The organism is Azospirillum palustre (assembly GCF_002573965.1).
GTDB classification, from domain to species: domain Bacteria; phylum Pseudomonadota; class Alphaproteobacteria; order Azospirillales; family Azospirillaceae; genus Azospirillum; species Azospirillum palustre.
The window spans coordinates 36,496-94,166 of sequence record NZ_PDKW01000036.1 but is presented as its reverse complement, the minus strand read 5'-3'; the positions used below and the strand labels follow the sequence as shown (position 1 = coordinate 94,166).

At 65.7% G+C, this 57,671-nt stretch carries 40 protein-coding genes (1 of these 40 running past the window's edge); 19 read left to right on the top strand and 21 right to left on the bottom strand.

The features are described from left to right. The 5 genes from CRT60_RS00805 to CRT60_RS00785 all read right to left on the bottom strand — a co-directional run. Positions 1 to 703, bottom strand: partial view of a glycosyltransferase family protein gene (locus CRT60_RS00805; protein ID WP_098734559.1) — the 5' end (the start) only. It extends 2,351 nt beyond the left edge of the window; only the first 703 of its 3,054 coding nucleotides appear in the window; its start codon is at positions 701 to 703; the stop codon falls past the left edge of the window. Between the two features lie 64 nt (positions 704 to 767). Beyond that, positions 768 to 2,006: a glycosyltransferase family 2 protein gene (locus CRT60_RS00800; RefSeq protein ID WP_098734558.1), complete on the bottom strand. Its 1,239-nt coding sequence runs from the start codon at positions 2,004 to 2,006 to the stop codon at positions 768 to 770. 128 nt (positions 2,007 to 2,134) lie between these two features. Then, positions 2,135 to 3,463 (bottom strand): tetratricopeptide repeat protein, encoded by a 1,329-nt coding sequence (locus tag CRT60_RS36045; RefSeq protein ID WP_098734557.1) that lies wholly within the window; start codon positions 3,461 to 3,463, stop codon positions 2,135 to 2,137. 247 nt (positions 3,464 to 3,710) lie between these two features. Beyond that, complete coding sequence (locus CRT60_RS00790; protein ID WP_098734556.1) at positions 3,711 to 5,312, bottom strand: tetratricopeptide repeat protein; 1,602 nt, start codon at positions 5,310 to 5,312, stop codon at positions 3,711 to 3,713. 101 nt (positions 5,313 to 5,413) lie between these two features. After that, positions 5,414 to 5,974, bottom strand: coding sequence for a hypothetical protein (locus CRT60_RS00785; RefSeq protein WP_244592195.1), 561 nt, complete (start codon positions 5,972 to 5,974; stop codon positions 5,414 to 5,416). Positions 5,975 to 6,191: 217 nt separating this feature from the next. Between CRT60_RS00785 and CRT60_RS00780 the strand changes: the two genes are divergently transcribed. Further along, positions 6,192 to 6,779 (top strand): D-sedoheptulose-7-phosphate isomerase, encoded by a 588-nt coding sequence (locus tag CRT60_RS00780; protein ID WP_098734555.1) that lies wholly within the window; start codon positions 6,192 to 6,194, stop codon positions 6,777 to 6,779. A gap of 8 nt (positions 6,780 to 6,787) precedes the next feature. Further along, positions 6,788 to 8,500 (top strand): O-linked N-acetylglucosamine transferase, SPINDLY family protein, encoded by a 1,713-nt coding sequence (locus CRT60_RS00775; protein ID WP_098734554.1) that lies wholly within the window; start codon positions 6,788 to 6,790, stop codon positions 8,498 to 8,500. On the opposite strand, the gene CRT60_RS00770 is transcribed toward CRT60_RS00775, so the two are convergent. Next, the gene (locus CRT60_RS00770; protein ID WP_098734553.1) at positions 8,482 to 9,348 is read right to left on the bottom strand and encodes a hypothetical protein; all 867 of its coding nucleotides are present in this window, start codon (positions 9,346 to 9,348) and stop codon (positions 8,482 to 8,484) included. The two genes, CRT60_RS00775 and CRT60_RS00770, sit on opposite strands and share 19 nt — an antisense overlap. A gap of 172 nt (positions 9,349 to 9,520) precedes the next feature. On the opposite strand from CRT60_RS00770, the gene CRT60_RS00765 reads away from it, so the two are divergent. From CRT60_RS00765 to CRT60_RS00745, 5 genes are all read left to right on the top strand, one after another. After that, positions 9,521 to 10,345, top strand: coding sequence for a class I SAM-dependent methyltransferase (locus tag CRT60_RS00765; RefSeq protein WP_098734552.1), 825 nt, complete (start codon positions 9,521 to 9,523; stop codon positions 10,343 to 10,345). Between the two features lie 93 nt (positions 10,346 to 10,438). Then, positions 10,439 to 12,019, top strand: coding sequence for a tetratricopeptide repeat protein (locus tag CRT60_RS00760; RefSeq protein ID WP_244592194.1), 1,581 nt, complete (start codon positions 10,439 to 10,441; stop codon positions 12,017 to 12,019). Further along, positions 12,016 to 14,004 (top strand): O-linked N-acetylglucosamine transferase, SPINDLY family protein, encoded by a 1,989-nt coding sequence (locus tag CRT60_RS00755; protein WP_098734551.1) that lies wholly within the window; start codon positions 12,016 to 12,018, stop codon positions 14,002 to 14,004. Before CRT60_RS00760 ends, CRT60_RS00755 begins: the two co-directional genes overlap by 4 nt. 298 nt (positions 14,005 to 14,302) lie before the next feature. Further along, positions 14,303 to 16,615, top strand: coding sequence for a glycosyltransferase family 4 protein (locus CRT60_RS00750; protein WP_098734550.1), 2,313 nt, complete (start codon positions 14,303 to 14,305; stop codon positions 16,613 to 16,615). 447 nt (positions 16,616 to 17,062) lie between these two features. Continuing rightward, entirely contained in the window at positions 17,063 to 19,693 is a 2,631-nt protein-coding gene (locus CRT60_RS00745; RefSeq protein WP_161957934.1) for a glycosyltransferase family 2 protein, read from the top strand. 313 nt (positions 19,694 to 20,006) lie between these two features. Here the strand turns inward: CRT60_RS00745 and CRT60_RS36040 are convergent, their stop codons facing one another. Continuing rightward, on the bottom strand, positions 20,007 to 20,216 hold the full coding sequence (locus CRT60_RS36040) for a hypothetical protein (RefSeq protein WP_161957933.1): 210 nt from the start codon (positions 20,214 to 20,216) through the stop codon (positions 20,007 to 20,009). A gap of 30 nt (positions 20,217 to 20,246) precedes the next feature. Here CRT60_RS36040 and CRT60_RS00735 point away from each other — a divergent pair, with 30 nt between their 5' ends. The 4 genes from CRT60_RS00735 (at position 20,247) to CRT60_RS00720 (ending at position 29,866) form a co-directional block, all read left to right on the top strand. Beyond that, entirely contained in the window at positions 20,247 to 26,138 is a 5,892-nt protein-coding gene (locus CRT60_RS00735; RefSeq protein ID WP_161957932.1) for a glycosyltransferase, read from the top strand. A gap of 13 nt (positions 26,139 to 26,151) precedes the next feature. Further along, entirely contained in the window at positions 26,152 to 28,056 is a 1,905-nt protein-coding gene (gene asnB, locus CRT60_RS00730; RefSeq protein WP_161957931.1) for an asparagine synthase (glutamine-hydrolyzing), read from the top strand. A 90-nt stretch (positions 28,057 to 28,146) separates the two neighbouring features. Continuing rightward, positions 28,147 to 29,046 (top strand): class I SAM-dependent methyltransferase, encoded by a 900-nt coding sequence (locus CRT60_RS00725; protein WP_098734546.1) that lies wholly within the window; start codon positions 28,147 to 28,149, stop codon positions 29,044 to 29,046. Between the two features lie 124 nt (positions 29,047 to 29,170). Then, positions 29,171 to 29,866: a class I SAM-dependent methyltransferase gene (locus CRT60_RS00720; RefSeq protein ID WP_098734545.1), complete on the top strand. Its 696-nt coding sequence runs from the start codon at positions 29,171 to 29,173 to the stop codon at positions 29,864 to 29,866. Between the two features lie 98 nt (positions 29,867 to 29,964). Here the strand turns inward: CRT60_RS00720 and CRT60_RS35365 are convergent, their stop codons facing one another. The 6 genes from CRT60_RS35365 to CRT60_RS00695 all read right to left on the bottom strand — a co-directional run bounded on the left by CRT60_RS35365 (position 29,965) and on the right by CRT60_RS00695 (position 36,450). Continuing rightward, entirely contained in the window at positions 29,965 to 30,198 is a 234-nt protein-coding gene (locus CRT60_RS35365) for a hypothetical protein (protein ID WP_143272950.1), read from the bottom strand. 26 nt (positions 30,199 to 30,224) lie between these two features. Then, positions 30,225 to 30,845, bottom strand: coding sequence for a hypothetical protein (locus CRT60_RS00715; RefSeq protein WP_143272948.1), 621 nt, complete (start codon positions 30,843 to 30,845; stop codon positions 30,225 to 30,227). A gap of 5 nt (positions 30,846 to 30,850) precedes the next feature. Further along, positions 30,851 to 31,171, bottom strand: coding sequence for an NAD/NADP transhydrogenase alpha subunit-like protein (locus CRT60_RS00710; protein ID WP_098734543.1), 321 nt, complete (start codon positions 31,169 to 31,171; stop codon positions 30,851 to 30,853). 346 nt (positions 31,172 to 31,517) lie between these two features. Next, the gene (locus CRT60_RS00705) at positions 31,518 to 32,870 is read right to left on the bottom strand and encodes an SEL1-like repeat protein (RefSeq protein WP_098734542.1); all 1,353 of its coding nucleotides are present in this window, start codon (positions 32,868 to 32,870) and stop codon (positions 31,518 to 31,520) included. 2 nt (positions 32,871 to 32,872) lie between these two features. Continuing rightward, a complete protein-coding gene (locus CRT60_RS00700; protein ID WP_098734541.1) occupies positions 32,873 to 34,282 on the bottom strand; it encodes an HlyD family type I secretion periplasmic adaptor subunit in 1,410 nt (469 codons plus the stop codon). Positions 34,283 to 34,293: 11 nt separating this feature from the next. Then, the gene (locus CRT60_RS00695; protein WP_098734540.1) at positions 34,294 to 36,450 is read right to left on the bottom strand and encodes a peptidase domain-containing ABC transporter; all 2,157 of its coding nucleotides are present in this window, start codon (positions 36,448 to 36,450) and stop codon (positions 34,294 to 34,296) included. Between the two features lie 363 nt (positions 36,451 to 36,813). Between CRT60_RS00695 and CRT60_RS00690 the strand changes: the two genes are divergently transcribed. Beyond that, on the top strand, positions 36,814 to 38,772 hold the full coding sequence (locus tag CRT60_RS00690; protein ID WP_098734539.1) for an O-linked N-acetylglucosamine transferase, SPINDLY family protein: 1,959 nt from the start codon (positions 36,814 to 36,816) through the stop codon (positions 38,770 to 38,772). Positions 38,773 to 38,816: 44 nt separating this feature from the next. Here CRT60_RS00690 and fcl read toward each other — a convergent pair whose 3' ends face one another. After that, positions 38,817 to 39,785, bottom strand: coding sequence for a GDP-L-fucose synthase (fcl, locus tag CRT60_RS00685; protein ID WP_280177182.1), 969 nt, complete (start codon positions 39,783 to 39,785; stop codon positions 38,817 to 38,819). Positions 39,786 to 40,022: 237 nt separating this feature from the next. Here fcl and CRT60_RS00680 point away from each other — a divergent pair, with 237 nt between their 5' ends. Beyond that, positions 40,023 to 41,147: a glycosyltransferase family 4 protein gene (locus CRT60_RS00680; protein WP_244592193.1), complete on the top strand. Its 1,125-nt coding sequence runs from the start codon at positions 40,023 to 40,025 to the stop codon at positions 41,145 to 41,147. A gap of 43 nt (positions 41,148 to 41,190) precedes the next feature. Then, positions 41,191 to 41,859 (top strand): formyltransferase family protein, encoded by a 669-nt coding sequence (locus CRT60_RS00675; protein ID WP_098734536.1) that lies wholly within the window; start codon positions 41,191 to 41,193, stop codon positions 41,857 to 41,859. 98 nt (positions 41,860 to 41,957) lie between these two features. Here CRT60_RS00675 and CRT60_RS00670 read toward each other — a convergent pair whose 3' ends face one another. The 3 genes from CRT60_RS00670 to CRT60_RS35360 all read right to left on the bottom strand — a co-directional run bounded on the left by CRT60_RS00670 (position 41,958) and on the right by CRT60_RS35360 (position 46,475). After that, positions 41,958 to 43,814 carry a tetratricopeptide repeat protein gene (locus CRT60_RS00670; RefSeq protein ID WP_098734535.1) on the bottom strand — a complete coding sequence of 619 codons (1,857 nt, stop codon included), beginning with the start codon at positions 43,812 to 43,814 and terminating at the stop codon, positions 41,958 to 41,960. 267 nt (positions 43,815 to 44,081) lie between these two features. After that, positions 44,082 to 45,413, bottom strand: a complete 1,332-nt coding sequence (locus CRT60_RS00665; protein ID WP_098734534.1) for a glycosyltransferase family 10 domain-containing protein — start codon at positions 45,411 to 45,413, stop codon at positions 44,082 to 44,084. Positions 45,414 to 45,452: 39 nt separating this feature from the next. Then, positions 45,453 to 46,475 carry a hypothetical protein gene (locus CRT60_RS35360; RefSeq protein WP_143272947.1) on the bottom strand — a complete coding sequence of 341 codons (1,023 nt, stop codon included), beginning with the start codon at positions 46,473 to 46,475 and terminating at the stop codon, positions 45,453 to 45,455. Positions 46,476 to 46,828: 353 nt separating this feature from the next. Here CRT60_RS35360 and CRT60_RS00660 point away from each other — a divergent pair, with 353 nt between their 5' ends. After that, positions 46,829 to 47,731, top strand: a complete 903-nt coding sequence (locus tag CRT60_RS00660) for a hypothetical protein (protein WP_143272945.1) — start codon at positions 46,829 to 46,831, stop codon at positions 47,729 to 47,731. Positions 47,732 to 47,834: 103 nt separating this feature from the next. Then, positions 47,835 to 48,968: a glycosyltransferase family 4 protein gene (locus CRT60_RS00655; protein WP_098734532.1), complete on the top strand. Its 1,134-nt coding sequence runs from the start codon at positions 47,835 to 47,837 to the stop codon at positions 48,966 to 48,968. Between the two features lie 36 nt (positions 48,969 to 49,004). Here CRT60_RS00655 and CRT60_RS00650 read toward each other — a convergent pair whose 3' ends face one another. Genes CRT60_RS00650 through CRT60_RS00640 form a run of 3 tightly spaced genes read right to left on the bottom strand, consistent with a single transcriptional unit; the run spans position 49,005 to position 52,672 of the window. Next, positions 49,005 to 49,931, bottom strand: a complete 927-nt coding sequence (locus CRT60_RS00650) for a class I SAM-dependent methyltransferase (RefSeq protein ID WP_098734531.1) — start codon at positions 49,929 to 49,931, stop codon at positions 49,005 to 49,007. Continuing rightward, positions 49,924 to 50,682, bottom strand: a complete 759-nt coding sequence (locus tag CRT60_RS00645; protein ID WP_098734530.1) for a class I SAM-dependent methyltransferase — start codon at positions 50,680 to 50,682, stop codon at positions 49,924 to 49,926. Before CRT60_RS00645 ends, CRT60_RS00650 begins: the two co-directional genes overlap by 8 nt. 55 nt (positions 50,683 to 50,737) lie before the next feature. After that, complete coding sequence (locus CRT60_RS00640; RefSeq protein ID WP_098734529.1) at positions 50,738 to 52,672, bottom strand: tetratricopeptide repeat protein; 1,935 nt, start codon at positions 52,670 to 52,672, stop codon at positions 50,738 to 50,740. Positions 52,673 to 52,975: 303 nt separating this feature from the next. On the opposite strand from CRT60_RS00640, the gene gmd reads away from it, so the two are divergent. The 3 genes from gmd to CRT60_RS00625 all read left to right on the top strand — a co-directional run bounded on the left by gmd (position 52,976) and on the right by CRT60_RS00625 (position 55,585). Next, entirely contained in the window at positions 52,976 to 54,031 is a 1,056-nt protein-coding gene (gmd, locus tag CRT60_RS00635) for a GDP-mannose 4,6-dehydratase (RefSeq protein WP_098734528.1), read from the top strand. Positions 54,032 to 54,088: 57 nt separating this feature from the next. Further along, entirely contained in the window at positions 54,089 to 55,084 is a 996-nt protein-coding gene (locus tag CRT60_RS00630; RefSeq protein ID WP_098734527.1) for a GDP-mannose 4,6-dehydratase, read from the top strand. 69 nt (positions 55,085 to 55,153) lie between these two features. Then, positions 55,154 to 55,585 (top strand): hypothetical protein, encoded by a 432-nt coding sequence (locus CRT60_RS00625; protein WP_098734526.1) that lies wholly within the window; start codon positions 55,154 to 55,156, stop codon positions 55,583 to 55,585. A 29-nt stretch (positions 55,586 to 55,614) separates the two neighbouring features. Here CRT60_RS00625 and CRT60_RS00620 read toward each other — a convergent pair whose 3' ends face one another. Then, the gene (locus CRT60_RS00620; RefSeq protein WP_098734525.1) at positions 55,615 to 57,489 is read right to left on the bottom strand and encodes an O-linked N-acetylglucosamine transferase, SPINDLY family protein; all 1,875 of its coding nucleotides are present in this window, start codon (positions 57,487 to 57,489) and stop codon (positions 55,615 to 55,617) included. Positions 57,490 to 57,671 lie beyond the last annotated feature (182 nt).

Below are 57,671 nucleotides of genomic sequence, written 5' to 3'. Positions count from 1 at the left end.
GATCGCCGTTCAGCGAGACGTTCAGCGTGATCTGCGAGCCGGCATAGACGTCGGCCGCCATTTCCGGCGGCGCCCGCATCGCGGTCAGCGGCAGCCCGGCTTCCACCAGCCGGTCCAGCACATGGCGCCGCCAGGGATGGAAGGCGCCGACCTGGCCGACGAAGGTGAGGGGACGGTCGGGGACTGCGGGAATGTCGCGCCGGCGCAGCGCATAATCCACCGCCGGGATCCAATAGACACGGTCGAACCCCGCCTCCAGGAAGGCATGGGCATGCTGGCGGGTGTGGTCGAGAACCACCGCGTCGAAGCTCTCCATCGCGCCATAGGCCAGCAGCGTGCGCAGCGGGCCGGCGAAATGATGGGTGTCGCCGACCAGCAGAACCTTGGTGCCCGGCAGCCGGTCCAGCCCGCGGGGAAGGTTGCGCCGGGTGGCGTCGGCCTTCACCACGATCAGCTCCGGACGCTGGTGCGCCGGCAGCCGGGCGACGACGGCCGCCAGATCATATTCGCCGGGCGGGGTGTTCAGCGAGGCGAAGCCGTCGCCGGTTTCCACCGTCGGGCAGTCGGGCCCGCAGAACACCTCGCGCTCCGAGAACAGCGGCCGGCGGTAATAGTCGGGCGTGGCAAGGCAGCAGAACAGCGTGCGGGGAGCGTCGGCTGCCGGCTGCGGGAGGATGGAGGCGGCTTGCGTGTGCGGCGGCATGCGGAGGTCTCGGACGCGGGTTGGGAAACGGCGGACCCCATGCCCGCCGCGCCATGGGCCGGAATCAGGAGGCCGGCGGTTCCCCCCAGCCGGGGACGGTGTCCGCGCCGACCAGCGGACGGCGGAAGCCGCCGCCGGCGATCTCCGCCCGGATCCGGTCGGGGGTCATCGACACCACCCGCTCATACTCGGCGGTGTTGTGGGCGTACCAGGGGTTTTCCGTGACCGAATTGGCCGACCGCGCATGGCTGAGATGGAGCAGCGGTCCCTGCGTGCGCTCCACCCGCTCGCCCAGCAGTTCCAGGCGGCGGTAGATCTCGAAATCCTCCCAGCCCCAGGAGACGAATCTCTCGTTGAAGCCGCCGAGCCGGTCGAACACCCGGCGGGCGAAGAAGACCGAGCCGCCGTAGGAGTTCTTGTAGAGCATCTCATTGCGCGGATCGAACAGGTCGATCTGGCTCACCGCCAGCGTCCGCTCCACGCCGGGCACGAAGTCGGGGGCGACGTCGAAGAACAGGCCGTTGAACGGGCAGGTGAGCGCCGCGCCGTCATGGACGGCCTGCCGGGCCAGCACATACTGGGTCGGCTCCACCAGAACGTCGGTGTCCTGCACGACCAGGACCGGCGTGGCCGCCGCAGCCGCCATGACGTTGATCTGCTTGGCCTTGTGCGTGTAGGGGCTGTCGTTGCCGGTCAGGTGGACATAGCCGTAGTCGGCGGACCCCAGCCCCAGTTCGGCCATGATGCCGGGCACGTCCTGGCGCTCCGGATTGTCCTCGCAGATCAGGATGTTGGTGTCCAGATACCGCCGCAGATAGGTGACCAGGATGCGCAGGTTGCGCCTGCGGTCCGGGGATTCGATCCGGCAGGGCACCAGGAAGGTGACGTCGCGCAAATCCAGCCGTCCGCCGCGGCGCAGCGGCTCGCGCAGGGCCTGGTGGCGGGAGGCGAGCGACAGGGCATGGTCGAGCTGGCCGGCCAGCCCCTCATCGTTCGGCAGCAGGGATGCCGCGGTCTCGTAACAGTCGACCGCGGTCCCCCAGCGGCCGGTCCACTGCATCATCTCGCCCAGCCGGGCATGGGGCTGCGGACGGTCGGGCCATTTGGCCAGCACCTTGCGGTAGGTGGCCGCCGCCATCGCCAGCTTTCCCTGCATCTGCTGGGCGTAACCCAGGTTCGACATCGCCTCCGGCTGGTCGGGCACCGCCGCGAGGATGCTCTCGTAGACGGTCTCGGCCTCGGCCAGCCGTCCGGCATGATGGTGCTCGACGGCGATGCGGAAGGCTTCTTCGAGGGTCGGCATGAAGGCTCCGTCGGGGCAATCCTATCTGCCGGGCCGTTCGGGCGCGGGCAGGACGGCCGCTTACTTACCGCAGCCACAATCGCGATGCACGGCCGAAGACAGGCCGGCGGACCGCTGTCCCCCGCTCCTCACAGGCCGTACGCCCGCAGGATTTCGTCCCGCTTGGCGCTGTAGGGGCTGTTGCCGTGCTTTCCGGCGAGCGCGCCGGTCAGGACGAGCGGAAGCGCGTCGGGGGCACGCGGCGGCAGGACGCTGTCCGGCCAGGCGGCATGCGTCATCTCGCTCCCCAGCAGTTGCGCCGCGCGTTCGACGCAGGCGAACAGGGCGACCTGGTCGATCATCCAGATGTAGCAGCGGGCGAAGTTGGTCCGCAGGAAATCCGCGATCATCAGCAGCGTCAGATAGCCGCTGCGGCTGTGGCGGAAATAGACGAAGGAGGCGTTGTAGCGGCTGCACAGCGGCTCGCCGCGGTAATCGGTGTGGGCGACGTCGGCGGCGCCAGCGAGCCTGACGATGTCCTCCGGCTTCTCGCGGAACAGCACGTCGGCATCGCAGACGATCACGTCGGCCTTGTGCAGCAGCATCGCCTCCGCCGCGATGAGGAAGCGGGAGGACGCGTAGTAGGGCTTGTCGATGGCCTCCCCCCGCAGCGCCCAGCTTTCGTGCGAGAAGGTGACCGGCATGGCGCCGACGATGCCCCGCAGCCGCTCGATCAGCTGGGCGACCTCCGCATCGCCGTTGACGATGTGGTAATGGACGGCCACCGCCGACCCGAGCGCGTGGAGGTTCAGGATCTGCGCTGCGGCGTAGCGCTTGAAATAGGCGCCGTCCACCGACACCAGCACCACATGCCGGCCGGCCGGGGCGAAGGGCGGCGCCGCATCCGCCTTGGCCACAGCCTGGGCCGCCCGGCGGAAGGACAGGGACGACAGGTCGATGACGCAGAGCCCGTCGCTTGCGTATTTTCCCTGCCGGAACAGGGCTTCGCCAAGCCAGAGATGGAAGATGGCGTTCGGGCAGCCGGCCGCGGCGCGGCCATGGGCCTCCGCCAGGTCGGGGCGGCCGGCCTCGTTGAACAGGAAGGACAGGTTGGCATGGAGCTGCGGCCGCAGGGGGGATGGCGCCGCCCGCTCCAGCGCCCGGCCGAGCAGGTCGATGCCCTGCCGGGGGATCGCCGGGTCGCGTTCGAGGACCCCCATGCCGGCATAGGCCAGCCGGTGCGCCAGGGCAAGATACAGGGCCTCGTCATCGGGCCGGCAGCCGATCAGCGCGTCGGCAAGCCGCTCCTGCTCCGCCCTGTCGCCGATCCGGGAAATCAGCAGCGCCATGATGTCGTAGAGACGCTGGCGGTCGCCGGCGGCCTCGATGGCGCAAAGCTCGCGGTCGAGGGCGGCATGGTCGATTGCGCAGGCAGCGGCGATGCCGCCGATCACCTGCCGGAACTTCTGCTGATCCATGCGCAAACCCGCCTGCGTTAAGGTGCGTGTCGAAGCCTGGTGTCTGTCCGGTGCTTCTATAAGCACCGGACAGACACCAGGCTTTTGGTTTTTCGTGTGAGTCACGCTTCAAGCGGTTCCGCTTGAACCGATCACACTCCAAGGCCGAAGAGGGCTCTTTGCCCTGCTCCCACCGACGATGCAAGAGCCCCTCGCTCCGGTGCTGGGGCCAATGCCGAAGGCCGGGGCCGGATGTCGGGGCCGCCGGTCACAGGGCGTCCAGTCCGCCCAGAAGGCCGATCAGCCGGTGGGCGGCGGAACGCCAGCTGAAATGCTCCAGCAGATGCTCGCGGGCGGAAAGCCGGGTGCCGTCGGGATCGTCGATGACCGCGCGCAGCAGCCGGGCGGCGGCGGCCTCGTCGGGGGTCCACCAGTCCCGGCCGCGGTAGCCGTCCAGGGCGGGGGTGACGTGGCTGGGAATCATATGGGCCACCCGGCCGTTCAGATAGGCGTGGTAGGCGCTGTGGTCGGGGGCCAGCAGGGTCAGCCCCATGGCGCCGGCCTGCGCCATCGGCAGGTCCCAGCCCTCGCCATGCGACATACTCCAGTAATGGGTGGCTGCGGCATGGAGCGACATCATGTCGGTGTCCGACAGCTTGCCCTCGACCAGGAAGAGAGGGGCCGCCTCGCCCAGCGTCCGGCCGGTTTCCGCCGTCAGCCGGGCAAGGAGGTCGCGGATGCTGCCGGACGCTCCGTCCCCCTTGCCGGCCTTCAGCAGCAGGGCGGCGTCGTCCTCCGCCCGCGTCGTGCGCAGCCACACCCGCAACAGCCCTTCCAGGTTCTTGCGGCTGTTGAGGTCGGAGACGTTGAGGATGCGTACCCGATAATCGGCCAGCCGCCGCCCCGTCCCGTCCAGGATGGCGGCGGGCGCCACCCGGCCGGGCTCCAGCGGCTCCACCCCCTCCGGGCAGATGTGGACACGGTCGGCGGGGTGGCCGGCCTGCAGCCATGCCCGGCGCGAGGAGTCGGTGGCAACGACGACATGGTCGTGGCGCCGGCTGTGCGCCGCCCACAGGGGCGGAATGTCGAGCGCCTCGAACACGGTGTAATTGATCGTCTTCAGGTTCGGCACCGCCTCGACCACCAGCGGCGTGGTGAAGCTCAGCACCGCCTTGGCCCGCACCGGCCGATCGAGCGTGTGAAGAAGCGGATCGATCTGGCCGTCGGGCAGGTTGTCGACATCGCCATGGTTCAGGTCGACCAGCCGGACCCGCACTCCGGCATCGACCAGATGGCGGACGAACTGGCGGACCTTGTGGGCATAGCCGCTGCTGTCGCGGAAAGCGCCGCGCACCACCAGCCCCGGCGGCAGCGACGGGTCGGCGGCATCGCGGGCGATCCCGCGGGCGGTGGTGACGCGCTCCAGCGCCCGGCGCAGCCGGGATGCGAAGGCGCCGCCCGCCTCCAGGGCGGCGGCGCGGCGCAAAATCCGTTCGGCCTCGTCCAGCCGGCCGCGGGCGAGCGCTTCGTTTCCCAGGACGATCGACGTCACGCCGCAGTTGGGGTCCACCTCCAGCTTGCGGCGGAAATGCGCGATGGCCTCGTCGAGCCGCCCTGAATCCTGCAAGGCGCGCGCCTGGTTGAAGAGGGCCGGGGCAAGGGTGGGGGCCAGCAGGAGCGACCGCGCCATCAGTGCAATCCCCTCCGCCTCGCAGCCGGCACGGCGCATTTGCAGCCCCAGCAGATGCAGGGAATGCGGCTCGGCCGGCTCCACCGCCAGAACGTCTCGGTAGAGCGCCGCCGCGCGCTCCGGCTGGCCGCCGTTGTGGAGGGCGACGGCCTTGGTCAGGATATCGTGGATGGAAGGCATGGCCTGTCTGGAAAAAACTGGGAATCACGGCGCCGGTGCCGTCACCGGCACCGGTCGGGGAGCTGATGGGGGAGCCGGCGGGAGGCCGCGGAGACCGGCGTTCAATCGAGGGACGGCTCCGGCGTCCTGCCTGACTCGCGCACCGGACCTGCCTCGCGCGCCGGGCTGCGCATCGGGTTCTTGGGATCGAACAGGCCGAGGCGTTGCAGGGTCTGTGCGAAGCCCTCGGTCAGCATGGTGATGCGGTCGCTGATCTCCGCGATCTCGCGGGCGGAGATCACGGGGGCGTCGGTCGAGATGCGGCCGTGGGCGCGGTAGTTCAGGCGGATGGCGACATCGTCTGTCTCGCCCTGGATCCAGGAACCGTGCAGGATCTTGTTGCGCTCCCGCCCCAGTTCCAGCGCCTCGTCGCAGCGGGCGATCAGGGCCTTGGCCTCGTCCGCGGGCAGGCGCAGGCCGGCGATGGACTTCAGCGCGTCGAAGCGCGCCTTGACCTGCATGTTGGAGGCAATCGGCAGGAAATCGGTGTGATCGGTGCCGAGAAGGCGCGAGATGCACAGCGAAACCATGTCTTCCAACTGCGCCCAGGACACGGCGATCATGCCGATCGCACAGTACATCTTCACGCTGAGGGGGCCCAGCCGGACCGTCCGCGTCGTCATAGGCCACCCTTGGCATCCTAAGCCCCGCCGCCGGGGCAGGGAACCGAAAATAGGCGTTCCCGGCGGTATGGGAAAGCCGTCATTGCGCGGCTTGCAGTTGACAGGCCCCCGCGATCCATAGGATGCACTGGCCGCTGCATATGGGGCACGCGCGCAGGGTCCGCCCCGTCCCGTCACCGCCGACGCCCATCATCGGTCACGCAAAGGTATTCCGCCCATGGATTCCCAGGCCACCTCCGCCCCCTCGCTGCACGGCTGCCTCACCGCCGCCATCGACGTCCTGCGGCGCACCATGGACAGCCTGGATCCGGCGCGGGTCGAGGCGGCGGTCGATGCGGTCGCCACCGCGCTGGGCGCCAACCGGGCGCTGCTGGTCTGCGGCAACGGCGGCTCGGCGTCGGATGCCCAGCACATCACCGGCGAACTGGTCGGCCGCTTCCTGAAGGAGCGCCGCGGGCTGAAGGCGATCTGCCTCAGTTCCAACGCGGCCGTCCTGACCGCCTGGAGCAACGACTATTCCTACGACAGCGTCTTCGCCCGCCAGACCGAGGCCTATGGCGAACCGGGCGGCGTCCTGCTGGGCATCTCCACCAGCGGCAACTCGCGCAACGTGATCGCCGCCTTCGAGGTGGCGAAGCGGCTGGGCATGACCACCATCGCCATGACCGGCGAGGGCGGCGGCAAGATGGCGGCCTTGAGCGACATCCTGCTGGACGTGCCGTCGCGCTCCACCCCGCTGATCCAGCAGGTCCACATCTGCCTGTACCATTACCTGTGCGAACAGGTCGAAGCCCGGCTCGCCTGAGCGCGTTGATGACCGCCCCCGTTCAGGAAACGCTCAAGCGGCAGGCGCTGGAGGCTTTCAACGCCGGGCGCCTGGAGGAAGCGGCGGCGCATTGCCGCGCTCTGCTGGCGCAGGACGGCACGGCCGCCGACGTCTGGAACAACCTGGGCGTCATCCTGTCCGACCTGAACCAGCCCGACGGGGCGGCGGCGGCGCTGCGCAAATCCCTGGTCCTGCGGCCGGAGTACGACAAGCCCTGGGTCGGGCTGGGCAGCAGCGCCTACGCCGCCAACCGGCTGGACGAGGCGGTCCGGCGCTGGACCCGGGCGATTGCCGCCAATCCGCGGCAGGACACCGGCGTCTGGTTCAATCTGGGCGTCACCCACCAGATGCGCGGCAATGCCGATGCAGCGGCCCTGTGCTTCGACCAGGCCGAACGGCTGTCTCCCGCCGACCCGCTGATCGCCAGCCAGCGGCTGCTGTGCCTGAACTACCTGGACCTGTCCGGCGAGCGCCTGTTGGCCGAACACCGGCGCTTCGACGAGCGGTTCGGCCGGCAGGACGGCCGGCTGCCGGCGGCGGCCCCGCACGCCAACCGCCCCGATCCGGAGAAGCGGCTGCGCATCGGCTATCTGTCGGTCGAGTTCCGCGAGCATCTGGGGGCCTATTTCCTGACGCCCCTGTTCGAGGCGGCCGACCGCGGCCGCTTCGAGATCGTCTGCTACTCGATCCTGCCGGACACCCATGCCGACGCCCACACCGCCCGCTTCAAGGCGCAGGCCGACGGCTGGCGCACCGTGGGCCATCTGGACGACGAGGCGCTGGCGGCGCGGATCCGTGCCGACGGCATCGACATCCTGGTCGACCTCGCCGGCCATTCGGGGCTGAACCGGCTGCCGATGCTGGCCCGGCGCCCGGCGCCGGTGCAGGTGACCTGGCTGGGCTATCCCAACGGCACCGGCATGGACTCGGTCGACTACCGCATCGTCGATCCGATCAGCGACCCGGTCGGACCGACCGACACCCATGCGGCGGAAATGCTGGCCCGGCTGCCCGCCCCCTTCCTGTGCTTCCGCCCGCCGGCCTCCGCCCCGCCGGTGGTCCCGCTGCCGGCAGGCGCCAGCGGAACCGTCACGTTCGGCTCCTTCAACAAGCTGTCGAAGATCACCGACGGCACCGTCGCGCTGTGGGCCGAGGTTCTGCGGCGGGTGCCGGACTCCCGCCTGCTGCTGAAGGACCGGCCGCTGTCCGACCCCGGCACCGCGGCGGCCATGCGCGCGCGCTTCGCCGCCGCCGGCATCGACCCGGCCCGGCTCGACCTCGTCGGCTTCATCAAGGATGCCGCCGGCCATCTGGCCGCCTACAACCGCATCGACATCGCGCTGGACCCGCATCCCTACAACGGCACCATCACCACCTGCGACACGCTGTGGATGGGGGCGCCGCTGGTGACGCTGGCGGGCAGCCGGCATGCCGCCCGCGTCGGCGCCAGCCTGATGGCCGCCGTCGGCCTGCCCGAACTGGTCGCCGGCACCCCCGAGCAATACGCGGCCATCGCCGCCGGTCTGGCCGGCGACCTGACCCGGCTGATGCGGCTGCGCATGGGCATGCGCGAGCGGCTGCGGGCATCGGCGCTGTGCGACGAGAGGCGCTTCATGCGCAATCTGGAAACCGCCTACCGGCTGATGTGGCAGCGCTGGTGCGATCGGAGCCGGTCGGACAGTCAGTCCACAGGCGGCTGATCCACAGGCGGCTGATCCACAGGCGGCCGATTTGCAGGCGGCTGGCCCGCGGCCGGCCAGGCGAAGCGGCCCATCCGGTCCTTCGCCGGCCCCTGGAAATGCAGGAAGGTGAAGGGAACCGGTGCGCCGCCGTCGGTGCGGGCGCAGACCGGAATGCCGTCCGCCCCGAAACGGACGCTCTTCAGCCCATCGCACATGGCGAAGCAGCCGTCCGCATCGCGGATGTTGTGGTCGAAACCCTGGGCGATCAGACTTCCCTGCTCAAGGAAGCGGGGATCGGCGGCGGCGATCTCCATCAGCAGATGCATGTCGCTGACATGCGGCCGGCCGCCGATGCGGAAACGGTCGGCCAGGGCGTGCAGCCTCGGCTTGTCGGCGAAGATCTCCACGAAGCGGTCGCAGAGGAAGCCCAGCGCCTCCGGCCCCTCGAAGCAGTTGGCCCAACTCCAGTTCCCGGCGATCCGCCCGGCGAAGGCGGCGGCGAACCGCTCCGCCGGGCGATAGAGCATGACGTCGCTGTCGAACACGCAGAAGCGGCCCAGCCCATGGCGAACGGCGAACTCATGCGCGAAGAACCAGCGCCCGTAGCACATCGCCTCGTACCCCTCGCCATTCACCGAGAGATGCTCGTACACCGCGTCGAAGCGGGGATACGAGCCGGTGTAGAGGCGGATGTCGGCCTGATGGACCGCGAAGGGCAGGTCGCGGATCTCGTCGGTCAGCAGGATCACCGGGCTGTCGGGCGCGGCAAGCGCCGCCTGCCTCAGCGCGATGTCGACGACGTCCTTGTAGCCGATATGGACGAACAGGATGGGAATGCCGGGCTTGTCGAACAGGAGGTTGGGCATGGAGGGGCGGCTTCGTCTCACGGCAAGGGGCGGCATGGTAGCCGTCCGCGGCGGCGGGAGGAACCGCCTGTCGCACCCCACCCTGCCCCTGCCTGCCCCTTGCTTGACAAGCCCGCCCTCCGGCTTCTACCGATAGCGCCGTCTTCTCCTTCCACCACACCGGACCGCCGCGATGAGCGAAGCGCCGTCTTCTTCCCCCGCCCCCGACACCGCCTCCGCGGTGCACAGCGGGTCGGCCGACCGCTTCGGCTATGAGTGGGGCCGCTATGCCGAGCTGAAGGGTATCTACGAAGAGCAGTTCCGCCGCTGGACGCCCTTCCTCAAGCCGGAGGACTGGCGCGGCCTGACCTTCGTCGATGTCGGCTGCGGCATGGGGCGCAACAGCCATTGGCCGATGAGCTACGGTGCGGCCGGCGGGCTGGCCATCGACATCGACGAGCGCAGCCTTGCCTCGGCCCGCGCCACGCTGGCGCCGCATCCGGCGATGGAGGTGCGCCGCCAGAGCGCCTATGAGCTGAACGAGGTGGAGCGCTTCGACCTCGCCTTCTCCATCGGGGTCATCCACCATCTGGCCCACCCGGAAACGGCGCTCGCCAACATGGCGCGCGCGGTGAAGCCCGGCGGGCGGGTGATGGTCTGGGTCTATGGCCGCGAGAACAACGGCTGGATCGTCCACTTCGCCGACCCGCTGCGCAAGGCGCTGTTCAGCCGCCTGCCGATCGGGGTGGTGCATGCGCTGTCCCTGCCGCCGACCGCGCTCTTGTGGCTGGCCTTGCGGCTGGGGCTGGACCGGCTGGAATATTTCCGCCTGATCCGCCGCTTCGACTTCGCGCACCTGCGCTCCATCGTCTTCGACCAGATGCTGCCGAAGATCGCCAACTACTGGCGCCGTGACGAGGTGGAGGCGCTGATGAAGGGCGCCGGGCTGGAAGACGTGCAGCTCGCCTGGGTCAACGAGATCTCCTGGGCGGCGATCGGCCGGAGGCCGCAGGGATAGGTTCCGGAGGCCACGGGGGTAAGATCAAGGAAATGAAGAAGTCAGCCCTTTATTGCTGACGGCCGGGGTCTTGGGTTAAGAAGCCGCGGGTCAGTGCGACAATCGATCCGCGCCGCCGGTCATTTGCGCGATCAAGCGTTGGGGGTTGCCATTTCCGAGTTCTCGCCGGCCTTCGTCCAGGCCTACAACACCGGTGCGGCGCTGTTCAAGGCCGGCCGCTTCGACGAGGCGGCCACCGTCTACCGCCGCCTGATCGACGAAAACCCGGACATCGCGGCACCGCGTGGCGCCACCCTGCATGGAGCCCTCGGCCTGTGCCTGCGCGCCGCCGGCCGGCCGGCCGAGGCGATGGAACCGCTGCGCCAGGCGCTGCGGCTGAAGCCCGACCATCTGGACGCGCTGAACGCGCTGGGCAGCATCCTGCTCGACCAGCGCCACATCGAGCATGCGCTGATCGCCTTCCGCGAACTGGCGAGGCTGAAGCCCGACTATCCGGGGGCGCTGCTGACGCTGGGCAACCTGTTCATGTTCAGCGGCGAGGCCAAGCGGGCGCGCGCCGTCTACCGGCTGGCGCTGGCCGTCGAACCGGACGTGGCCGTCAACCACAACAACCTGGGCGCCGTCAGCCTCAGCCTCGGCCATCTGGCGGACGCGGCGCTGACCTACCGCCGGGCGCTCGCCATCGACGTCGGCAAGCCGGAATACCGCAAGAATCTCGGCACCTGCCTGCTGATGGCCGGCGACTACGCCAACGGCACCATCGCCTACGAGGGCCGGCTGGAGCAGGGGGTCTGGCGCAAGCGCAACATGCCGGGCGTCCTGTGGCAGGGCCAGCCGCTGGCGGGCAAGACCCTGCTGGTCCATTTCGAGCAGGGGCTGGGCGATTCATTCCAGTACATCCGCTATGCCGGCGTGCTGAAGCGGATGGGCGCACGGGTGCTCTACGAATGCCAGCCGGCGCTGAAGCGCGTGCTGTCGACCGCCCCCGACCTGGACGGGCTGTTCGCCTTCGGCGAACCGCTGCCGGCCTACGATTACCACATCTCGCTGATGAGTCTGATGAACCGGCTCGGCACCACGCCGGACAGCGTCCCCGGCGGCGTGCCCTACCTGCGGGCCGAGCCGCAGCTGCAGGCCGGCTGGGCGGACCGGCTGGACCGGCTGGAGGGCGGCAATCGCCCGGCCTTGCGCATCGGCATCAACTGGCACGGCAACGAGACCGGCAAGTCGATCCCGCTGGAGTGCTTCGAGGCGATGGGGAAACTGGCCGGCGTCCGGCTCTACAGCCTCCAGAAGGTGTCGGGCCTCGACCATCTGGAGCGGCTGCGCGACCGGGTGGCGGTGACCGAGCTGGGGACGGATTTCGACGCCGGACCGGACGCCTTCCTCGACACCGCCGCGGCGATGGCCAACATGGACCTGATCGTCACCTGCGACACCTCGGTCTGCCATCTGGCCGGCGCCATGGGGCGGCCGACCTGGGTGGTGCTGAAATGGTTCGCCGACTGGCGCTGGATGCGCGACCGCCTCGACAGCCCCTGGTATCCGACCATGCGCCTGTTCCGACAGGCGAGACCCAACGACTGGGCCGAGGTGATGGCCAGGGTGACGGCGGACGTGGCGGCCGAGGCCGCAAACCGGACCGGCGTTCTCGCCGGGGAGGCGGGGCGATGACGCTGAACGAAGCGCTCCGGCTGGCGCTGGACCATTTCCGGGCCGGCCGTGCGGCCGAGGCGGAGCAGGTGTGCCGGGCGATCCTGAACGCCGTTCCCGGCCAGGGTGAGGTCACCCAGCTGCTGGGCACGGTGGTGATGATGCAGAACCGCCCGCAGGAGGCGGAGACCATCCTGCGCCAGTCGATCGCGATGCGTCCCGATCTGTCCGACAGCCACAGCAATCTCGGCACCGTTCTGCAGTCGCTGGGCCGCATGGGCGAGTCCCTGGCCGCCCACGACCGCTGCGTCCAGCTGACCCCCGGCACGCCGGAGGGCTACGTCAACCGCGGATCGACCCGGCTGGCGCTCGGCGACCGCAACGGGGCGGCGACCGATTTCGCCCGCGCGCTCCGGCTGCGGCCGATCGACACGCTCGCCGCCACCAATCTCGGCGTGGCGCTCCGCGAGGGACAGCGGGTGGCAGAGGCGATCCGCGCCCTGACGCGGGCGCTGGTCATCGAGCCCGGCAATGGCGAGGCGATGCTGGGATATGCCCACGCCCTGCGCGAAGTGAGCCGCCTGGGCGAGGCGGAGAGCGCCTATGCCCGCGCGGTGACGCTGACGCCGGCCAAGACCGAAGCCCTGTGCTACCACCTCTACCTCAAGCAGACGCTGTGCGCCTGGGGCGATTACGACCGGCTGTGCGCCCGGGTGACGGAGACCATCGACCACGATGCCGGCGTCGTCATCCCGCTGGCCACCCTGTCGATCGACACCACGCCGGCCCAGCAGGACCGGTCCGCCCGGCTGTTCTACGACCGGCTGGTCAAGCGCCCCTCGGCCCCGCCGATGCCGGCGCGGCCGGAAAGCCGGCCCGACAGCCGCTTGCGGATCGCCTATGTCTCGGCCGATTTCCACGAGCACGCCACCGCCTATCTGGCGGCTGAGCTGTTCGAACTGCACGACCGCGAGCGCTTCGAGGTGCTGGCCTATTCCTACGGCCCCGACGACGGCAGCGCCATGCGCCAGCGGCTGGTGAAGTCCTTCGACCGCTTCCGCGACATCCGCAGCGTGCCGCTGGATGCCGTCGCCCGCTGCATGGCCGACGACGGCGTCGACATCATGATCGACCTGAAGGGCTACACGAAGCAGACCCGGCTCGACCTGCTGTCGCGCCGGCTGGCGCCGGTCGAGGTCAGTTACCTGGGCTATCCCGGCACCATCGGCTGCCCGTACATGGATTATGTGATCGGCGACCGCTTCGTCACCCCGCCGGAGCACCAGCCCTTCTATGCCGAGCGGCTGGCGATCCTGCCCGATGCCTATCAGATCAACGACCGCCGCCGCCCGCTGCCCGGGCAGGTGCCGTCGCGCGGCCAGTGCGGCCTGCCGGAGGACGGCGTCGTCTTCGCCGCCTTCAACACCGCCTACAAGATCAGCCCGACCATGTTCGCCCTGTGGATGCGCATCCTGAAACGCGCGCCCGGATCGGTGCTGTGGCTGTTCGAAGCCAATCCGCAGGCCGCAGCCAATCTGAAAGCCACGGCCGAGGCCCAGGGTGTCGCCGGCGACCGGCTGGTCTTCGCCCCGCCCCGTCCGCTGGCCGACCACATCGCCCGCTACCGTGTCGCCGATCTGGCGCTCGACACCCTGCCCTACACCGGCCACACCACCACCAGCGACGCGCTGTGGGCCGGCTGCCCGGTGGTGACCTGCCTGGGCGGGAGCTTCGCGTCCAGGGTGGCGGCGAGCCTGCTGAACGCGGCCGGCCTGCCCGACACCATCACCCGCTCGCTGGCCGGGTACGAGGAGCTGGCGGTGGCGCTCGCCGGCGATCCCGAGCGGCGCGCGGGTTTCCGCAAGCGGCTGGAGGGTGGGCGGATGACGGTGCCGCTGTTCGACAGCCACCGCTTCACCCGCAACCTGGAGCGCGCCTATCAGGTCATGTGGGCGCTGCACAAGGCCGGCAAGCCGCCGCAGGGCTTCATCCTGCCGGCCGGCTGAGTCTCACAGGGAAAAGCGCATTGCATCTCCCGGTATGCCGAAAGGAACGCTCCCGTATTTCATAATTGCAACAGAGAGTGAAAAGGGCTAACCCAATTGTGGGTGCTTTTGATACCATACCTTTTGGCAGATATTGCTTTGTTGGTATGGCGGAACAGATGGCGATCATTGTTTCGATATCTAAGCTTCTCTGGATCGTCCACAACTCTCCGGTTCCGTCTGGGGTGAGCGTCTGTTCATCCGCTTCGTCTGTCCATCCTCTTGAAGGGGGCGTGACAGCCGTGTCGGAGGATGCACAATGAATGCGATCAGCCCGATCAAGCCCGAAATCGGCACAAGCGCCACCTACCGGGGCGGGTTGGAATTCGTCACCACCAACAAAATCTACGGCTGGCTGCACAACCAGGGCAATCCTGCGGAGGAATGTCTGGTCGATCTCTATGTCGACGGACGCTTCCTCGGAGCCCATGCCTGCAACGAGCATCACAAGGCGCTGACCGATCTGCCGGGCCGCAACGGCTTTCTTGCGTTCAACATTCCCCTGCCCAGTGGGCTTCTCTCGGTTGATCGCTGCTGCGTGGATGTCAAAATCCACGGTACAAGGATATCCATTCCAGGGGCCCCCATCGTCACCAGCCTCCACCGCGCAGTGATCGACACCGCGCTTTCCGGCATAACGCCGGAGCGTCAGGCCCTGTGCGTGAGTGCGCTCGGCGAAACGGTGAACCAGACCAAGCGCGGCCGGGAGCGCATAGGGGACGCGCGGCTTCTCTGCCCCGCCGACGGCTTCGAAGAGGCGGAGCTGACGGTAGGCAGCTTCCTGGCGCATCAACTTCATCGACTGCAGGAGACGCAAAATTTCCATTTGCGCAGCGCCGTCGACCTGACCCGCTTCCTGGTGCGCTGCGCAGACCGCTTCAATCTTGCCGACCATGCCTGGTGCCCGCTGCCGGCCGATGTGGCGGCTTATCTCGCCTCGGGCGAAGAAGATGCCGCAGGCCAGTTCCGCTCCCGCCTGCTGTCAGCCTATCAGACGGGAGCCGGTGAGACGGCCGGCAGCGGAGCGGACGCGCTGTGCCAATTGACCCACTGGATGTTCGGCAAGGCCCGCCTGCCCAAGGAGGCATTGGCAACCCGCCATGTGGAGGCGTTGAACGCTGCGGCGGGGATCGATACCCACGGGCTGATCTCGTGCTTTTATGCCGGAATGCATGCCCGGGACAGCGCCCTTGCCACCGCCTTCAACTCCTCTGACGAGAAAGCGCTGTTCCCCCTGCTGTTGGCGATTTCGCTGTGGCTGATCCGTTGGAACCTCGACGACCTGTTCCTGACCCCACAGGTGCGGGCCCTGCTTGATGCCCCGGTTCATCATCAAGGCAAGGTTCTGAATGGGCTTGCCTATTTCTATACCCGCCTTGGCGTGCCGGACGCGCAGGCCTTGAGCCTCTCGACGCTTTGCCAGCGCCAGCGCGCCCCCCTGGTGCGCCACCTGCCGCGGACGGCCCAGGCCAAGGGCGTCAACCTGTTCGGCTATTTCGACGGCAGCACCGGGATCAGCCGCAACGCCCTGTTCTCCCGCGACATCCTGCAGGATGCCGGCTTCGGCGTGACGATGCCGATGATGGCGATGCCCGGCCGCCATACCGGCGAGGAACTTTATCCGGTCAATCTGATCCACTTCGGCCTGCTGGGCGCACCAAGCGACATGATCAACCATGGGTTGGAGCGCTTCGCCGGGGCTTACAACATCGGCTTCTTCCTGTGGGAAACCAGCGCCCTGCCCCGCTCGGCCCATCTGGCGCTCGAGATGATGGACGAGTTGTGGACGATGTCGAGCTTCTGCGCCGACGCCCTGGCCCAGCATTTCACCGGTCCCATCCATGTCGTGCCCAACTGCATCGACGAGCGCGTGTTGAACGCCGGCACCAAAGAGCGGCCGAAGGCTGAGCCCTTCACCTTCTATTTCTGCTTCGATGCCCGCAGCTGGTATACGCGCAAGAACCCGCTCGCGGTGGTCCGCGCCTTCCGGAAAGCCTTTCCTGCCGAAAGCAGGGTGCGGCTCGTTCTGCGCATCCGCCATCGCCAGACCAGCCGGAGCGTCGCCGACCTCGCCCATAAGCTGGAGCTCGACCGCCTGGTCGGCAGCGATCCCCGCATCGTCGTGCGCGATCGCGAGCTGTCCTACGCCGACTCGCTGGCCGAGATGCGCTCTTGCGATGCCTATGTCTCGCTGCACCGGGCGGAGGGCTTCGGCTACACCATGGTGGAGGCGATGATGATGGGAAAGCCGGTGATCGCGTCCCGCTATTCCGCCAACCTCGACTATATGACGGAGGAGACCGCCTTCCTGGTCGGTGGCCGGGAACGCTATCTGGAGAGCGACGAGTATCTCGGCGTCACCCCCGGCGCCCGCTGGTACGAGCCCGATGTCGGTGCGGCCGCCGAGGCGATGCGGTGGGCGTGGGAGAACCGGGGCGAGACCGCAAGGCGGGCAGAGTCCGGCACCGCTCTGGTTCGCAGCCGCTTTGCCCGTCCGGTGCTGCAGGAACTTTATGCCACCCGGCTTCATGCCGTGTTGGAAAGCGGCGCCCCCGCCATGGTGGGGGCCTGAGGGCCGATGGCCGCATGCGACAGCATGCCGCGCGCCAGTCCTCCCGTTTCACTGCACTATCCAATTTGAGATAAAGATTTTCAGAATTTTACCAGCACGCCTCTTTGTACTGCCTTCAATTCACAGAGCTTCCTTGATCATTCTCTAAAATCAAGACGGCGTAAACTTTAACCTAAGATTGAATTTTCCGAATTAGCAAGGCGTGTATTGTGACATAACTTATACAACCGCACAACAAAGTTGATTTTCTTTGTGTGCTTTGGGTATAGACCGATTGGGGGTTTCCCCGACATTCCGATTAGCGCTTCCGCCTAGGGTGAAGGGCTCGCAACAGAATCAGCAGAGCGGCATCCACTCCTCGGCCAGAGGCATTGGAGGCCAGGTTCTGCATCCTAAGGTATGCCTCGGCTGGGATGGTGCAAGCCGGTGGAGGTGGGGAAGACGAGAATGGATGGCGGTCTGAGCTTGGATGAGGACACGGCGGTGCCGGCGCAAGGCCGGAATGCCCTGGCGCACACCAACCTTGAGGACGCGTTCAACGGCTATCGCCTCTTCCTTGGCCGCCACCCGGCCAACGTCGAGGAGATCACGGCCGCCACCAACTGCACGCTCGGCGAATTCCTCGGCCACTACCTGATGCGCGGCGAGTTTCTTACCGGTGTCGTCGCCAGCCTCGCCGGCATGGGCGTGCTGCCGCACATCGCCCTGGCTCCTGCTCCGGACGAGGGCTTGAGGCACTGGGCGCTGGAGCGCCTGCCCTTGTCGGCTGCCGCGCGCGACCGTCTTGCCTCCAGCCGCTCCTGGCGCTTCTGGCTGCCGACCATCCTGTGCGATGAGGATTTCCGCGCCGGATTGCCCGCCGCAGTGGCCGAGTGGCTGGCGGCATCCGGCCTGCAGGGCAGATTGGCGGCGCTTGAACTCGCCCCCACCCGCCGTCTGATCGGCGAGGCCTCGCACAACGGGGCCGGCACCGTCATGGGCTGGTGCGCCAATGCCAGCGACCTGTCCGAGCGCGTGGTGCTCGAACTGCATCTGGGCGACCGCTTCATCGGGGCTGTGCGCTGCGAGCGCTTCGTTCCCGGCTTGGCCGAGCGCATCGGCAGCTGCGGCGACCATGGCTTCGCCTTCGACATCCCCGCCGCCCATGCCGATCTGGTCGCCCGCGGCACGATGCTGCGCATCCGTGACGCCCAATCCAAGGCGCCCTTTGGTGCGGACATCTATCTTAAGACCAACCTGCCGGCCGCCCTCGATGATCTCGGCCGCATGCTCGACGCCATCAAATCGATGAAGGCGATGCTCGCCAGCATCGAGCGGCAGCTCCCGCACACACTCCAGCACATCAGCCCCCCGCTCTCGGCCTATGGCAGCCTGAAAGCCCAGGGACTGCTCGCCTGCCACCGCCCGCTGGACGGACAAGCCGCCGCGGCGGTGGCCGGCCTCGCCGTCAATGTGATCCTGCTGGAATCCGCCCTGGAGCCGGCCTCCCTGCGCCGCCTGCTCGCCTCCTTGGACGGCCAGACGCAGGAGCGCTGGACGTTGACCGTGCTGGCCAATGCCGAGACGCTCGGCAACGAGGTCGGCGCGCTGATCCGGCCGCTGACCGCCGCGGGCCGGGCGGTGGTGGCAGCACCGGCAGCCCTGCCGCGCCTGCTGGCCACCCACGCTCTCGTCGGCGCCGCCGGCGCCCATCTGGTGGTCGGCCAAGCCGGAAGCCTGCGGCCGGACGCGCTGGCGGCCTTCCTGGCAGCCTTGGCGCCGGCATCGGCCACTCCGGCCTCCGTCGCCTACAGCGACCATGACACTCTGTTCGGTGCCCACAACGGCAAGCCGGCGCAACTTCGTCCAATTCTCAAGCCGGACTTCGATCCGGTGATGCTGCTGGCTTACGACTATGCCGGACCGATGGTTCTGGTGACGCCGGAGGTCCTGCTGAAGGCGTGCGTCCTCGCCGACGGGATGCCGCCGTCGAGCCTGCATGATCTGATGCTGCGCGTGGGCGACTGTGTGCCAGCGAGCGCCATCCGCCACATCCCGTCTGTGCTCTACAGCCTGGAGCAGCCCATCGACTTGCGCAGCCCCGATGGACTGCCGCGCCTGCTGGTCGGCGAGGCCGAGGCGGTGACGGGCTGGGCCGAGCGGCGGGGGCTGGCGGCAAAGGTGCGGCAGACGCTGGTGGTCAGCGAGAATGAAGAGGCGAACCAGAGCCTGGTTGAGGCTTGCGACATCACGCTTCGTCCGGCCACCCATCCCGCGGTCAGCATCATCGTGCCGACCCGCAACTCACCGGGCCTGTTGCGCAACTGCCTGGACTCGCTGCTGCGCACCCGTCAGGCCTATCCGGGGCCGCTGCAGATCCTGGTGATCGACCATCAGAACGAGGACCCCGACAGCGTCGCCCTGATCGCCGCCATGCAGGCCCAGCGTGGCATCGACGTCCTGCCGTACAAAGGCCCCTTCAACTGGGCGCTGAAGAACACCCTCGCCGCTGAACAGGCCAGCGGCGAGGTGCTGGTCTTCCTCAACGACGACACCCTGGCCGCCGATCCCGGCTGGCTCGGCTGTGCGGTGGCAACCCTTGGCCTGCCCGAGGTCGGCGTGGTGGGCGCGCGCCTGCTCTATGGCGATGGCAGCATCCAGCATGCCGGCGTGGTCACCAGCCATGAGCAGGGGGCGGTGCATGAGGGACGCGGAATGCATGCCGACGAGGGAGGCTATCTTGGCCGCAACCTCGTGCTGCGTTCCGCCGCCGCCGTCACCGGTGCGTGTCTGGTCACGCGCCGGGCGGTGTTCGAGAACGTCGGCGGATTCGATCCGGCTTGGCCCGTCGACTGGAACGACATCGTCTATTGCCTGGCGGTGCGCAAGGCCGGCTGGCGGGTGGTCTACGATCCCAAGGTTCGTCTGTATCACTTGGAGTCCAAGACACGCGGCAACCTGCTTGGCCAGCCCGGCTACGACAGCTACCACAACAACCTGAGGCGGATCGTGGCAGAATGGGGGGAAATGCTCGACGATCCCTTCCACAATGCGGCGTTCAACCGCATGGCGTTTCCCTTTTCAAGGATCGCGCCATGACGGCGGCATCCGCACATCCGTCGGCACAGTGCGGCAAAGCGGAAGCCGGACGCGCCGGCTCGACCTGCATCGGGTGAAGTCGATGCTGAAGCGGCCGGTGACGATCGACCTGCGCAACATCTACACCCCCCAGGACATGGCGAAGGCCGGCTTCACCTATACCTCCATCGGCCGGCCGACGCCGGCCAGCTCAAACCCGTGACGGAAAAAAGACAAATGCCAAGACAATTCAAATTCCTCACAGGGAAAGAGACTGAGTTGGAGAATAATTTGTAACCTTTTGTAAATAATTTAAGGGCATTTTATCACCAAATCACAGAAATAAACCCTGGATTCTGGGAAAATCGCTATGGCTTTTGGTGAGATAACCGGCGTATTTCTTGAAGACAACTCCGGATGGGTCGTCAAAGGCTGGGTACACGACAGCGATAACCCCAAATCCCCGATAAAAATTATTGTCTATTGCGACGGCAAGCCCCTGGGTTTGTTCGATGTCGGCCGCCTCGCTTCCGATGCGGATCATGCACCGTCATTGGCCGCCAAGAAATTCTCCATGAAGGTCCCGGACGTCTTTCTCGATGGGGAAGAGCATGTCATGCGCTTCTTTGCCGGAGAGCCGGCGAAGGAGCTGACGTGGCAAACGAGCAACGTCTTCAAGCTGCAGCCGTTCTATGGAGCCGTCGATCCGCTGAAGGGCAATGTCCTGAGCGGCTGGGCGATCAATGGCAGGAGAACGGACAGGACCACGAACATCGAGATCGAGGTGGACGGCGTCTGGCTGGCCAGCCTCGTCTGCAACGAGCCGCGTCCTCACGGCACCGGCCTGGACAGCGGCAAGGCCTGTGGTTTTTCCTACAGGCTTCCCGCCTCGATCTTCGACGGGAAAGACCATGTCGTATCGGTTCTTTTTTCGAACCTGAACAGCCACCTCGACGGAAGCCCCGTCCTGGGGGAACTCAGCAAGATCGTTTCCAACATCGAAAAGGAAGGCCTGCGGTACTTCTGCAGCAACCGGGACGTCATGGAGGATGTCCGGTTCCATGAAGAGCCAAGCGCCTCCTGGCATTACGAGAATTTCGGCGTCAACGAGCAGAGGGAAGCCCCGTCTTCCATCCGGCCGGTGTCGTCGCTGCAGATTTCCCCCGAAGGCGCAGGCGTCATCCAATGCGGTGAACTCGTCGCAAGGTCGGTGACGGGCGACGGGCCGCACCGACAGGTCCGGAGCGCGCTTTGGCTCCGTCTGCAGGATGCGGCGGAGATAACGCCGTCGATCACCGTCCTCGGCATGGACGTCGAAACCGAAGCGGCCGTTCTGGGCTTTCCCAACACCGACCCGAGCATCTTCTGCATCTTCGCCACCGCCGATCTGCCCGCGATGGCGGATGCTTCGACGGTCGGCGTGCGGATCGTCCGCAAGGACGATCCGTCATGCACCCTGGCGGTTTCCGCGGATACCGAACTGTGCTGCGGAGTCAACATTCCGAAGAACGTCACCTCCCACTTCCTGATGGTCGAAGGGTGGCTGATGCGGAAGGACCGGGATGCATGCAGCATCTTCGTCCTGATGAACAACGTTCCCCTGCCGGTCGAGATCCATTGGCGCGACGAGGCGGTGGACGCGCCCTCGGCCTGGCCGGACCCGGCCGCGTTTCCGGTGGTCTGGTGGACCGGGCTGGTCGATGTCAGCCGCTACCCCTCGGGCCCGGCATCGATGTCCGTCACGGTCCTGCGTCAGAGCGACGGTGCCGTGCGCCATCTGAAGGGCGCGACCGTCACGGTGTCCTCCCCCACCCGCTACGCCTTCCCCGAAACCAGGGCGAAGATCGGCAAGCTGTCCAGCCGCCTGTTCGGCATCGCCATTCTCGACGGCGGCCACTGCGATCCGGCCCCTTGGGAAAGCGCCCTTGGGACCATGGATTTTCTCGGCACCTACCCGTCCATCGAAACGCTTATGGCGCAGGACTGGTACAGGCTGGGCAGCGATAATCTCGTCGTCCTCATTCCTCACGATCCGCTGCCGCCCGACCGGGCGCTCCTGAGCAGAAAGATTTCGGATTTCGCCGACGGCGAGGACGGGCACAACCTGATGGTTCCGTCCTTCGACGACCTGTATTCACAGGACGGCACCTGCGTTCTCGCCCGCCGGTCGGCGCTGGATCTGATCGTGGAGCCCGACGCCAAGGCCGGGCAGGACCGGCGCCCGCTGCTGCTGCGGTTGTCGAACGATCAGCTGAGCGTCTGCACGCCGGATTCCGGGCTTGTCCTGCATGTGGAGCACATTCGCAGAGGGGACACGCCGGCGGAGCATCTGGTCATCGAAGGATGGGTCGCCTGCAAGGGCGAGGAGTTCCCCGTCATCGAGCTTTCCGGGCCGACAGGGCCGCTCCCGCTTCATCTGACATTCAAGCAGCGCCAGGATGTCTGGCACCATTTCCCGGATCATGCCCGCTCTCTCTCGACCGGCTTCGTCGGAACGGTCGGGTGGAAGGATCTGGCGGTCGGCTTCAACAGCTACGTGCTTCGCGGGTTCGCCGGACCGCGCAGCACCGACACCGCTTTGCAGGGGGTCGAGATTTCGCCCCTGATCGGCCAGGTCGAGCAGCCGGGAGACGGCGCCGAGGTCGATGCCAAGCTTCTCTTCGTCCGTGGATGGGCGGCTTCCCATGATGAGGCGGCGATCCGCGTTCTGGCGACGGATGGCTGGACCGCGCGGGAGATCCCGGTCGATTGGGAGCAGCGCCCGGATGTCGCACGGCATGTCGGCTGCCCCGCATCGATGCTCCTGGGGTTCCAGGGCTTCCTCGATATCGAAGGCATGGACATCTCCCGGCTGATCATCCGCATGTGCTCGGAGACGGGCATCGCCGAGCGGATCCTCACCGGGCTGACGGTCGCTCCTCCACGGGCCGAGATCCAGGTCCAGAATCCCGTCTGGATCGCCGGCACGCCACGGGTGGCGATCCGGGGCAATGTGGCCGCGCGCCACTCCGACGTCCAGGCGGTCGTCCTCCTCGCCAACGACCGTTTCTATGCCCGCACCTCGGCCGTTCGGCCCGTCACGGAAGCGGGATTGTCCGGCGCCATGCCGCTCGGCATGTACAGCGGCTTCCATCTTGAAGCCGATCTCTCGGACCTGGCCGGACAGACCGTCACCTTGAGCGTGGTGGCCTATATCGACGGCCAGATTCATCAGCTGACGAATTTCTCCGTCACGGTTCCGAAGATGATGGGCGCCGACGGCGACCGGCTCCGCTTCTCCGTCGACTCCCCTCATGAGGGGGAAATGATCGCCGAGAACACGCCGATCCCGGTCACCGGCTGGGTGCTTCAGCTGGACGGACATCCTCTGACCATCCGCGCCTATGTCGACGATACGCTGGTCTACGAGACCGAGGCGCTGCTGAAGCGGGTCGATGTCGATCAGGCCTATAACCTTCCCGCCGACACGCGGTCGAAGGGATTCCGCTTCGTCCTGCCACGGCGGCTCCAGGCGGGCGGGGAGCTGACGATCCGGCTGACCTGCCACGACACCGTCACGGAGGAGACCGCCGAAATCGGCCTGCGGCGGGTGTTCGGCGCGCCCGCCGCGCCGCTGGCCGACAGCCGCCTGTCCCGCTGGCTGGAAGCCAACGCCCTCAATCACCGGTCGGAGGAGGATGCGCGCGCGCTCATGGCCGGCTGGACGGTGCGGCCCAAAGTCTCGATCATCATGCCGCACTACCGGGCCAAGCCGGAATGGCTGGACCGCGCCCTGGAAAGCGTGGATGCCCAGTGGTACCGGAATTTCGAGCTGTGCATCGCCGACGATGGCTCGGGAGATCCCGCCTACGCCGCCAACCTCCGCCGGCTCGCGGACTGCTATCCCTGGATCGTCCTGACCTTCTGCGAGAAGAATGGGGGCATCGCCTCGGCAAGCAACGCCGCCACCGGAATCGCCAGCGGCGACTTCATCCTGTTCCTGGACCAGGACGACGCGATCTCGCCCAACTGCCTGTTCGAGTTCGTGAAGCTTCTGCAGGACGAGCCCGACCTCGACATCCTGTATTCGGACTGCTGCAAGATCGATCAGCTCGGCCGGCTTTTCGACCTGACCTTCAAGCCGGATTACGATCCGGACATGCTGCTGTCCTACATGTACCTGAACCATGCGCTGATGATCCGGCGCAGCCTGTTCGAGAAGGCCGGGCGCTTCCATGCCGGGTTCGACGGGTCGCAGGACTTCGAACTGGCGCTCCGGCTGGTCGAGCAGACCCGGCGCATCGCCCATGTGCCGGCGGTGCTGTACCATTGGCGCGTCCTGCCCGGATCGACGGCGCTTGCCGGCGACGAGAAGCCGGAGTCCTTCGACGCCGGCATCCGCGCCGTCCAGGCAGCCCTGGACCGGCGCGGCCTGTCCTACCGCGCCGTCGACCGGTCCGATTTCGCCGTCCGCTCACGCGCGGGCTTCTACCGCATCGTCTGGGACGCGCCGGAAAAGCCGCTGGTCAGCATCATCATCCCCACCCACAACCAGATGGAGCTGCTGCGCACCTGCATCGACTCCATCGAACGGGTGTCGACCTATTCGAACTACGAGATCGTCATCGTCGACGACCGGTCCGACGATCCGGCCACCCTGGACTATCTGCGTGGCCTCCGCCACACGGTGGTCACGGTGCCGGACCGGGGACAGGGCTTCAACTTCTCGGCACTGATCAATGCCGGGGCGGAAGCCGCCGGCGGGGACTATCTGCTTCTCCTCAACAACGACATCGAGATCGTCACCCCCGGCTGGCTGGAAGAGATGCTGGGCTGGGCGCGCCAGCCCGGCGTCGGGACCGTCGGCTGCCGCCTGCTGTTCCCCGGCGGGCATGTCGTGCAGCACGCCGGTCTGGTCATGCGGCTGAGAGAGGATTCGCCGGGGCACCTGTTCCGCGGCGAACCCGCCTACAGCGGCGGCTATTACGGCTGGTCCCAGATCGCCCGCGGCGTCAGCGCGGTCACCTTCGCCGCCGCGATGATCCCCCGAGCCGTCTTCGACGAACTGGGCGGGCTGGATGCCGATGAATTCCCGGTCGCCTACCAGGATCCGGATTTCTGCATGCGCGCACGGGCGGCGGGATACCGCATCGTCTATACGGCGCACGCCGAGCTGATCCATCACGAGAGCGTATCGAAGCCGCGCACCTTCAAGGATTCGGCCGACCGGATGCGCTTCCATCTCCGCTGGCCCGATCCGGATCCGATGTTCAATCCGAACCTGGTGGGACTTGGGGAGACGCCGGCCGCAACCGACCGCCGTGTCCATCTGACCGCACCGGAGGCCAAGGTCCGGGTCGCGGCGCTGGTCCACAACATGCGTCTCCAGGGCGCACCGACATCCCAGCTTCTGATCCTGCGGGGTCTCGCCCTCCGGCACGGCTTCGACATCCATGTCCTGGCCGTAGACAACGGGCCGCTGTTCGAAAGCTACCGGGAATTCGCCGCGAGCATCACCCGGCTGGACGGGCCGAGCACCGGCTGGAGCCAGCAGGCGACCGACTGGCTGGAGGTGGTCGGTCCCGATCTGGTGTATGCCAACACGCTGGAGACGGAGTGGTTCGTGTCGGCGGCCCTGGCGCTCGGCCATCAGCCCTTCTGGAACATCCGGGAAAGCGCCGTGCCGTCGACCTTCTTCGGCGCGCGCACCCCGCGGACCGGCATGGCGGAACGCTGTCTGGCGGAGTCCGGGCGCATCGCCTTCGTCGCCGAGGCGACGGCGAACCTGTTCCGCAACGCGCGCCTGGCGATGGCGCCCGTCCTGACCATCCGCAACGGCGTCGATCTGGCCGAATTCAGGCCGCGCTCCCCCGACGACACGGTGCGCGACCGGCTTTCCCAGTACGGCATCCCGCCGGACGCGGTGGTGATCGGCACGGTCGGCACCATCTGCCCGCGCAAGGCCCAGCATCTTGCCATCCGCGCCTTCATCGAGGTGCAGAAGATGGTGCCGAACCTGCCGATCTGGTTCATCAGCCTGGGTGAAACGCCGCCGCAGCAGGTTGCCTATGGCCAGATGGTCCGGAACATCATCGCCGAGGCCCCCCATCCCGAACGCATCCTGCTTCTGCCCGAAGACCGGGCGGTCGCCGAATGGTACCGGTGCTTCGACGTGTTCATCCTCGCGGCGCTGGAGGAGTCCTTCCCGCGCGTGGTGATCGAGGCGATGGCGAGCGGGCTGCCGGTGGTTTCCAGCAACGTGTTCGGAATCGCGGAGCAGGTGATCGACGGCGACACCGGCTTCCCCTTCGACCCCGGCGACGTCGAGGGCATGGCGGGCGCCCTGTGGAGACTGTCCCTGGAGCATCCCCTGCGGACCCGGATGGGGAAACGGGGACGGTTCGTGGCGGAGAAGCTCTATGGCATCGACCGGATGGTCGACGCCTATGCCAGGGAATTCCGGCTGTTGCGCGAAGAGTTGGGCTGAGGAGCATTGTTCGATGTGCGGAATTTTCGGCGTCGTGACCCGCAAGGGTGAACAGCCCGACTTCGGGCTTCTGGTGAGTGCCACCGACTCGCTCTACGCGCGCGGCCCTGACAGCAGCGGCCACGCGGTCAGCGGGCGCGTCGCCTTCGGGGCGAGGCGTCTTGCCATCATCGATCTCGACAGCGGCGACCAGCCGATCGAGTCCCGGTGCGGCACCGTGGTGGCGATGCAGAACGGGGAAATCTACAACTACAAGGACTTGCGCGCCGAGCTTCTCAGGCTGGGATATCCCCTGCGCACCTCTGGCGACACCGAGATCCTCACCTATGGCTACATGGCCTGGGGGATCGACGGCCTGCTGGAGCGCCTGGACGGAATGTACACCTTCGCGGTGCATGACCGGGCGCAGGGGGTGGTGCATCTGGCCCGCGACCGGATGGGCGAGAAGCCGTGCTTCTACCACACAGGCGGGCAGGGCCTCGTCTTCTCCTCGCAGCTGCTCACGGTCGCCCGCTGGCCGAGCGTTCCGTTCCGCCTGAACCCCTCCGCCGTCGAAGCCTATTTCGCCCTGCACTTCGTTCCCGGAGAGGAAACGATGCTGGAGGGCATCCACAAGCTGCCGCCGGCCCATGTGCTGACCTATCGGCTGGACGACGACAGCGTCGCGGTGCGACGGTACTGGCAGATCGAACCGCAGCCCATCCGCCCCCCGCTCCACCGCCGCGAGGCGACGGCGGAACTGAGGACGCGGGTGGAGGCGGCGGTGGCCTCGCGCCTGGTCAGCGACGTGCCCGTCGGCGCCTTCCTGTCCGGCGGCATCGATTCCTCCGTCATCGTCGCCTGCATGGCCGAGCGGGTCTCCGACCTGAAGACCTTCAGCGTCGGTTTCGAAGACCGCACGCTCGACGAGTCCCCCTATGCCCTCACCGTCGCGCGCCGCTTCGGCACGGATCACCATCACCTGACCTTCGGGATGAAGGATTTCGAACACCTCATCCCCGACGTGGTCGCCGCGATGGACGAGCCGATCGGCGATCAGGCGATGGTGCCCGCCCTGTGGATGGCCCGGCTGGCCCGCCAGCACGTCACGGTCACCCTGAGCGGCGAGGGTGCCGACGAGATCTTCGCCGGTTACGACTATTACCAGCCGAAGATGCTGCCCGACGACTGGCGGGCGACGGCCTACACCGCCTTCCGGCCGTTCTTCAAGCCGACGGAGACGGAAAGCGCCCTGTTCCACCGGACGAGCAACAGCACGCCGAGCGGCTTCCCCCTGGTCATCGGAGGAGGAGCCCGGGCGGCGGTTCTGCGCCGCGCCGGCATTTTCGAACGCAGCCCGTGGTCGAAGTCCTTCTCCGACGACTTCACGAAGTTCCAGGATCCGCTGCAGGCGGCCTGCTACACCGATCTGGTGACCTGGCTGCCCGACAATCTTCTGGTCAAGTTCGACAAGATGGCGATGAGCGCCTCGCTGGAAGGGCGCTGCCCGTTCCTTCAGCCCGATCTCATCCAGTACGCCCTGGGACTGCCGCAACGCTTCAAGTTCGGCCAACGGGGATCGAAGGAGATCCTGCGCGACGCCTTCGCCGACCGCCTGCCGTCGGACATCCTCAACCGCCGCAAGCACGGCTTCATCCTGCCGCTCAACGCCTTCTTCCGGTCCGATGCCGGCCGCAGCATGGTGATGGACCACCTCGACACCATGCACGACCACGGCATCGTCCGCAGCGACCGCCTGCGCACCATGGTGACCGGCTGGCTGACGCAACCGGAACCGCCGGGCCGTAACCTGATGGCGCTGCTGCTCTACCGGATGTGGCTTTCCCATGCCTACCGGCAGCCGAAGTTCCAGCCTCAGCAGGAAAGCAAGGCTGAACTGACATTTCGAAACGAACAAGCACTTGCTTCTGTCGCATAGGGAAGAAGAAATTTCTGAGAAAGTCCGAGAAATTTTTTAAAAATCACGGTGGTTCCAGTGTCTAAATCCAAAGATAGGCAGGAGAGTTCAATGAGTAAATCGGATGAAAACGCCGACCGCGTTAAAGCACACTGGAATGCACAAAGCGCAAAGAAGTCTCAAGGCTGGACGTCAAATGGAAAGATATTAGAGTATGTTCTTAAAAATATCAGTGGATCTAACAAATTTTGGCTAAATTGGCTGTTTGAAGACCATATCAAACGCCCTATTGATAATCTTCTTTCATTGGGATGCGGCACCGGAGGCCATGAGTTTATCATGGCGAGGACGGGGCTAGTGTCTCATATTGACGCTTTTGACATTTCACCGTCATCCATTGCCAGTGCCCGCGAACGAGCATTGGCTGAAGGGGTCAAAAATATATCTTTTGAAGAGAAATCTTTTGAAGATTTTATCTCAAACCCGCCAAACAAAAAATATGATGCTATCTGCTTCTTTGGCTCTCTTCATCATGTGACGCCAATAGAAGATGTTTTATTTACATGCAGATCTCTTATGTCAGATAACTCAATTCTCATATTCAATGAGTACACAGGATATATGTATGCGCTTCCAAGCCCAAAAACAGAGAGCATAATAGAGGAAATACACAAATGTATACATCCAAAATTTATTAATGATGGATTCGAAAAAGTTAAATTTTTTGATCTTGAGCATATGCTGAAGCATGATCCCAGCGAAGGGGTCAGGGCTCCATTGATTATTCCTATCTTGCGCCAGATTTTTGATGTGTCTTTTCTCAAAGCCACTGCCGGCCCTATACTCCACAGATATTATTCACATCTTAACCACGACTTTGCAAATTCTCACACACCAGAAGCAGAAACAATTATGAATCTTTTGATATTTATCGAAGAAATACTTCTGAAAAATCAGGTTCTCGATCCGGATTTCCACATTGGGATATGCAAGTTGAAGAAAGCACTATGAAATGCTAACGTTTTTGCAAAGGAAAACGGGTTAGAGAACTGCCGATTCCGAGGTGAAGCAAGGGCTTCGGCCATCGAAGCAGGACTTTGATAAAAACTCAAACTCTGCAGGAACAGTGAAGAGCATGTCGCACGTACCGGATGATACAATGCAAAATCGGCTTCGCATTGCAAGTGATTGCGAGGTTAGAGGAGCTGGCATTGAGATTGGAGCTCTAATGAGCCCAATGCTCTCCCCATCTCTCAATTCGAAGTTTGTTGATAGGTTTAAAAAAGAAGATCTTCTTAGCCAGTATCCTGAGCTTTTGCCTGATAGAGAAGTGATAATTAATCCGGATTTTATCTGCTCTGGAGAAACTCTGGATGGAATGGAAAATAATACCTATGATTACATCATAGCTAATCACTTCCTTGAGCATTGCGAGGATTTTATCGGAACATTGAAAAGACACTATGAAGTTGTAAAGCCTGGAGGACGTCTTTTCTATGCGGTTCCGAACAAAGATAATTCCTTCGACAAACCCAGGGATCTTACAGATTTTAATCATCTCTTGAGAGATCACATTCAGGGACCAAAAGTATCTCGCTATGATCATTATGTTGATTGGGTAAAACACGTCTCTAAAATTGAAAATACTCATGTGCAATCTCGCGCTATGGAGTTGATGGATTTCCAATATTCTATCCACTATCATGTCTGGAGCGCACATAGTTTTCCGAAGCTTCTCATGGATAGCTTGGATTTCATTGGAGCAAATATGTATCTTAAGAGATATGAGCTATACGGAGCTGAGCTTATCGCTGTTCTTCAGAAATCCTAAATCAATATATTAAGAAGAATTAAAAATACATTAGAAAATCTGGTTTTTACTAAAAAATCAGGGATCTCGACAGAAAGACCCCTGATTTAATTTCATTACTATTTTGATATATCTTGGTTACATCCAAAATCTGACAAATTTTTTATAACTCTTTCAGCAGGAAATCCTTCCGCTACTCCCTGCATCAAGGGCATGACGGGAGAGAGCGTTTCACCAAGTGCCATACCGCTATCATCGGTGATAATATAGCGCCATTGGATATGGGCCCCTGATAACGCGCCGTCGGGAGACCAGCGGATCAGAAGCTCGTAGGGCTGTCGCGTGGTTTGCATGGATGTCCTCCTGTCGTCGAAAGCGGTCAGGCGACCAAGGCACCGTCCGGAAAGCGCCAGTTGGCGCCGTCGGAAATGGCAAGGCGGCGGTTGGACGAGCCATCCGCAACAAGGATCAGGCGGCCGGCGGCGGCGGCACTGGGCAGGGTCGCCACCGTGAAGCTGCGCAACCGCAGGAATGACGCGCTGTCGACGATCATCGCCGTCACGCTGTTCCCGTGATACACAGCGCCATCGGTTTCGATGCGCAGCCTCTGCAGGTTGTTGCTGCGCAGCTCGACGGGACTGTTCGAATGGCTGCCGACAACGACCGTTCCGGCACCGGTCGGTCCGTACAGGCCGCGGTGCACCGTATCGCCGGCGGTCATGAATCCGTTGATCGCGAACCGCTCACCGCCGATCCCGTTACCGCCGATCTGGATGTTGCCCAGATAATCGATCCGCATCCGCTCGACGCCGCCGGTGGCGAGGGCCAGACGATCGGCTGCGGGGCTGAACAGGCCGGTATCGGCATCGCCCGACACCGACAGTCCCGGCGCCGTCGCGGTGCCGGCAGGAACGGCGGCGGTTCCGGTAAAGACAGGATTGGCGCGCGGCGCCAGTGACGCCGCGTCCACCGGCGGCGATGCATGATAAGGTCCGGTCATGGCGGTCACCCGTAGAACGAGAGGCTGACGGTGGTGTTGGCTGCGGCAGCCAGACCGATGAAACCCGCTCCTCGAACCTGACGGGCAACAGGGTTCAGTTCGGCAGCCGAGCCATCCAGCACATCGGCGGCAGGGACGCCGGCCGCTCCACCGATCCGCGCCCAGAACGGAGCGGTGGCGCTGAACAGGACGATCCGGGCCCCAGCCGGCACCGGGATCTGCCTGGGAGCTCCCGCCGTCAACAGGACGGCCAGGACCGTGTCGGAGGAAGCGATCGCCAGGGACGGACGCCCCATGGCGTCGTCAAGCGCGGTCAGAGATCTCATGAGGTCCCTCCGTGGAAGAAGCCTGTGGCAAAGGCTGAAAACGAAAACGCCCGCACCGGGAGGGTGCGGGCGTGATTCGGGCGTGACGGGTTCGATTGGTACATATCATGAACGGACTGTCAAGCCGACTTTGAAACGCGACGGTCGCGCCATGCCTGCGAAGGCGGGCGACCGCAGCGCCAGATTCACGGATTGCAGGCCGGAGTAGAGCCTGACGTTTCAGGCTCTACGTTCGTTGGCATGGAGAAGCGCAGAGAGAGGTCGCCGATTTCGGCACGAGAACCGCAGTACCTTCAGAACGGCAGATCCGGCTCCCACAACGGGTGGTCAGCCGGAGCCCCAACGATCAGCCCGTCGCCATCAGCTTCGGGTTCTTCTTCCACTCCTCCATGATGACCTGCGCCTTGTGGCGGTCCTCGCTGGTCAACTGGCTGCCCAGCCCATGCGCCTTGGCTTCCAGCGCGTCGCGCTCGGGCCCGGGCTGGGTGCCGGCGGCAGCCATGATGGTCCAGACATAGGCCTGGACAGGGTTGTAAGCCTTGCTGCCCTGATCGGCATAGAGCGCGCCGAGGTTGCTCATGGCGCCGGTGTGACCCTGCGATGCGGCCTTGCGCAGCCAGCCCACCCCTTCCACCAGTTCGGGACGGCCGCCCCAGCCATGGATCAGCATCAGCCCCAGATTGACCTGGGCGCCGACATTCCCCTGGGTGGCCGCCTTGCGGTACCAGAGAGCCGCCTCGGCATAATCGGGCTGGCCGGCAAGTCCGTTGGAATGGATCAGGCCCAGGTTGAACTGGGCGTTGACGTTGCCCTTCTCGGCCGACAGGCGGCACCACTTCAGGGTTTCGCGGTAATCCTTGGGCACGCCCTGGCCACGGGCATAGAGCAGGCCCAGATTGACCTGCGCCACCGGATGGCCCTGCTCGGCCGCCTGACGATAGAACTCCGCCGCGCGGGCCGGATCGGCCTCCACCCCGGTGCCGTGCTCGTAGATGATGGCGAGCGCCAGCTGCGCGTTGGCAAAGCCCTGGTCGGCCGCACGCCCGTACCAGGCGATGGCCTGACCCATGTCGCGCTCCACCCCCTGGCCATTGGCGTAGAAGGAGGCGAGCGCATGCTGGGCCACCGCATAGCCGCTTTCGGCCGAGCGCCGGTACCAGTCGGCGGCCACGACCTGATCCTGCGGCATCCCCTGTCCGAAGGCATGCAGCAGGCCCATGTGGTACTGCGCCTCGGCATGGCCGGCCTCGGCAGCCAGCCGGTACCAGTGCAGCGCCTGGGCGATGTCGGGCGCGATGCCCAGCCCGTTGGGATAAAGCAGGGCCAGGTTGGCCTCCGCCGTCGGCGGGCTGGCCTTGGACACGGTCTTGTACCAGCGCACCGGCAAAGCCGTGTCCTGCGCCGCCCCCTCGCCGTTGGCGTAGCACAGGGCGAGCGAGAACTGCGCCTCGGTGTGGCCCTGATCGGCCGCCTTGCGGAACCAGTGGGCGGCGTCGCCGAAATCGCGCACTACCCCCTGCCCGCGGGCGTAGAGCTGTCCCATACGGAACTGCGCTTCGGCATGGCCGTGTTCGGCCAGCGGCATCCAGTTGGCCACGGCGCCGGCATGGTCATCCGCCTCGAAGGCGGTCAGGCCATGCTGGAAGTCCGGCTTGCGGAAACTGGTGGTTTTGCTTCGCTTCAGCAGTTTGCCGAACACAATCAGGGCTCCCGCAGGCTTTCGTCGAACCCGCGCAGGATGGGGCGCAGGAAATAGGTGATGATCCGGCGTTCGCCGACCTTGATGTCAGCCATCAGCGGCATGCCGGGGATCAGGCGGAAGTTGGAGGGCACATTGTCGAGCGTGGTGGTCAGCAGCCTGATCCGCGCCCGGTAGAAGAGCATGCCGTTCCCGTTTTCCTTGCTGGAGAAGGAGTCTTCGCTGATCGTCGCGACCTCTCCCTCCAGCGACCCGTGCTGCATATAGGGATAGGCATCCAGCTTGACGCGCACCTTGTCGCCGATCTGGACGAAGGCGAGGTCGCGGGCATCGATGTTGGCTTCGACCTCCAGCGGAGCTCCGACCGGCACCAGGGTGAAGAGCGGTTCGGCTTCCTTGGCGATGGAACCGGGGGTGGCCTTGGGTGAGACCTCCAGCACGATGGCGTCGACCGGCGCGTCCAGCTGGACCAGCGACTGACGCTTGCGCGCCTTGGTCAGCTGCTCGCGCAGCGCCTCGCGCTCGTTGCTCTGGGTGGTCAGCTCCTCGATGATCTTGCCGTTCCACTGCTGGATGAAAACGTCGCGCTCCGCCAGCTGGGCCTGCAGATCGTGACGGTTGCCCTGCAGCTCGTTCTGGTTCAGGACCAGATTGCGCTCGATGTCGATGCGGTCGCTGGTGGCCTGCAGCAGGTTCAGCTTGCTGCCGACCTGGGTGGCCAGCAGCGACGAGCGCATGTTCTCGATCTCGCGCACCACCTTCAGCCGCTCGTTCAGGTGCAGGCGGTCCATCTCGTACTTGGAGACGTTGGACTGCAGGCGGGCGAGCTTCTCCTCGTAATTCTGCATCTGCGACTGGTACTGCGCCTGGCGCTCACGCCACAGCGCCTGCTGCAGCGTGCCGTAGCCATAGCGATCCGTGACCGGCACGAGGGGCTTGCCGTCATGCTCGGCCTCCAGCCGGGCGATCTGCGCGTCGGCATTGGCGAGGCGGGATTCCAGCTGCAGCACGTCGGCCTGGGTGAAGGTCGGGTCCAGCGTCGCCAGCACCTGCCCCTGATGCACGACGTCGCCGGCACGGACGAGGACCTGCTTGATCGCCGCCATCTCCAGCGGCTGGACCATCACGTTGGGCTCGGTCGAGATGATCTTGCCCTGGGAGGCGACGATCTTGTCCAGATAGGACATCGACGCCCAGGTGATCGCCCCGATGACGAACAGAGCCAGCAGATGCAGCGTGACGCGCGCCAGGAACGGATCGGGGGCGTTCTGGATCGCCTCCGTATCCTTCTGGAAGGCCCCGATCGCCGCCTTTCCGCGCGCCTTGGCCCGTTTGTCCAGCGGCCCTTGCGGCGCCACATCGTTGGCGGGAACGCGCGCCGTCTCAATTTTCGCAAGCTTATGTGCGGTCAAGGGACGCGCTCCTAGATGTGCCGGTTCTGCTGGTGCCAGAGATGCTGATAGATGTCGCAGCGCGCCAGCAGCTCGTCATGCTTGCCGCTGTCCACCACCTTGCCGCGGTCCATCACCAGGATGGTATCGGACGGCACCAGCGACGACAGGCGGTGAGAAATGATGATCATGGTGCGGCCACGGGCGATGTTCATCAGATTGGCCTGGACGATCGCCTCGCTCTCGGCGTCCAGCGCCGAGGTCGCCTCGTCCATGATCAGGATCTTCGGGTTGGTCAGGAGCGCGCGGGCGATGGCCAGACGCTGGCGCTGACCGCCGGACAGGTTGGACGAGCCTTCCTCCAGCATCGTTTCCAGGCCCTTGGGCAGCCGTTCGACGAACTCGTCGGCGCCGGCCAGATGGATCACCCTCAGGATCTCCTCGGTCGTCGCACCCGGCTTGGCGGCGGAGACGTTCTCGCGGATGGTGCCGGTGAACAGGAAGTTGTCCTGCAACACGACGCCGATCGAGGCGCGCAGGTGATCGAGGTCGTATTCGCGCAGATCCCGGCCGTCGATGCGGATCAGCCCTTCCTGCGCCCGGTGCAGGCCCTGCAGCAGCCTGGTCACGGTGGTCTTGCCGGAGCCGGAGCGGCCCATCACGCCGAGAATGGTGCCCTCGGACGCGGTGAAGGACACCCCGTCGAGCGCCGGCGGCGTGGAGGGGGCATAGCGGAAGCGGACCTCCTGGAACTCCACCGTGCCGCGCAGCGGCGTGCGCAGACCGCGGCCGGTCCGCCCCTCTTCCGGAGCGTGGTTCATGATAGTGCCCAGCATCTGGACCGAGATCGACACTTCCTGGAACTGCTGCACCAGCTGGGCCATCTGCAGCAGCGGCTGGGTGACGCGCCCGGCCAGGATGTAGAAGGCGATGAGCGCGCCCATCATCATCTCGCCGTTCAGCGCCAGATAGGTGCCGAGCCCGAGCAGGCAGGCCATCATCAGCTGGTTCAGCGGCTGTGCGATCGTCTGGCCGATGATCATGATGCGGCCGACGTCGAAGCGCTGTTCGGCGGCGCGGGCGACGCGGTGGTCCCATTCCTGCTTCTGGCGGGAATCCAGCGCCAGCGACTTCACCGTGCGCATGCCGTGGATGTTCTCGATCAGGAAGGACTGCTGGCGCACCTCGGCCTGATAGAGCTCCTTCATCCGGCCTTTGATCAGCGGGATCATGATGCCGATGTTGATCGCCATCAGAATCGAGAATGCCAGGACCAGGAGGGTCAGCGGCAAGCTGTACATGAACATGATCGGCAGGAAGACGACCAGCGAGACCGTGTCCAGCAGCGTCATGAAGAGCTGGCCGGTGAGGAAGTTGCGGATGCGCTCCGCCTGCTGGGCGTTCTTGACGATCTCGCCCGACGATACCCGCTCGAAATAATGCATCGGCAGGCCGACGAGCTTGTTGAAGACCTGGACGTTCATCTTCGCGTCGATCTTCTTCGTCGCGTAGAGCATCAGGTACTGGCGCAGATAAGAGAAGGCGGCCTCGAACATGATGACGCCGACCATGCCGATCATCAGCACGCCGAGCGTGCCCATGCTGCGGTGGACCAGCACGCGGTCGACCACCAGCTGGAAGAAGATCGGCACGGCGAGCGCAAACAGGCTCATCAGGATCGCGGCGATGCCGATGTCGCGGAAGATGCGCTTGTGGCGCAGGATCTCAACCAGGAACCATTTCAGGCCGAAGGGCTGTTCGGTATCGGTCAGGCCGTAGTCGCGCTTCAGCAGCACCACCTCGCCGGCCCAGGCCTGGTTCAGGCGGATACGGTCGACCGGCAGGATCAGCTCCTGGCCTGCCAGCGGATCCTGCAAAATGGCGACGTCGGTGTCGCCCTGCTTGCCGAAGCCGACCACCACCATCGAATTGCCGTTGCGCAGGCGCAGGATGGCGGGGAAGGCATCGTGGAGCTTGCCCAGATCCTCCCAGTCCAGCGTCGTCGCCTCGGCCTTCAGGCCGATCGACTTGGCGACGCGCAGGAGCCGAGCGGTGTCCAGCTCCTCGTTCCCGATGACGTTGCTGTGCTGAAGCCGCTCGGCCGAAACGTCGAGGCCACGCTGACGCGCGACGACAGCCAGGGAATGCAGCCCGGTGTGGGCGCAGGGGACTTCCGCAGCGAGGGTCATGGGAACCGCCGTAAAAAATGTGAAACGCGTCGCGAAAGCAAGGTCTTCATACCGTTCGGTCACCCGGTCTCGATCGACCATGCGCTCCTTGGGGCCCAGGGGCGCGACGAAGCGCGGGGCGTCTGCCACTTGCGGACGATGTATAACCACGCGATTCCGCTGGAATAGCAGAATTGGCCCAACAGCGGCAAGCCATCTGTCCCAGGGCCCCTCCGTCATCCATCATATGTCTCCCCCCCATGTGGCCATTGCGGCACATCCATCCGGAGACGAGATGCCGCTTGCGGCAGCGCATGGTCATTGCTATCGACCGGCAGGACGGCTCTTCTGCCGACGACGACTTAACGCCAAGCGGTCAGCCCGATGAAAAAGCCTTCACGCAAGCAGGCCAGGGCCAAGCGCCCGGCCATTCCGGCCCCCTCCCCGCAGAGCACGGCTCCGGCGGTTTCGGCAGGGGACGCCGGCTTCGGCCGGGCGCTTGGCCTGCACCGGGAAGGCCGGACGGCCGAGGCGGAGGCCGGATACCGCGCCGTGCTGGCTGCCGATGCGGGCCACACCAACGCCAACAACAACCTCGCCATCATCCTGCGCGCCCGCGGCGACTGGGAGGAGGCGCTGGGCTGCTACCGCCGGGCGCTCGCCCGCAACGCGGCCGATCCCTTCGTCCACAGCAACCATGGCTGCCTGCTTCAGGACATGGGCCGAAGCGCCGAGGCGGAGGAGGCGCTGCGCACCGCCATCCGGTTGAAGCCCGAGTATGCCGAGGCCCATTTCAACCTCGCCAACATCCTGCGCACCCTTGGCGACCGCGAGGCGGCCAAGGCCGCCTATGGCGAGGCGCTGCGCCTGAAGCCGGACATGGCGGCGGCGCTGTGCAACCTGGGCGACCTGCACAAGGGGGCGGTCGAACTCACCCGCGCGGTGGAGTGCTTCGTCGCCGCGCTGAAGGCCGATCCGAAATCGGCCGAGGCCTGGAACAACCTGGGCGAAACGCTGAAGGAGATGGGACGCATCGAGGAGGCGGTCACCGTCTTCCAGAAGGGGCTGGAGGCGCATCCTGCCCACGCCCTGATGCATTCCAACCTGCTGCTGGCCCTGCACTACACCCCGGCCGTTCCGGCCGAGACCATCTTCAGAGCCCATATGGCATGGGCACAGCGCCATGCCGACCCGCTGCTGCCCGCCGGCAGGCCCCATGCCAACCTGCGCGATCCCGATCGCCGGCTGCGCATCGGCTATGTCTCGCCCGACTTCTGCGCCCATTCGGTCGCCTTCTTCGCCGAGCCGCTGATCCGCGAGCATGACCGCGGGCACTTCGAGGTCTTCTGCTACCCCGCGTCCGCACGCTCCGACGCGGTCACCGAACGGCTGAAGGGGCTGTCCGACGGCTGGCGGTCGCTGGTGGGGGTGGACGATGCCCGCGCCGCGGCGCTGATCGAGCAGGACGGCATCGACATCCTGGTCGACCTGACCGGCCACACCGCCAACAACCGGCTGACCCTGTTCGCCCGCAAGCCGGCGCCGGTGCAGGCGACGTGGCTGGGCTATCCCGACACCACCGGCATGCGTGCCATCGACTGGCGCTTCAGCGACGCCATCGCCGAGCCGCCGGGCGAGGCCGACCGGCTGAGCGCGGAACGCATCGTCAGGCTGCCGCAGGGTTTCCACAGCTACCGCCCGCCGTTGGACGTCGCCCTGCCGGCCGAACCGCCGTTCCACGCCAACGGCCATGTCACCTTCGGCTCCTTCAACAACACCTCCAAGGTGACGGGGGAGGTGGTGCGTGTCTGGTCGGAGATCCTGAAGCGGGTGCCGGGCTCGCGCCTGATCGTCAAGAGCGCCCAGATGGGCGACGAGGAAACGCGCCGGCGCTATCTGAACACCTTCGTCCAGTGCGGGATCGACGCCGGCCGGATCGAGCTTCTGGCCCGCATCGACGCGGCCGATGGGCACCTGCGCGCCTACGACCGCATCGACATCGGGCTCGACCCTTTCCCCTACAACGGCACCACCACCACCTGCGAGGCCTTGTGGATGGGGGTGCCGGTGGTGACGCTGACGGGCGCCAACCATGTCGCCCGCGTCGGCGCCAGCCTGCTGACCCATTGCGGCCTGACGGAGCTGGTGGCCTCCGACATGGAGGGCTACATCGCCACCGCAGTGGCGCTCGCCGGCGACCCGGGCCGGCTGGACCGGTTGCGCCGGACGATGCGCAGCCGGCTGAACGCCGCCCCGCTGACCGACTACAAGGGCTTCGCCCGCGGGGTCGAGGCGGCCTATCGCGCCATGTGGCGCGACTGGGTGGCGCGCAGCGCCGCCTGAGGCAAAAGAGGAGAGGGCCGCGGCAGGCTTCGCCGCCCGGGGGGTCACACCCCCCGCAGGCCGCCGCGGTCGACAGTCTCCAGGAACCAGCGGTAGGTGGTGGCGAAGCCGTCGCGCAAGGACGTGGGCGCGGTCCAGCCCATCCCGCTCATCCGGCTGACGTCCATCAGCTTGCGCGGGCTGCCGTCCGGCTTGGAGGTGTCGTAGCGGAACTCGCCCTCATAGCCGACGACATCGCGGATCAGCTCGGCCAGCTCGCGGATCGACACCTCGCTTCCAGTGCCGACATTGACGTGCGGCTCGCCCGAATAATGCTGGGCCAGGAAGACCAGGCCATCGGCCAGATCGTCGGCAAACAGGAACTCGCGCCTGGGCGCCCCGGTGCCCCACAGCTCGACGAAGGGCAGCCCCTCCACCTTGGCCCGGTGGATCTTGGCCAGCAATGCTGCGGCGACATGCCCGCCCTGCAGGTCGAAATTGTCGTTCAGGCCGTAGAGGTTGGTCGGCATCGCCGAGATGAAGTCGCAGCCATACTGGCGCCGGTAGGCCTGACACATCTTGATGCCGGCGATCTTGGCGATGGCATACCACTCGTTGGTCGGCTCCAGCGGGCCGGTCAGCAGGGCGTCCTCGCGCATCGGCTGCTCGGCCAGCCGCGGGTAGATGCAGGAGGATCCCAGGAAGACCAGCTTCTTCACGGCCGTCCGGTAGGCGCCGTGGATGATGTTGGTCTCGATCGCCAGATTGTCGTAGAGGAACTCGGCCGGCCGGGTGGAGTTGGCGAGGATGCCGCCGACGGTGGCGGCGGCGACGAAGACCACGTCCGGCTTCGCTTCGGCCATCCAGTCCTCGACCTGCGACTGGCGGCGCAGGTCGACGCGGTCGCGCCCGACGGTGAGCAGGTCGCAGGGTTCGCGCTCCAGCCGGCGGACGACGGCGGCGCCCGCCATGCCGCGATGCCCGGCCACCCAGACCCGTTTGCCCTCCAGGGAGAAAAGCGATTCCGTCCGCACCTTGAGCACCATCCCGCTATGGAAAGCCGCCGCTGTCGTAGCATCGGGCAGGCGGGGAATCCAGTCCGCTCCGCTCGGCTTGACAAGCGCCGCCCCGGCGCGGGATCTTCCCGCCGCTCGGCGCCCGTCTGGGCGCCCGCCTGGGCTGGCGGACCTGCACCCAGAATTGGGGTTTCCATCATGATTCCGAACTTGGCTTTCACCTGGCAGCTCACGGAGGTCCACGGTTGGGGACTGGTGGGTGTCCACACCGCCCTCTACCTCGCCGATGCCGGGCGGCCGCCGCTGCTGCTGGAAAAGCCGCTGATGGGCACCCTGCGCCCGGAAAACCGCGAAAAGCTGCAGCCGTTGGAAGCCCCCTACCAACAGGTCGCCGCCATGGCCGACAACGCCAAGGGCCACATGCTGCTGCTGAAGGAGTTCGACGTCCTGCACGCGCTGGGCAACGGCTTCACCGCAGGCGGTCCGTCGACGCGCTTCCGCGGCCGGCGCAACATCGGCGTCATCGCCTATGAGGAGACCCGCTTCACGCCCGAGGTGATGGCCCGCGCCCGCCAGTACGACCGCATCGTCGTGCATTCCACCTACAACAGGCAGCTTCTGGAGATCTGGGGCTTCGACAATGTCGGCCTCGCCTTCCAGGGCATCGACCCGACCGAGATGGTGGAGGCCGAGCCAAGCGGCCGCTTCGGCGACCGCTTCGTCGTCTTTTCCGGCGGCAAGCTGGAGTTCCGCAAGGGCCAGGACATCGTGCTGGCCGCCTTCCGCGCCTTCCGTCAGCGCCATCCCGACGCGCTGCTGGTCACCGCCTGGCAGAACGCCTGGCCGGAAGTCGGCATGACGATGGCGGAATCGCCGCTGGCGCCGAAGCCGCCGCGGGTCCTGCCCAACAACATGATCGACGTGAAGAGCTGGGCGATGGAGAACGGCGCCGACGAGGAGGGCTTCGTCGATCTGGGCTTCCTCGGCCGCCACCAGATCGCCGGGATCCTCGCCGACTGCCATGCCGCCGTCTTCCCCAACCGCTGCGAGGGGGCGACCAACCTCGTCGCCATGGAGGCGATGGCCTGCGGCGTTCCGGTGGTTCTGTCCAACAACACCGGCCACCGCGACCTGCTGAAGAGCCCGACCCAGGGCGACGACCTGTGCCTGACGCTGGACCGTCAGGTTCCGGTCGCCGACCGCGACGGCAGCCGCTTCGGCTGGGGCGAATCCTCGGTCGACGAGCTGGTGGAGGCGCTGGAGCGGCTCTACGCCGACCGCGCTGCGGCCAAGGCGCGCGCCGCGCGCGCCAAGGCCTTCATCCGCACCGAGCGCAGCTGGCGCGCCTTCGCCGAGGCGTTCGTCGACGCCACGCAGTGAAGCCGGGGCTTTCGCCAGGATTTTCGAGGGAGGAGGCCCGGCCATGCCCGCCACCCTGATCCTGTTGGCCCAACCGGGGGATGCGCGCCATCTTGCCGCCATCCTCGCCGGAGCCAACCACGACCTGACCGTCGTGACGGTCGCCGACCGCCCCCAGCTGGAAGCCGCGATGGCGGACCGTGGGCAAATCGACCGCCTCGTCGCCTTCCGGACCAACTGCGTGGTGCCGGCGGAGCTGCTGCGGCGGGTTTCGGGCCCCTCCTACAATTTCCACCCGGCCCCACCCGCCTATCCCGGCCGCCACCCCTTCGCCTTCGCACTCTATGACGGGGTGGCGCAGTATGGGGTCACCGCCCACGAAATGGTGGAGCGGGTGGATGCCGGCCCGATCGTCGGCGCGCTCAACTTCGCCCTGCCCGCCGATCCCGACCCGGTCTGGCTGATCGACCAGGCCCATACCGCGCTGGTCCATCTGTTCGTGATACTGGCGCCCCAGCTGGCGGCGACCGACCGGCCTCTGCCCCGCACGGAGCTTGCCTGGGACCACAGCCGCCGCTGCACGGCCAAGGCGCTGGACGACCTCCGCACCCTGCCCTCCGACATCGGTGCGGAAGAAATGGAACGCCGCATCCGGGCCTTGCGCAGCGTCGAGCAGGAGGGGCTCCGCCCCCGCATCGCCCTGCATGGCCGCCGCTTCGTGCTGGAGGATTAGAGTTTGTCTGATGCTTATTGAAGCACCAGACAAACTCTAAGCTTTTGGTTTTCCGTGTGATTCACGCTTCAAGCGATTCCGCTTGAACCGATCGCACTCTACACCCCGTCGAGAGCGTCGAGCAGACGGCGGGCGGCGGCGTCCCAGGTGAAATTGTCCATCAGATGACGGGCGGCGTCGCGGCGCTCCCCTTCCGGGTCGCGGATGACGCGGGACAGGATGTCGGCCGCGGCGTCCTCGTCCGGATGCCACCAGTCCAGCCCATGGAAGGGCTGGTAATAGGCGCTGCTGTACGGCATCAGCGCCGGGCCGGTGGTGCAAGGGATCAGGTGGGCGACCCGGTCGTTCAGATAGGCGGTGTAGGCGCTGTGCCGGGGCGCAATCAGCCCGGCCCCCAGGCAGCCGGCGCGGGTGATCGGCAGGTCCCAGCCCTCGCCATGCGACAGGCTGAGATAGTGGGTGGCCACGGCATAGAGGCCGGCAATTCCCGCATCGTCGTAGCGGTCGGTCAGCAGGGCGATGGGAGCCGCCTCATCCAGCCGCCGGCCGGTGGCACGCATGCCCTCCTCGACCAGACGGCGCATCTCGCCCATGAGGGACGACCCGCCCTTTCCCACCTTCAGGATCAGGATCGCATCGTCGCCGGCACGGGTGCCGCGCAGCCAGACCCGCAGCAGCCCGGCGAGATTCTTGCGCGCGACGAAGTCGGAGATGTTGAGAACCCGCACCCGGTAATCCATCACGCTGCGTCCGCCGGGACCGACGATGGGCAGCGGCTGCGCCGCCGCATCGGCCGGATGGGGGGCGATGCCGGGCGGGCAGACGCGGATGCGGTCTTCGGGATGGCCGGCGGCGATCCAGGCCAGGCGCGAGGAGTCGGTCGGCACGACGACCATCTCGTGGGCCCGATTGCAGACGGCCCAGGAGTCCGGGATGCGCGGCCCCTCGAACATGGTGTAGTTGACCGTCGGCAGGCCGGGGACCGGCTCCACCAGCGGCGGGGTCAGCACGCTGAGCGCCAGCCGCGCCCGCACCGGATCGCCGAGGCGCCGGGCGGCGGCCTGCAGGATCGGGTCGGTGAAGGCCGGGCGCCAGCTTTCCTCCCCCATCAGCCCGGCCAGCCGCAGGGTCGTCCCGCATTCCATCAGGCTGCGCACGAAATGCTGGGCGAAGTCGCCATAGCCGGACAGCACGGAGAAGGGGGCGCGGACCAGCAGCCCCTCCGGCGTGTGGGGCCGCTGGGCATCGGCGGCGACTTGGCGGTAGAGCCGGGCGCGGGACAGTGTGGGATCGCCCTGCGCAATCCCCTGGACGGTCGGCGGCTTGCCACCCGATGGAGGGGTGTCGCCGGACGGGGCGCCTCCCGCCGCCAGCAGGGTCTCTTCCGCCAGATCCGGACGGCCGAGCGACAGCCAGGCCGCGGCCAGATGGGTGCGGGCATCGGTATGGCCGGGATGCCGGGCCAGGACGGGGGTCAGCACCCCCACCGCCCCGGCATGGTCGCAGTGCGACAGCAGGGCCACCGCCAGCAGGACCTGCCGGTCGGGATCGGTGGGGCACAGCCGGGCGGCATGGGTCATGTGGCGCGTGGCCGCCACGTAATCGCCGGCCCCGTGCAGCAGGTTGCCGAGACGGCCGTGCGCATCGGGATCGCCGGGCGTCAGCAGGCAGGCGACGCGCAGATGGCCGAGGGCCTCCCGCCTGGCTCCGCGCGCCAGCATCGCCGTCGCCAGATTGATGCGCCCCTGCGCGAACAGCGGATGGCCGGCAATCAGCCGATGCAGCATCCGCTCCGCCTCGTCCAGCCGGTCCGACTGGTAGAGGATGGCGCCCGCCAGGCTCAAGGCGTCGCGGTCGACGGGATCCTCGCGCAGCACCTGCTCGACCAGGGACAGCGCCTCGTCCCGGCGCCCGGCCTTGTACAGTTCGATGGCGCGATCGGTGACATGTCCCATGGCGTGGCCTTGACCGGGAAAGAACAGGGGAAAGCGGACGCCCTTGCTTGCGCATGGCACAAGCAAGCCATATGCGCTGGATGCTTGGGAAGAGCGCTCCTTTTGCATCAGCGGCATAGCACAGGCCAATTTTCCGGGTCAATTGAAGCCCTTGGCCCCAGGCCTGCGTCATGGACGTGAACCGCGCCGGTCTTGGTCAGTGCAGCCGGACGATTGCCTTTAAACGTTTCTTCCACCTTCCAGCCCAGGGAAGCGGCGCAAACGCCCTCAACGGCGATCGGAAAAGGCGGACTGGGGATACAGCGTCACTTGGCGCCAGAGGCTTCCCGTAGCATCGGCGCAAACCTCTGCCAAGCGATTGAACATATTATGTCCATTCAGGATCGCGGCACGCTGACGTCCCAACAGGGGACCGACATCCGAATGCCGGTGCCTTTCCATGAAGTCCACGATCTTCCGGTAGGCCCCTTCAGGATCATGAATGTCGATCCCGCACAGGGTATGCGGATCGAACATCTCGTTTACCTTCCTGCATCCGTGATAAATCGGGATGGACCACCCAAGGTAGGCATCGGAGAGCTTTTCCGTCCAATATCCATCGTTCTGGAAATTTTCCAGGCACAAGTGGAATTTGTATGGAGAAATTGCTGACCACTTGTCAGGAATTTCACAATATCCTCTCCCGTACAGGTGAAGACTATCCCCCATCAGAGACTGCAGCTTCGTCAGAAATTCCACCCGCGCCCGATGTCCTTCGGTGAAGGTCTTGTCCGAAACAACGGCGGACACGGCGAACGCCTTTTCCATACCGGTCAGGGACGCCAGGAAATCGTAATCGATTGGCCCCGCTCCCGGCCATGGCTCGTTTCCGGACAGGCCAACATGCCAGGGCAAGGGAATTTGGGATGTCAGGACGCGTGGATGCGGCATGCCGGCGTGCGGCGTGACGATCAGGTCGAACTGTTCAATGAATGCCTGGCTGTATCGGGAAATGGACGGCGGTTCACCAGTCGCAAGGACCAGATTCCCCTGACGGCAGGTCACCGCTCTCGGCATGTCCAGGTCTTCGAAGACCACCACCCAGTCCGACCGCCCTCCATCCTGGTTCGCGACGAAGCGATGGCTTCCCCACTCCCCCCGAGCCCCTGGGGTCTGCCGCAACCAGGACTGATCCCTCCACTTGTAAAGCAGGTTAACGCTGATCGGGTGGCGCTGCGCACCATTTTGCCCGACCGTCACGGCAAGGGGGGTGGCGAGAATGCGCTGACGGCTTTCGATATCGGCCAGTTCGGCTTCGACCTCCGCATCACCGGGAAGGAACCGCTGCACCTGCTTGTAGTAGGCTTCCGCATCATTCAGCAGGTTGAGGCGCTTGGAGAGCGTTCCAGCGAACCTCATCAGCATAGGATGGTTTGGATTGAGCACCATCGCCCGCTGCAGAAAGCGCAGCGCCTGCCGGTCATTCTTGATGCCATCGCAGGCCTGGGCGATGATGAACCACTGATTGGCATCGGCAGGATTGTGCAACAGTTCCTGGATGCATTGCCTCAGAAGGGTCTTGAACTGGTCATGAGCAGTGAACTGAAGGCGCTGTCGCATCGACCACCCGAAGCCTTTGGGAGCGGGTTTTCTCGCTCGTTACTGGAAAGGGTAAAGTGCGGCCAGCCTGGGATAACGTGCCCGCCGATTTTCCCGGTAATTGACCGGTACGTTTCCGGTTCTAAGACGGTCGATGTTCTCACGCACATATTGCGGAGAATTATGCCGCATCGGTATGATTTTCTCAAAAAGCCTTAGAGTGGGATTGGAGCACAGATAAGTCTCCGCATCTCCGTCGGCAGGTCTGTAAAGCCAATGATTGCATTCGATGGCGACATCGATATAGTTTTCGAATCCGGTGTGCGAAAAACTTTGCAGCTTCTGGTATATGGCCGATTTTCCGAAGCAGAATGAGTATTCGAAACAGATATCTACATCCCTTTGAATTCCAAAGTTATGCCCACGGCTCCTCAGAAGAGAAAGCGGCCTCCCGCTTTCCTTGATATACTTGATGGTTTGAAACGGCACATGGAAGTCACCATTGCTGCGGTTGTCGAAATCATACCAATGCCGGATGCGCGGCACGTTGAAAGGCTTTCCACCAATCTGCTGAAGGCAATTGATCAGGATCTGCGCACGGATATCAGAAGAGAAGTCAACGGATTCATCAACATCAGTGACTATGACCCATGTATCTTCCGGAAAATGTTCGGAAATATAGGAAAAACCACTTTGCCTTTGCTGATATTCTCGTGAGAACATGACAGCTTCATCGTCAAGCATCCACGCAGGTCTGTAATCCAAGGAGATATCCTTGAATGGTTCCTTCATCTCGATAAGGATTATCTTATCGAGAAAATCAGAAAACCTCGGATCGCTATCAAGGATGCGTCTCAGAAAAAGCCCCTTCGGCTTCTGGCGAAAATTATAGGCGTGCTCGACAATAACCCAAGAACTTACAAATCTCTTTTCAAGATGAAGCTTGACCAGAAGAAGCTCCACTTCATCCGCGTCACCCATCATGAAAGTGTCAACAATATTCAAGCACGCTTTCCTTTCTAAAAGGCCGAAGCAGGTCGTTGCGGAAAGATCAGGCGGCTGCCGTGGAACCATGGGCAGCATAAGCATTTATCCTTCAAGCCAGTCAAGTCCGCAGCGGCAAGGAAACTCCCCTGTCGAAGTCGTGATCCGGAACTCCGTTCCGGGCTCTTGGTTCGGACATAGGCCGCACCTGGGGAACAGCACCGGAGGAAACGTCAGGGACGTGGAGCATGCCCTCCATCGTTGGAAACAAATGAACACCGACCGTCGACGGCACTTTGCCGCTCTTCCATGCGCAGCGGGGCCATGGCAAAAGTAGCCTCTGCATTCGATGCTCAGCATCGTCCCATGGCCCAGGGCAGGATCGGCATGGGGAACCGTCCATCATCCCAAATCCGGCCTGCAGCGGCTGCGACAGAACATCAGGATCACATATGGGCAAGGTTGCAATTATCACGGGAGCTGACGAGAAATATTTTAATATACTTTGGAGTTTCCTAAGATCTATTAAGTTCTTTGAAGAAACCCGTAACATAGATTGCTATGTAATCGATGCAGGGCTAAATTACGATCAGAAGAAGAAGCTAGAAAGTATTCATGTCCCGACCGTTGAGATCGGGTGGGGATTTTCCTTCATTGAAGGAGATCTCGCAAAATCTTTGCCTCAACGTGTCAAATGCCTGACAGCGCGGCCATTCCTGCCGGATTTTTTCCCTGGCTACGATCATTATTTCTGGATGGATGCAGACACCTGGATCCAGTCCGGCAAGGCGCTGACCCCCTTCGTCGCAGCGGCCGACACCGCCGATATCGCGATCGTCCCGGAACTGCATCACCTCAGCGACTATCTGTACGATGCCGACAGCCTTCCCCGCACCCGGCACCGGCACATCTATGGGCTGGTCTATGGGCCGGAGACCGGGCACAGGCTTAGCATGCTGCCGGTGCATAATGCCGGCGTGTTCGCCGCCCGCGCCAGCAGCCCGCTGTGGGGGCTGTGGCGCGAGGAAATGGGCACGGCGATCGTGCGCTCGCAAGTCCTGAACTGCGATCAGGCCGCGCTGAACCAACTTCTCTACAGCCGTGCCCTGACCGCCGCCCGTCTGCCGCCCGAATACAACTGGGTCTGCAGCGCGATCGCGCCCAGTTGGGACAGGGACAGGGGGGCATTCGTCTCTCCCGGCCCGCTGCCACGCCGCATCCAAGTGATGCACATCACCGGAGCTGCCCTTTTGCAGGAGTTGCACGACATACCCTGCCATCAGGGCGGCATCGTCTCCCGCAGTCTCCTGTGCCCGTTCCCGCAGGTGGTGCTCGACACCCGGCCGATCCCTTGAAGCTGGCAGAGAGTCTATGAAACAGGCCCGCGCACGTCCTATAACCGCCGTCCGGCGGCAGTCGGCCCCCCTCACCTGCCTCTCCTGAAAGGCGTTTCGACCCATGAAGCTCCTCCTCATCGACTCCCGCCTGACGAAGGCGAGCGATGCCTACAGCGAAACGGAAGGAATGGGTGGGATCGCCTCGTCGCTGATCTACCTGTCCGACTGCCTCGCCGCCGAGGGGCATGGGGTCGTGCTTGCCATCGGCGGCGGCCAGGATGCGCGCCGCAGCGGGGTCAGGATCGTCGACTGCACCAAGATCACCGCCGGGGACCTGACCGGGACCGACGCGGTCATCGTCAGCAACAACGCCGACAACGTGACGGCGTTGAAGCGCTTTCTCCCCTCCGTGCCCGTCTTCCTGTGGGTCCACATCCAGCACGACGTGTGGTTCCACGACCTGAAGTGCCTGGCCCACTATCTGGACACCGACCACGCGCGCTCGGCCGACGGCATCGTGTTCGTCAGCGAATGGCAGAAGCGGATCTTCCTGGAGAAGTTCAGGGACACCATTCCGGCGGAGCGGTGCCATGTGATCCGCAACGCCTGCAACCCCTTCGTCCTGCGGCGGCGTGACGACGAGGCGGGGCTGTTCGCGACCAAGCGGGCGGCGCTGGAGGTGGCCTATGTCTCGGCGCCGACGCGCGGTCTGGAAACCCTGCTGAAGCTGTGGCCGGCGGTGCGGGCGGAATGCCCGGCCGCAACGCTGGCCGTCTATTCCGGGCAGTCGATCTACGGCGTCGCGCAGGCCGACGACCCGATCCACCGCCTGCTCAGCGGCATGACGATGGAAGGCGTCGACTATCGCGGCCCGCTTTCCCATGCCCGCCTGACCGAGCGGCTGCTGGACACCGCCGTCGTCGCCTACCCCACCGCCTTCGAAGAGACCTCCGGCATCGCCCCCATCGAGGCGCTCGCCGCCGGCTGCAGCCTCGTCTGCACGGACCGCGGCGCGCTGCCGGAAAGCGCGGCCGGCTTCGCCACCATGGTTCCCTACGGGGAAGGCGGGGAAGATTTCGAAAAGGCCTTCACCGACGCCCTGGTCGCCAAGATCGGGCAGTGGAGCGACGGCGACGGAGCGGACCTCCAGGCGTCGCTCCGGCACCAGCGGCAGGCGATCGGCGCCAATTACCGCTGGGAGAACCGGGCACTGGAATGGAAGTCGCTGATCGCCCTGTACCGGACGGGTTTCTGACCGGGGCGGCAGCGAACGGGGCGGCGAAGGGGGCGGTCAGTCCGGCCGCTTGCGCGCCACGAAGATGATCGGGGTTTCCCAATGCAGGCGCCGGGCGAGCCAGATCGCCGGCTCCAGCAGGCCGGAGCGGTGGACGAAGGTGACGATGCGCTTGGCGACCGACAGCGCCGCCCAGTCGCCGAAGCCCAGCGTGCGCAGCCGCTGCTCGAAGACGCTCCAGCCCCAGTCCAGCACCTCCAGCCGGCCGGGGTGGCGGCGGAGCCAGCGGTCGAACCAGGGGCGGTCGATCAGGTTGAGGGTGTCGACATAGGATGGGTCGCGGCCGAACAGCCGGACATAGAGCTTCGCCAGCCCGGCCGGCATCCGCGGCAGCCACAGGATGCCGTAGTGCCCCTCCCACCAGGAACCGTAATTCGGCACGACGATCAGCAGCAGCCCGCCCGGCTTCAGCACGCGCAGCGCCTCGTCCAGCACCGCCGCCGGATCGCCGACATGCTCCAGCACGTTGGAGGAATAGACGATGTCGAAGCTGGCGTCCGGAAAGGGGATCGCCTCGCCGGTGGCGTCGCGCACCGCGTCCGCCGGCAGGCCGTAATGGTCGATCAGCCGGCGGCAGACGTCGAGCGTGGAGCTGTATTCGCCCATGCTGGGCTCGATGCCGTGGATGTCCAGCCCGTGCGCCGTGCGCCCGCGCACCACGGTCATGCCGCAGCCGGACCCGACCTCCAGGATGCGGGCCTTGTCGGCATCGACGCCGGCGGCCGCGGCCGTGCGCCGCAGTTCCGCCACCTGTTCGTCGGCGCGCGCCTCCGACAGCATGTCGCGCACGACGTCCTTCACCGGCACGCGGGTGACGCCGCCGATGAAGCCGCTGTCGATGTAGCCGCGGGACAGCAGCCGGCCCAGTTCCTCCCAGTCGGGGGGAGCGATGCGGCTTTCCTGTCCCGCCGCCGTCTCAGCCATTCTTCGTCGCCCGGATCACGAAGATCGTGGCGCTCTTCATCCGGCCCAGCCGGTCCTGGATGCATTCCGCCTTGAAGCCGTTGCGCTCGAACAGCGCGACGATCTCCTCGATCGAATAGAAGGTCTTGTAGGGCGGATAGTACCAGTCCTCGACCTGGGCCTGGATCGACACGTTGTCGGCGCGGCGGTTGATCTCCTGCCCCTTCAGCGCGCAGGCGACCTTGGTCAGGCCGGTGAAAAAGCCGCCGACCAGCTTGCGCCGGGCCGGCGTGTCCATGTAGGCGCGGCAGAAATGGCGCACGCCCTCATGCACCGGCGACAGCCAGGTCTTCAGGTAGAGGCCAAGATAGACGGTGCCGCCCGGCTTGGTGACGGCCATCAGGTTGCGCATGACCTTCATCGGGTCGGGCGCCATCATCGCGACCCCCCAGCACCAGACCAGATCGAACGGACCGAGGCCGGTATCCAGTTCCTGGAGATCCTGGTGGTGGAACTCGATGTTGTCGCGGCCGAAGCGCTGGGCCTGCTGGCGGGCGGTGGCGAGGCTGTCCGACGAGACGTCGACCGACACCACCTGCTCCGCCATTTCCGACAGGATGACGGAGCAGATGCCGTGGCCGCAGCCGGCATCCAGCGCCCGTCCGATCTGCCGCTCGGTCAGCGTCTCCAGCATGTACTTCTTGGTCTCGTCGTAGATCGGCACGAAACGGGGCCAGAAGTCGTCGTAGAATTCCTTGGTCGCGAGATCCATGGGGCTGCCCTCCCGCCCTTGTGAGGGCGTCGCATTGATCGTGATGGTGGTGGTCTTAAGGGGTGCCGGACGAACTCGTCCAGGGGGAATAGGGCCGGATCCGCTGCGCCGCCGCATCCGGTTCGACGAACAGGCGGGCGTTGCGGTTCAGCAGGGCCGCCAGCTGGCTGTAACCGCTCTGGGCGCTGACGCCCAGCACGTCGGCGTTCATCAGCACGTGGAAATCCTGCAGGAACTCCAGCCCCTTCCACGGCTCCACCGCCCCGTCCTTCGCCAGATCGTCGAGCGAAACCGGCGCGAACTCCGCGAAGTCGCCGATGGTCGCCGGGTCGTCGGTGGCGATGTACAGCACCGGCCGGTCCAGCGTCGGCCACAGCGCCTTCAGCCAGTCGACGTACCAGGAGGTCTCGGTGATGGTGTAGCGGAACCAGACGAAGTCGCCGCGACGGATGTGCAGGGCCACCACCGTGTTGCCGCGCGCCTTCAACGCCTGCATCACCGGATCGACATAAGGCAGCCAGTCGGGCCGGGGCCGCAGCCAGGACTGCACCCGCTCGCGCCACTCCTCGCGATAGTCGAACAGGAACAGCGGCGAGAGGATGTCGACGCCGGGACGCGGGTCGTCGCGCCGCCCGGTCACCAGGTCGTTCAGGATGCGCCGGCCGAAATGCATCGGCTTCAGCCCGCCGCCGGGCCTGGGATCGTCGAGATCGAAGTAATGGCCGCCGACCCAGTCCGGCGTCTCCAGCCGGTAGCCGTACGTCTCGGCATAGAGCCGCAGCAGCACATATTCCAGGGCGTTGTGGGCGAAGCGGCCATGGGTCGCCAGCGTGGACGAGCAGATGCGCGGCTGGGACGGGTCGGGGTTGGCCGGACGCTCCAGCCGACGGCCCTGCCGGGCCAGGGACTGCTGCAGCCCGGCGATCGACTTCACGGTGAAGAAGCGGCTGCCATGGCCATGAACCCCGGCCAGCACCTCCACCGCGCGGTCGGTCTCGCCGGCGGCCAGCCAGTTCTCGGCGACCGCGGTCAGGCATTCGATGCGGAACATGCCGGGATCGGCGGCATGCGGATAGCGGTAGTCGGCGAAGAAGCGCCGGGCCTCCTCATGCCGCCCCTGGCGCGCCAGCAGGGCCGACAGCATGTCGATGGCACCGGGAACGTCGCTGCCCGGCCGGATCAGCGCCAGCCGCAGCACCTGCTCCGCCTCGGCCAGCCGGCCGAGGCCGGTCAGCACGTCGGCCAGCCGGGTCAACGCCAGAGTGACGCCGGCCCGCGCCGCGCCGGCATAGCTGTCGACCGCCTCATCGGCCAAGCCAGCGGCATGCTGGGCATTGCCCTGGTTGTAGAGTGTCCCCCCCTGCCCCGGCTCAAGGGTGAGTGAGCGGCGGAAGGAGATCAAGGCGCCGGAAGGATCGCCCAACTCAAGCTGGATGTTTCCAAGCTTCGCATAGGCACTGGCAAAGCCCGGATGCAGGGCGAGCGCGTTTCGCTGGCTTGCCTGCGCCTCTTCCACCGCTCCATTCTGCCGCAGCGCGATTCCGAGGTCATGATAGCTTTCGGGACGCTGGGGGTTCAGCCGCAATGCGCGCCGATAGGCCACAGCGGCCGTCGCCCAGTCGCGCGGCCCGCCACGCCCGCCCAGCAGCGAGGCAAGCGCCTGATGCGCCCCTTCCAGCGACGGATCCAACTGGATCGCCCGGCGGTACGCCGCGGCGGCGGCATCGATCCGGCCAAGTTCGGACAGGGTGCTGCCAAGGTTGCAGGTGGCGTCCGCCATCTCCGGCGCGACGTCGAGAGCGGCCCGGATCAGGTCCAGCGCCTTGTCCCGGCGGTTCTGGCGCCGCTCGATCAGCCCCAGCAGATGCAGGGCATGGGCATTGCGCGGATCGACCTCCAGAATGCGCAGATAGAGCGCGCGCGCCTCGTCCAGGCGGTCGGCACGCTGAAGTCCCACGGCGATCTGCAATGCTTCGGCGACGGTAGCCATGACAATCCGTGCTGTGCGACCTCCGGCCCCGGCTCCACGGCCGCACCCGACCGGGGCCGCCGGGGATGGCCGGCCCGTTCGGCGCGCACCCTATCGTTCCGCGATAGGCGCTTCAACTCCGTTCGTGCCCCCCGGCTTCTCCATCACGCCGCCGCGGCGCTGCCGGAGAGCCGCCGGAGACCGGATGCCGCGCCCCGGGACCCCGTGCCTTATCTGGGATCGGGCGCAACGCCCCTTGCCTTGCCAGGATCCTTTGAGGATAGTGCCCGATCATTAACGCCGTACAGATCAAGGGTCGGTCCTTTGCGCAAAGTTGCCCTCATCACCGGCGCCACCGGCCAGGATGGCGCGTATCTTGCCGAGCTTCTGCTGGGGAAGGGCTATATCGTCCACGGCATCAAGCGCCGGTCATCGTCCTTCAACACGGGGCGGGTGGAGCATCTCTACCGGGATCCGCATGAGGAGGATGTCAGCTTCTTCATGCATTACGGCGACCTGACGGACAGCACCAACCTGATCCGCCTGGTCCAGCAGGTGCAGCCGACCGAGATCTACAATCTGGCGGCGCAGAGCCACGTGCATGTGAGCTTCGAGACGCCGGAATATACCGCCAACGCCGACGGCATCGGCACGCTGCGTCTTCTGGAGGCGATCCGCATCCTGGGCCTGGAGAAGAGCGCGCGCTTCTACCAGGCCTCCACCTCGGAGCTGTACGGCAAGGTGCAGGAGACGCCGCAGCGGGAGACCACGCCCTTCTACCCGCGCAGCCCCTATGCCGCAGCCAAGCTGTACGCCTACTGGATCACGGTGAACTACCGCGAGGCCTATGGGATGCACGCCAGCAACGGCATCCTGTTCAACCATGAAGGCCCGACCCGCGGCGAGACCTTCGTCACCCGCAAGATCACCCGCGCGGTGGCCAGCATCGAGCAGGGCCGCCAGGACTGCCTGTATCTCGGCAACCTGGACGCCAAGCGCGACTGGGGCCATGCGCGCGACTATGTCGAGGGCATGTGGCGCATCCTGCAGCAGGACGAGGCCGACGACTACGTGCTGGCCACCGGCGAGACCCACAGCGTGCGCGAGTTCGTCGAGTTGGCCTTCGGCCATATTGGCCGCGGGATCGAATGGCGCGGCGAAGGCGTGAACGAGGAAGGCATCTGCCAGAAGACCGGCAAGGTGGTGGTCCGCATCGACCCACGCTATTTCCGCCCGACCGAGGTCGACCTGTTGCTGGGCGACCCCAGCAAGGCGCGCGAGAAGCTGGGCTGGACCCACACCACCGCCTTCCGCGATCTGGTCCGGGAGATGGTCGAGTCCGACATGCGTCTCCTCGCCGACGGCGACGATCACCGCTGACACAAGCCACCCGCGACCGCCCAGTGACCGCCCAGCAACCGATGTAGGCGCCGTCCGATGACCATTGGAGGAATGACCCGAAGCGAGCCGAGGACCGCACTGATCTTCGGCGTTTCGGGCCAGGATGGCGCCTATCTCTCCCAGCTCCTGCTGGACAAGGGCTATGCGGTCCACGGCACCTCGCGCGACCGGGAGATGGCGGGCTTCGCCAACCTGCGGCAGCTCGGCATCTTCGGCCGGGTGATCCTCCATTCCTCCGTGCTGACCGACTTCCGCAGCGTGGTCGAGGTCATCGCCCGTGTCCGGCCGGCCGAGATCTACAATCTCGCCAGCCAGGCCTCGGTCGGGCTGTCCTTCGACCAGCCGGTCGAGACGCTGAACAGCACCATCTCCAGCACCATCAACATTCTGGAAGCGATCCGCTTCCTGAAGCTGGACACCCGCTTCTACAGCGCCTGCTCCAGCGAATGTTTCGGCAACACCGAGGCGCCGGCGGACGAGACCACCCCCTTCCATCCGCGCAGCCCCTATGGCGTCGGCAAGGCCGCCGCCTTCTGGGCGGTCGCCAACTACCGCGAGGCCTACGGCCTGTTCGCCTGCTCCGGCATCCTGTTCAATCATGAATCGCCGTTGCGGCCCACCCGTTACGTCACGCAGAAGATCATCCGCGGGGCCGCCGACATCGCCGAGGGCAAGACCGACGTCCTGGAACTGGGAACGCTGTCGATCGCCCGCGACTGGGGCTGGGCCCCGGAGTATGTCGACGCCATGGCCCGTATGCTGGCCCTGGACGAACCCCATGATTTCGTGATCGCCACCGGCGAGGCGAACCGACTGGAGGAGTTCGTCGCCCAGGCCTTCTCCTGTTTCGGCCTAGACTGGCGCCGGCATGTCAGGGGCAATCCGGACCTGCTCCGCCCCTCGGACATCGCCTTCAGCGTGGGCAACTCCGCCAAGGCGGAACGGCTGCTGGGATGGCGTGCCGAACGCCGCATGACCCACGTGGTCGCCGGTCTGGTCGAGGCAGAATTGGCACGCCGGTCGGTCGCCTGAGCCCCCGTCCCAATTCGCTTTCCGGGAGCCTCGCCCGTCCGGAACAGCCTTCCGAAGAAAGCCCGTCCCATGTCGGCCAGGAGCAAGCTCGTCATCAACATCGAGGTGGACGACCGCACCGTCCTGTTCCCGGACGGCAAGTTCCTGTCCCACATCGCCTTGCATGAAGGCGAAGCGGCGGACGGCAAAGGCGCCTTGCGGTTGGAGGGCCTCTTCCTGTTCAACGAGAGCCGGCTGGGGCCGGCGATAGCCTCCCTGGATGTCGAGGACGCCCGCGAACTGGCCCGGTCGATCCTGGACGCCGTGTTCCAGGGCCGCACCCAGCATGTCCTGTCGGAGACGGCCAAGATCGCGGTGGTCTTCAACCCGAACGGCTTTGTCCTGCGCTTCGGTGAAGGGGCGGCCCTGCGCGAGCTGTTCATCGGCTCTCCCGCCATCGTCCGGCTGGCCCAGGGCGTCCTGCGGATGGCCGACCGCCTGTCGGCGCTGCCCACGCACTGATCCCCCCAAACGGCTTGGCCGCGCTCCAGTCAGGGCGTCTCCTGAAAAAAGCGCTCGATCGCCCGGATCGAGGCCCCGTCGTCGAACAGAACGGCGCTTCGCTCAAGGATGCGCTGCCGGACTTGGGCGCGCAGCCGCTGATCGGTGCCGAGCCGGACCGCCCGGTCGACATAATCGGCCGGATCGCTCGCCACGCAGTCGTCAAGCCCCATCAGCGTGTAGAAACCCAGGGTATGGCGTCCGCGCATGAAGGCGCCGGGCCAAGTCACCACCGGCGTGCCGAAGGCCAGAGCCTCCAAGCTTGTCTTGCCACCGCTATAATGGAACGGGTCGAGCATGACATCGGCGTCGGCGGTCAGTGCGATGAAATCCGCGGTCCCCAGCCCCGGCAGCAGATGGATGCGGCCGGCCACATCGGGTCCCTTGGCGCCCAGCCGCTGCGTCAGCGCAGCGCCTTGGCCGCGCGGATCGACAAAGACGAGGATGCCGTCACGGTCCCGTCGCAGAATGGCGATCAGGGCGTCGTCATAGGCGGGATGAATCTTGAACAAGCTCTGCGGACAGAGGTAGAGCCGGCTTTCGGTGGCCAGGCCGAAGTCGATGCGGGTCTTGCGCGGTTCGGCCAGCCGCGGGCGCCGGTAGCAGACGGTCGGGCCCGGCAAGCGGATCAGGCGTTCGCTGTAATGAGCCTCGCCATCCTCCGGCTCCATCGCATCGCAGCTCAAGAAGACGTCCAAGGTGGGAATGCCGGTGGTGTCCGGATGCCCCCAGCTCAGGCATTGCCGCGGCGCCAGCCGGGCAAAGGCAAGGAAGTAGGTGAAGGGCGACATGCCGATGTCGGTATAGTACAGGACATCCAGGCGCGCCTCGGCGATGATACGCCGTGCGGCATCGAGATCGCGCGGAATGTCGACCGCGCGGTCCGCCACAGTGCGCAGGTGGCGCCGCAGGTCGTCGTCCGGCCCTGGCGTGAGGAACAGCACCACCTCGAAGCGCTCGCGCGACAGCCACTCGATCAGCCCCTCGTTCAGCATGCCGATGGTGTGGTTGTGGAAATAGTCGGAGATGAAGCCGACGCGGAGCCGCCGACCGGCCCTGTCCTCGGCCGCACCGGGCCATCCGGACTCCCGGCAATGCGCGGCGGTGTAGAGCAAGGAGGGGCAAGCCTCCTGGTACAAGGCAGCCAGCTCGCCGTTCAAGGCACGATTGTCGAGCCCATGATAGGACAGAAAAAAGGACGTGACGCCGACCTCGCGCAGCGGGTCGTCGATGCGCAGGCCGTGCTCGCGCGCCTGTCGCAGCACCGCGGCGCAATGGGCGCGGCTTTCCTCGATCTCGGTCGCTGAGCGGGGAATGGCCGGCAAGGTCAGCGCCTCGCGCACCAAAAGCCCGTCTCCTCCGCCCAGCCGCCAGGCCCGGCGGTAAGCCCGCCGCGCCTCCTCCAGTCGGCCGGCGCGCTGGGCAACGATGGCAACCTTGCGGTAGGCCTCTGCCACATTGGGTTCCAGCGCCAGCCGATGCCTCAAGGGAATGAGCGCTTGCGGGTTATCGCCCTGCTCGCTCATGCCGCTTCCCAACCCGTCGAGCAACCGGGCATCGCCCGGCCGCAGCCGCAAGGCGCGATGGAAGGCCGCATCGGCTTTGAGACCAAGGGAATGGAGCAGGATGGCCAGGTTCACCGCATAGACCGGCTGGCCCGGATCAAGAAGCATGGCCGTGCCAATGTGGGCCAGCCCCTCCTCGCCATGGCCGGATGCGCACAAGGCGGTGCCGAGCATGTGCCGGGTGACGGCATGATCGGGCGCCAGCCGCAGCACCTCCCGCGCGAGCGCCGCTGCATCGGCGAAATGCCCGGCGGCATGACGCTGCTGGGCATGGGTAAAGACATCTTGGATCGAGGCCATCGGGAGCCGGAACACCGCTTACCGGAATAGGTCCGCACAAAGAGAAAGGGGGCGCCCCTGCGGGCGCCCCCCCTCTTTTACCATGCTTGGGCTCACGCCCCCAGCCATCAACCGAGGTTGATGTCGGAGAGCGAGAGGACCGTGCCGTTGTACACGCCGAGCAGCCGGACCTCGGTGGCGGC

Bases quoted from the DNA above. Each gene is read 5' to 3' on its own strand.
- CRT60_RS00800 (WP_098734558.1), bottom strand. From the start codon at position 2,006: ATGCCGACCCTCGAAGAAGCCTTCCGCATCGCCGTCGAGCACCATCAT.
- CRT60_RS36045 (WP_098734557.1), bottom strand. From the start codon at position 3,463: ATGGATCAGCAGAAGTTCCGGCAGGTGATCGGCGGCATCGCCGCTGCC.
- CRT60_RS00790 (WP_098734556.1), bottom strand. From the start codon at position 5,312: ATGCCTTCCATCCACGATATCCTGACCAAGGCCGTCGCCCTCCACAAC.
- CRT60_RS00785 (WP_244592195.1), bottom strand. From the start codon at position 5,974: ATGACGACGCGGACGGTCCGGCTGGGCCCCCTCAGCGTGAAGATGTAC.
- CRT60_RS00780 (WP_098734555.1), top strand. From the start codon at position 6,192: ATGGATTCCCAGGCCACCTCCGCCCCCTCGCTGCACGGCTGCCTCACC.
- CRT60_RS00775 (WP_098734554.1), top strand. From the start codon at position 6,788: ATGACCGCCCCCGTTCAGGAAACGCTCAAGCGGCAGGCGCTGGAGGCT.
- CRT60_RS00770 (WP_098734553.1), bottom strand. From the start codon at position 9,348: ATGCCCAACCTCCTGTTCGACAAGCCCGGCATTCCCATCCTGTTCGTC.
- CRT60_RS00765 (WP_098734552.1), top strand. From the start codon at position 9,521: ATGAGCGAAGCGCCGTCTTCTTCCCCCGCCCCCGACACCGCCTCCGCG.
- CRT60_RS00755 (WP_098734551.1), top strand. From the start codon at position 12,016: ATGACGCTGAACGAAGCGCTCCGGCTGGCGCTGGACCATTTCCGGGCC.
- CRT60_RS00750 (WP_098734550.1), top strand. From the start codon at position 14,303: ATGAATGCGATCAGCCCGATCAAGCCCGAAATCGGCACAAGCGCCACC.
- CRT60_RS00745 (WP_161957934.1), top strand. From the start codon at position 17,063: ATGGATGGCGGTCTGAGCTTGGATGAGGACACGGCGGTGCCGGCGCAA.
- CRT60_RS36040 (WP_161957933.1), bottom strand. From the start codon at position 20,216: ATGATCCGCATCGGAAGCGAGGCGGCCGACATCGAACAAACCCAGGGG.
- CRT60_RS00735 (WP_161957932.1), top strand. From the start codon at position 20,247: ATGAAGGTCCCGGACGTCTTTCTCGATGGGGAAGAGCATGTCATGCGC.
- asnB (WP_161957931.1), top strand. From the start codon at position 26,152: ATGTGCGGAATTTTCGGCGTCGTGACCCGCAAGGGTGAACAGCCCGAC.
- CRT60_RS00725 (WP_098734546.1), top strand. From the start codon at position 28,147: ATGAGTAAATCGGATGAAAACGCCGACCGCGTTAAAGCACACTGGAAT.
- CRT60_RS00720 (WP_098734545.1), top strand. From the start codon at position 29,171: ATGTCGCACGTACCGGATGATACAATGCAAAATCGGCTTCGCATTGCA.
- CRT60_RS35365 (WP_143272950.1), bottom strand. From the start codon at position 30,198: ATGCAAACCACGCGACAGCCCTACGAGCTTCTGATCCGCTGGTCTCCC.
- CRT60_RS00715 (WP_143272948.1), bottom strand. From the start codon at position 30,845: ATGACCGGACCTTATCATGCATCGCCGCCGGTGGACGCGGCGTCACTG.
- CRT60_RS00710 (WP_098734543.1), bottom strand. From the start codon at position 31,171: ATGAGATCTCTGACCGCGCTTGACGACGCCATGGGGCGTCCGTCCCTG.
- CRT60_RS00695 (WP_098734540.1), bottom strand. From the start codon at position 36,450: ATGACCCTCGCTGCGGAAGTCCCCTGCGCCCACACCGGGCTGCATTCC.
- CRT60_RS00690 (WP_098734539.1), top strand. From the start codon at position 36,814: ATGAAAAAGCCTTCACGCAAGCAGGCCAGGGCCAAGCGCCCGGCCATT.
- CRT60_RS00675 (WP_098734536.1), top strand. From the start codon at position 41,191: ATGCCCGCCACCCTGATCCTGTTGGCCCAACCGGGGGATGCGCGCCAT.
- CRT60_RS00670 (WP_098734535.1), bottom strand. From the start codon at position 43,814: ATGGGACATGTCACCGATCGCGCCATCGAACTGTACAAGGCCGGGCGC.
- CRT60_RS00665 (WP_098734534.1), bottom strand. From the start codon at position 45,413: ATGCGACAGCGCCTTCAGTTCACTGCTCATGACCAGTTCAAGACCCTT.
- CRT60_RS35360 (WP_143272947.1), bottom strand. From the start codon at position 46,475: ATGCTGCCCATGGTTCCACGGCAGCCGCCTGATCTTTCCGCAACGACC.
- CRT60_RS00660 (WP_143272945.1), top strand. From the start codon at position 46,829: ATGGGCAAGGTTGCAATTATCACGGGAGCTGACGAGAAATATTTTAAT.
- CRT60_RS00655 (WP_098734532.1), top strand. From the start codon at position 47,835: ATGAAGCTCCTCCTCATCGACTCCCGCCTGACGAAGGCGAGCGATGCC.
- CRT60_RS00650 (WP_098734531.1), bottom strand. From the start codon at position 49,931: ATGGCTGAGACGGCGGCGGGACAGGAAAGCCGCATCGCTCCCCCCGAC.
- CRT60_RS00645 (WP_098734530.1), bottom strand. From the start codon at position 50,682: ATGGATCTCGCGACCAAGGAATTCTACGACGACTTCTGGCCCCGTTTC.
- CRT60_RS00640 (WP_098734529.1), bottom strand. From the start codon at position 52,672: ATGGCTACCGTCGCCGAAGCATTGCAGATCGCCGTGGGACTTCAGCGT.
- CRT60_RS00630 (WP_098734527.1), top strand. From the start codon at position 54,089: ATGACCATTGGAGGAATGACCCGAAGCGAGCCGAGGACCGCACTGATC.
- CRT60_RS00625 (WP_098734526.1), top strand. From the start codon at position 55,154: ATGTCGGCCAGGAGCAAGCTCGTCATCAACATCGAGGTGGACGACCGC.
- CRT60_RS00620 (WP_098734525.1), bottom strand. From the start codon at position 57,489: ATGGCCTCGATCCAAGATGTCTTTACCCATGCCCAGCAGCGTCATGCC.